The sequence below is a fragment of the Paraburkholderia unamae genome (assembly GCF_003096875.1).
In the GTDB taxonomy this organism is placed as follows: Bacteria; Pseudomonadota; Gammaproteobacteria; order Burkholderiales; family Burkholderiaceae; genus Paraburkholderia; species Paraburkholderia unamae.
On sequence record NZ_QEOB01000025.1, the window covers coordinates 56,741 to 112,369 of the forward strand.

53 protein-coding genes (1 of these 53 running past the window's edge) are annotated in these 55,629 nt (G+C 67.0%); 35 read left to right on the plus strand and 18 right to left on the minus strand.

Features of this window, described 5'->3' with window-relative positions; all coding sequences use genetic code 11:
- Positions 1 to 44: 44 nt before the first annotated feature.
- Positions 45 to 1,340 carry an FAD-dependent oxidoreductase gene (locus C7402_RS37180; RefSeq protein ID WP_116614111.1) on the minus strand — a complete coding sequence of 432 codons (1,296 nt, stop codon included), beginning with the start codon at positions 1,338 to 1,340 and terminating at the stop codon, positions 45 to 47.
- Positions 1,341 to 1,819: 479 nt separating this feature from the next.
- Here C7402_RS37180 and purL point away from each other — a divergent pair, with 479 nt between their 5' ends.
- Both purL and C7402_RS37190 read left to right on the plus strand, forming a co-directional pair.
- Positions 1,820 to 5,896 (plus strand): phosphoribosylformylglycinamidine synthase, encoded by a 4,077-nt coding sequence (gene purL / locus C7402_RS37185; RefSeq protein ID WP_116614112.1) that lies wholly within the window; start codon positions 1,820 to 1,822, stop codon positions 5,894 to 5,896.
- Positions 5,897 to 6,127: 231 nt separating this feature from the next.
- The gene (locus C7402_RS37190; RefSeq protein ID WP_116614113.1) at positions 6,128 to 7,255 is read left to right on the plus strand and encodes a Fic family protein; all 1,128 of its coding nucleotides are present in this window, start codon (positions 6,128 to 6,130) and stop codon (positions 7,253 to 7,255) included.
- 115 nt (positions 7,256 to 7,370) lie between these two features.
- On the opposite strand, the gene C7402_RS37195 is transcribed toward C7402_RS37190, so the two are convergent.
- The 5 genes from C7402_RS37195 to C7402_RS37215 all read right to left on the minus strand — a co-directional run bounded on the left by C7402_RS37195 (position 7,371) and on the right by C7402_RS37215 (position 11,223).
- Complete coding sequence (locus tag C7402_RS37195; RefSeq protein WP_112176341.1) at positions 7,371 to 8,150, minus strand: peptidylprolyl isomerase; 780 nt, start codon at positions 8,148 to 8,150, stop codon at positions 7,371 to 7,373.
- A 61-nt stretch (positions 8,151 to 8,211) separates the two neighbouring features.
- Positions 8,212 to 8,523: a BolA family protein gene (locus C7402_RS37200; protein WP_112176340.1), complete on the minus strand. Its 312-nt coding sequence runs from the start codon at positions 8,521 to 8,523 to the stop codon at positions 8,212 to 8,214.
- Entirely contained in the window at positions 8,520 to 9,053 is a 534-nt protein-coding gene (locus tag C7402_RS37205; RefSeq protein ID WP_042269484.1) for a septation protein A, read from the minus strand. The genes C7402_RS37200 and C7402_RS37205 overlap by 4 nt, the downstream gene beginning before the upstream one ends.
- 101 nt (positions 9,054 to 9,154) lie before the next feature.
- Positions 9,155 to 9,574, minus strand: coding sequence for a peptide-methionine (R)-S-oxide reductase MsrB (gene msrB, locus C7402_RS37210; protein ID WP_112176338.1), 420 nt, complete (start codon positions 9,572 to 9,574; stop codon positions 9,155 to 9,157).
- A 50-nt stretch (positions 9,575 to 9,624) separates the two neighbouring features.
- The gene (locus tag C7402_RS37215; RefSeq protein WP_208949066.1) at positions 9,625 to 11,223 is read right to left on the minus strand and encodes a protein adenylyltransferase SelO; all 1,599 of its coding nucleotides are present in this window, start codon (positions 11,221 to 11,223) and stop codon (positions 9,625 to 9,627) included.
- Between the two features lie 173 nt (positions 11,224 to 11,396).
- Between C7402_RS37215 and C7402_RS37220 the strand changes: the two genes are divergently transcribed.
- The 9 genes from C7402_RS37220 (at position 11,397) to C7402_RS37260 (ending at position 21,437) form a co-directional block, all read left to right on the plus strand.
- Positions 11,397 to 13,115 (plus strand): 3-(methylthio)propionyl-CoA ligase, encoded by a 1,719-nt coding sequence (locus tag C7402_RS37220; protein WP_116614115.1) that lies wholly within the window; start codon positions 11,397 to 11,399, stop codon positions 13,113 to 13,115.
- A gap of 259 nt (positions 13,116 to 13,374) precedes the next feature.
- The gene (locus tag C7402_RS37225; protein ID WP_116614116.1) at positions 13,375 to 15,456 is read left to right on the plus strand and encodes a 3-hydroxyacyl-CoA dehydrogenase NAD-binding domain-containing protein; all 2,082 of its coding nucleotides are present in this window, start codon (positions 13,375 to 13,377) and stop codon (positions 15,454 to 15,456) included.
- Positions 15,457 to 15,478: 22 nt separating this feature from the next.
- Positions 15,479 to 16,114: a bifunctional nicotinamidase/pyrazinamidase gene (pncA, locus tag C7402_RS37230; RefSeq protein WP_116614117.1), complete on the plus strand. Its 636-nt coding sequence runs from the start codon at positions 15,479 to 15,481 to the stop codon at positions 16,112 to 16,114.
- Between the two features lie 65 nt (positions 16,115 to 16,179).
- Positions 16,180 to 17,358, plus strand: a complete 1,179-nt coding sequence (locus tag C7402_RS37235) for an acetyl-CoA C-acyltransferase (protein WP_112176321.1) — start codon at positions 16,180 to 16,182, stop codon at positions 17,356 to 17,358.
- Positions 17,359 to 17,529: 171 nt separating this feature from the next.
- Positions 17,530 to 17,832: a Dabb family protein gene (locus C7402_RS37240; RefSeq protein ID WP_224041456.1), complete on the plus strand. Its 303-nt coding sequence runs from the start codon at positions 17,530 to 17,532 to the stop codon at positions 17,830 to 17,832.
- Between the two features lie 89 nt (positions 17,833 to 17,921).
- Complete coding sequence (locus C7402_RS37245) at positions 17,922 to 18,368, plus strand: PaaI family thioesterase (protein WP_224041458.1); 447 nt, start codon at positions 17,922 to 17,924, stop codon at positions 18,366 to 18,368.
- A 126-nt stretch (positions 18,369 to 18,494) separates the two neighbouring features.
- Positions 18,495 to 19,493 (plus strand): NADP-dependent oxidoreductase, encoded by a 999-nt coding sequence (locus tag C7402_RS37250; protein ID WP_112176315.1) that lies wholly within the window; start codon positions 18,495 to 18,497, stop codon positions 19,491 to 19,493.
- Positions 19,494 to 19,570: 77 nt separating this feature from the next.
- On the plus strand, positions 19,571 to 20,452 hold the full coding sequence (locus C7402_RS37255; protein ID WP_112176313.1) for an SDR family oxidoreductase: 882 nt from the start codon (positions 19,571 to 19,573) through the stop codon (positions 20,450 to 20,452).
- Between the two features lie 22 nt (positions 20,453 to 20,474).
- Complete coding sequence (locus C7402_RS37260) at positions 20,475 to 21,437, plus strand: alpha/beta hydrolase (RefSeq protein ID WP_116614118.1); 963 nt, start codon at positions 20,475 to 20,477, stop codon at positions 21,435 to 21,437.
- A 10-nt stretch (positions 21,438 to 21,447) separates the two neighbouring features.
- Here C7402_RS37260 and C7402_RS37265 read toward each other — a convergent pair whose 3' ends face one another.
- Entirely contained in the window at positions 21,448 to 22,302 is an 855-nt protein-coding gene (locus tag C7402_RS37265; protein WP_116614119.1) for an NRDE family protein, read from the minus strand.
- 91 nt (positions 22,303 to 22,393) lie between these two features.
- Complete coding sequence (ygfZ, locus tag C7402_RS37270; protein ID WP_116614120.1) at positions 22,394 to 23,425, minus strand: CAF17-like 4Fe-4S cluster assembly/insertion protein YgfZ; 1,032 nt, start codon at positions 23,423 to 23,425, stop codon at positions 22,394 to 22,396.
- A 77-nt stretch (positions 23,426 to 23,502) separates the two neighbouring features.
- Here ygfZ and mltG point away from each other — a divergent pair, with 77 nt between their 5' ends.
- The 10 genes from mltG to C7402_RS37320 all read left to right on the plus strand — a co-directional run bounded on the left by mltG (position 23,503) and on the right by C7402_RS37320 (position 33,986).
- A complete protein-coding gene (gene mltG, locus C7402_RS37275) occupies positions 23,503 to 24,513 on the plus strand; it encodes an endolytic transglycosylase MltG (protein ID WP_112176306.1) in 1,011 nt (336 codons plus the stop codon).
- Positions 24,514 to 25,134 carry a dTMP kinase gene (gene tmk, locus C7402_RS37280; RefSeq protein ID WP_112176305.1) on the plus strand — a complete coding sequence of 207 codons (621 nt, stop codon included), beginning with the start codon at positions 24,514 to 24,516 and terminating at the stop codon, positions 25,132 to 25,134.
- A gap of 86 nt (positions 25,135 to 25,220) precedes the next feature.
- Positions 25,221 to 26,264 (plus strand): DNA polymerase III subunit delta', encoded by a 1,044-nt coding sequence (locus C7402_RS37285; RefSeq protein WP_116614121.1) that lies wholly within the window; start codon positions 25,221 to 25,223, stop codon positions 26,262 to 26,264.
- A gap of 27 nt (positions 26,265 to 26,291) precedes the next feature.
- On the plus strand, positions 26,292 to 27,077 hold the full coding sequence (locus C7402_RS37290) for a TatD family hydrolase (protein WP_112176301.1): 786 nt from the start codon (positions 26,292 to 26,294) through the stop codon (positions 27,075 to 27,077).
- A gap of 66 nt (positions 27,078 to 27,143) precedes the next feature.
- Positions 27,144 to 27,881 (plus strand): ankyrin repeat domain-containing protein, encoded by a 738-nt coding sequence (locus C7402_RS37295; RefSeq protein ID WP_116614122.1) that lies wholly within the window; start codon positions 27,144 to 27,146, stop codon positions 27,879 to 27,881.
- Positions 27,882 to 27,966: 85 nt separating this feature from the next.
- Positions 27,967 to 28,329 carry a Rap1a/Tai family immunity protein gene (locus C7402_RS37300; protein ID WP_028207010.1) on the plus strand — a complete coding sequence of 121 codons (363 nt, stop codon included), beginning with the start codon at positions 27,967 to 27,969 and terminating at the stop codon, positions 28,327 to 28,329.
- A 242-nt stretch (positions 28,330 to 28,571) separates the two neighbouring features.
- The gene (locus C7402_RS37305) at positions 28,572 to 29,864 is read left to right on the plus strand and encodes a mechanosensitive ion channel family protein (RefSeq protein WP_116614123.1); all 1,293 of its coding nucleotides are present in this window, start codon (positions 28,572 to 28,574) and stop codon (positions 29,862 to 29,864) included.
- Between the two features lie 103 nt (positions 29,865 to 29,967).
- Positions 29,968 to 31,374: an alpha,alpha-trehalose-phosphate synthase (UDP-forming) gene (gene otsA / locus C7402_RS37310; protein ID WP_116614124.1), complete on the plus strand. Its 1,407-nt coding sequence runs from the start codon at positions 29,968 to 29,970 to the stop codon at positions 31,372 to 31,374.
- Between the two features lie 127 nt (positions 31,375 to 31,501).
- Positions 31,502 to 32,668, plus strand: coding sequence for an AAA family ATPase (locus C7402_RS37315; protein WP_116614125.1), 1,167 nt, complete (start codon positions 31,502 to 31,504; stop codon positions 32,666 to 32,668).
- A gap of 250 nt (positions 32,669 to 32,918) precedes the next feature.
- Positions 32,919 to 33,986, plus strand: a complete 1,068-nt coding sequence (locus C7402_RS37320) for a glycosyltransferase family 4 protein (RefSeq protein ID WP_112176292.1) — start codon at positions 32,919 to 32,921, stop codon at positions 33,984 to 33,986.
- 32 nt (positions 33,987 to 34,018) lie between these two features.
- Here C7402_RS37320 and C7402_RS37325 read toward each other — a convergent pair whose 3' ends face one another.
- The 3 genes from C7402_RS37325 to C7402_RS37335 form a co-directional block, all read right to left on the minus strand.
- Complete coding sequence (locus C7402_RS37325) at positions 34,019 to 34,606, minus strand: BPSL1445 family SYLF domain-containing lipoprotein (RefSeq protein ID WP_112176290.1); 588 nt, start codon at positions 34,604 to 34,606, stop codon at positions 34,019 to 34,021.
- Positions 34,607 to 34,734: 128 nt separating this feature from the next.
- Complete coding sequence (locus tag C7402_RS37330; RefSeq protein ID WP_116614126.1) at positions 34,735 to 35,178, minus strand: hypothetical protein; 444 nt, start codon at positions 35,176 to 35,178, stop codon at positions 34,735 to 34,737.
- Positions 35,179 to 35,501: 323 nt separating this feature from the next.
- Positions 35,502 to 35,822, minus strand: coding sequence for a PsiF family protein (locus C7402_RS37335; RefSeq protein WP_112176286.1), 321 nt, complete (start codon positions 35,820 to 35,822; stop codon positions 35,502 to 35,504).
- 205 nt (positions 35,823 to 36,027) lie between these two features.
- Between C7402_RS37335 and C7402_RS37340 the strand changes: the two genes are divergently transcribed.
- Positions 36,028 to 36,324: a YciI-like protein gene (locus C7402_RS37340; protein WP_116614127.1), complete on the plus strand. Its 297-nt coding sequence runs from the start codon at positions 36,028 to 36,030 to the stop codon at positions 36,322 to 36,324.
- A gap of 8 nt (positions 36,325 to 36,332) precedes the next feature.
- On the opposite strand, the gene C7402_RS37345 is transcribed toward C7402_RS37340, so the two are convergent.
- A complete protein-coding gene (locus tag C7402_RS37345) occupies positions 36,333 to 37,007 on the minus strand; it encodes a phosphoribosyltransferase (protein ID WP_116614128.1) in 675 nt (224 codons plus the stop codon).
- A 261-nt stretch (positions 37,008 to 37,268) separates the two neighbouring features.
- On the opposite strand from C7402_RS37345, the gene C7402_RS37350 reads away from it, so the two are divergent.
- Positions 37,269 to 37,490, plus strand: a complete 222-nt coding sequence (locus tag C7402_RS37350; RefSeq protein ID WP_112176280.1) for a hypothetical protein — start codon at positions 37,269 to 37,271, stop codon at positions 37,488 to 37,490.
- A gap of 47 nt (positions 37,491 to 37,537) precedes the next feature.
- Here C7402_RS37350 and C7402_RS37355 read toward each other — a convergent pair whose 3' ends face one another.
- Entirely contained in the window at positions 37,538 to 38,395 is an 858-nt protein-coding gene (locus tag C7402_RS37355; RefSeq protein WP_116614129.1) for a LysR substrate-binding domain-containing protein, read from the minus strand.
- Positions 38,396 to 38,554: 159 nt separating this feature from the next.
- On the opposite strand from C7402_RS37355, the gene C7402_RS37360 reads away from it, so the two are divergent.
- The 3 genes from C7402_RS37360 to C7402_RS37370 all read left to right on the plus strand — a co-directional run bounded on the left by C7402_RS37360 (position 38,555) and on the right by C7402_RS37370 (position 41,008).
- The gene (locus C7402_RS37360; RefSeq protein ID WP_208949067.1) at positions 38,555 to 39,715 is read left to right on the plus strand and encodes a 2-aminoethylphosphonate--pyruvate transaminase; all 1,161 of its coding nucleotides are present in this window, start codon (positions 38,555 to 38,557) and stop codon (positions 39,713 to 39,715) included.
- A 75-nt stretch (positions 39,716 to 39,790) separates the two neighbouring features.
- On the plus strand, positions 39,791 to 40,594 hold the full coding sequence (phnX, locus tag C7402_RS37365; RefSeq protein ID WP_112176274.1) for a phosphonoacetaldehyde hydrolase: 804 nt from the start codon (positions 39,791 to 39,793) through the stop codon (positions 40,592 to 40,594).
- A gap of 96 nt (positions 40,595 to 40,690) precedes the next feature.
- Entirely contained in the window at positions 40,691 to 41,008 is a 318-nt protein-coding gene (locus C7402_RS37370) for a YnfA family protein (protein ID WP_116614147.1), read from the plus strand.
- 25 nt (positions 41,009 to 41,033) lie between these two features.
- Here the strand turns inward: C7402_RS37370 and C7402_RS37375 are convergent, their stop codons facing one another.
- Positions 41,034 to 41,477: a thioesterase family protein gene (locus C7402_RS37375; RefSeq protein ID WP_116614131.1), complete on the minus strand. Its 444-nt coding sequence runs from the start codon at positions 41,475 to 41,477 to the stop codon at positions 41,034 to 41,036.
- 187 nt (positions 41,478 to 41,664) lie between these two features.
- Between C7402_RS37375 and C7402_RS37380 the strand changes: the two genes are divergently transcribed.
- The 9 genes from C7402_RS37380 to C7402_RS37420 all read left to right on the plus strand — a co-directional run bounded on the left by C7402_RS37380 (position 41,665) and on the right by C7402_RS37420 (position 50,924).
- Entirely contained in the window at positions 41,665 to 42,288 is a 624-nt protein-coding gene (locus C7402_RS37380; protein WP_116614132.1) for a GNAT family N-acetyltransferase, read from the plus strand.
- Positions 42,289 to 42,452: 164 nt separating this feature from the next.
- Positions 42,453 to 46,754 carry an ATP-binding protein gene (locus C7402_RS37385; RefSeq protein WP_165842090.1) on the plus strand — a complete coding sequence of 1,434 codons (4,302 nt, stop codon included), beginning with the start codon at positions 42,453 to 42,455 and terminating at the stop codon, positions 46,752 to 46,754.
- Positions 46,755 to 46,820: 66 nt separating this feature from the next.
- Entirely contained in the window at positions 46,821 to 47,183 is a 363-nt protein-coding gene (locus tag C7402_RS37390) for a chemotaxis protein (RefSeq protein ID WP_116614134.1), read from the plus strand.
- A 495-nt stretch (positions 47,184 to 47,678) separates the two neighbouring features.
- Positions 47,679 to 48,035 (plus strand): hypothetical protein, encoded by a 357-nt coding sequence (locus C7402_RS37395; protein ID WP_116614135.1) that lies wholly within the window; start codon positions 47,679 to 47,681, stop codon positions 48,033 to 48,035.
- Positions 48,016 to 48,612 carry a cupin gene (locus tag C7402_RS37400; RefSeq protein ID WP_372460415.1) on the plus strand — a complete coding sequence of 199 codons (597 nt, stop codon included), beginning with the start codon at positions 48,016 to 48,018 and terminating at the stop codon, positions 48,610 to 48,612. Before C7402_RS37395 ends, C7402_RS37400 begins: the two co-directional genes overlap by 20 nt.
- A gap of 80 nt (positions 48,613 to 48,692) precedes the next feature.
- On the plus strand, positions 48,693 to 49,124 hold the full coding sequence (locus C7402_RS37405) for a PRC-barrel domain-containing protein (RefSeq protein WP_116614136.1): 432 nt from the start codon (positions 48,693 to 48,695) through the stop codon (positions 49,122 to 49,124).
- 141 nt (positions 49,125 to 49,265) lie between these two features.
- A complete protein-coding gene (gene ppk2, locus C7402_RS37410) occupies positions 49,266 to 50,087 on the plus strand; it encodes a polyphosphate kinase 2 (RefSeq protein WP_116614137.1) in 822 nt (273 codons plus the stop codon).
- 57 nt (positions 50,088 to 50,144) lie between these two features.
- Positions 50,145 to 50,558: a response regulator transcription factor gene (locus tag C7402_RS37415; protein ID WP_116614138.1), complete on the plus strand. Its 414-nt coding sequence runs from the start codon at positions 50,145 to 50,147 to the stop codon at positions 50,556 to 50,558.
- A gap of 111 nt (positions 50,559 to 50,669) precedes the next feature.
- Positions 50,670 to 50,924 (plus strand): RNA-binding protein, encoded by a 255-nt coding sequence (locus tag C7402_RS37420; RefSeq protein ID WP_112176255.1) that lies wholly within the window; start codon positions 50,670 to 50,672, stop codon positions 50,922 to 50,924.
- 161 nt (positions 50,925 to 51,085) lie between these two features.
- On the opposite strand, the gene arcC is transcribed toward C7402_RS37420, so the two are convergent.
- The 4 genes from arcC to arcD all read right to left on the minus strand — a co-directional run.
- A complete protein-coding gene (arcC, locus tag C7402_RS37425; RefSeq protein WP_116614139.1) occupies positions 51,086 to 52,015 on the minus strand; it encodes a carbamate kinase in 930 nt (309 codons plus the stop codon).
- Between the two features lie 104 nt (positions 52,016 to 52,119).
- Complete coding sequence (locus C7402_RS37430) at positions 52,120 to 53,130, minus strand: ornithine carbamoyltransferase (RefSeq protein WP_112176251.1); 1,011 nt, start codon at positions 53,128 to 53,130, stop codon at positions 52,120 to 52,122.
- An 83-nt stretch (positions 53,131 to 53,213) separates the two neighbouring features.
- Entirely contained in the window at positions 53,214 to 54,470 is a 1,257-nt protein-coding gene (gene arcA / locus C7402_RS37435) for an arginine deiminase (RefSeq protein ID WP_112176250.1), read from the minus strand.
- A 15-nt stretch (positions 54,471 to 54,485) separates the two neighbouring features.
- Positions 54,486 to 55,629: the 3' portion of an arginine-ornithine antiporter gene (gene arcD / locus C7402_RS37440; RefSeq protein WP_244315027.1), read on the minus strand. It continues 224 nt past the right edge of the window; 1,144 of the gene's 1,368 nt are visible here — the last part of the coding sequence; its start codon lies beyond the right edge, outside the window — the gene reads right to left on this strand; the stop codon is at positions 54,486 to 54,488.

The window sequence follows — 55,629 nt, forward strand, 5'->3', positions numbered from 1 at the left end:
TCAACGATGGTTCAACGGCGGCTCAATAACGGCCCAGGCGCATTTCAGGCGCGGCCGGGCCAGAGCGCCGCAATCGTATCGGCGGGCAAGTCCGGCGCGGTGTTGGAGATCTGCTGGGCGACGAGACGCGCCGAGCCGAGCGAGAGCGCCCAGCCCGCCGGTCCGTGGCCCGCGTTGACGAACAGGCGTGGATGGCCCACGTTGCCGACCGCCGGCAGGCCGTCAGCAGAGAGCAGCTTCATGCCTTCCCACGGCAGCGCCGCGGAGATGCGCGCGGCGCCCGGCGCCCAATCGCGCGAGGCTTCGCCGAGCAGCGCGAGCGCGTCTTCGGTCAGGGCTTCGGGCAGCGCCTCGTCGACTTCCTTCGCGCGCAGCAGCACGGCGGCGCCCGAGATGCGCAGCCGGTGATTCATGCGTGTGATGGCGATGCGCTTGGCGGCGTCGACGATCGTGGTGTTCGGCACGCATTCCTCGTGCGCCACAGGCGAATTGAGCGTGTGCATGCGCAGCGGATAAAGCGGCATCTTGACGCCGAGCGGCGCAAGCAGGTTCGGTGTTTGCGCTCCCGCGGCGACCACCACGGCGTCGCCCGAGATCACCTCGACTTCGCGTGAGCGGCCCGGCTCGTTCGCGCGCGGCGCCAGCTCGACGGCCGCGCGTTGATCTTCGAGACGGATCGCGCGCACTTCGCGGCTGGTCTCGAACTGCACGCCGCCCTGGGCGTCGAGCACCTGCTTGAGCAGTTTCACGAAGAGCGGACAGTTCGCCACGCGGCCGGTCTCGAAGCGCACGCCGCCCGCGAACGGCGGATCGGCTGGAATCGCGTGGTCGAACGCCACGCATTCGGCGGCCGAAAGCGCGTGGTGAGGCGTTTCGAAGCGGCGCAGCAGTTCGAGCGCCGGTTGCGTGAGCGACCATTCGTCACTGCCGCGCACGAGGTAGAGCAGGCCGTCGCGCTGCTCGTAGTCGAGCTGGAAGCGCGCGTCGATGTCGGCGAGCGCCGCCTGGGCCGATTCGATGAGCGGGCGCAGCAGCGCATAACGCCCGGCGAACGCCTCGGAGCCGTGCAGCGTGGCGAGGCGCTTGACGAAGGTGTGTGCCTGGCCGCGCCAGCCCGTCTTGCTGATCACGCCGCCCGAGGATTGCCGGCCGTTGCGCAGGAAGGTGGGGCCGAACCAGACATCGAGCGGCGTGGGCAGCGCAATGCCGCTATGGCCATAGGTCGCGCCTTGCGCGACCGTGGCGTGGCGCTCGATCACGCAGACGCGATGCCCGGCCGCGCGCAGTTGCCAGGCGGTGGCGATGCCGGCGATTCCGCCGCCGATGACGATGACATCCATGACGATACGTTCTGCTGACAGGCGGCGCTCGCCCGGATGAGGGCGCTCTGCCAAAGGTGGGGCGTGCGGCGCGCCGAAGCGATGTGCGGGTGCGCCGATCAGACGAAACGCGCAATCATAGCAGCGAAAGCGCCCGCGTCGCCATGCGCGAGGCCGGGCTGCGACGCGCATCGCGCATGGCCGCAAGCCTGCCGCGCGCACGCCTGCGCCTGCGCCGGAACCCGCGCCAATGCGCCTGGCATATCGCGAAAAGAACGGCATGGGCGCGGCGTGTGCGTTGCCGGTTCCCGCGAGTGTCCCGAAAAGGGGCGGGGAGCGGGCGCGGTAGCGCCTGCGGGGCGGTCAGGCGAGGCCTTCCGGGTTATAATCGCGGTCTCCCTTCGCCTGACCGTCGCCATCCCCCGCGCGACGCATCGCCACCTTGCGACGCATCGCGCGAGGCGAAGCCGCGACGCAACCTCGACGCAACGCCCCAGTCCATGGCCCACTTCTCGTGTTTCCCCGGTGCTTCGGCCCTTTCCGACTTCCGTCAGACCCGCCTGCTCGAAACGCTTCAGCGTATCGACGCCAACATCGTCGGCGTGCACGGCCAGTATCTGCATTTCGTCAACTCGGCCACGCCGCTTTCCGCTGACGACAGCGCGAAGATCGAAGCGCTGATGCACTACGGCGCGCCGTTCGCGGCCCCGCAGGAGCGCGGCAGCGCGCTCACGTTCCTCGTCGTGCCGCGCTTCGGCACGGTGTCGCCGTGGGCCAGCAAGGCGACGGACATCGCGCACCATTGCGGCCTCGAGCAGGTGCGCCGCATCGAGCGCGGCGTCGAGTACACCGTGGTGCTCAAGAGCGGCCTGCTGGGCGGCAAGAAAACGCTGTCGGACGAGGCGCACGCGGCGGTGGCCGCGGCGCTGCACGACCGCATGACGGAAAGCGTGGCGGCCTCGCGCGACACGGCGCTGCATCTGTTCGACGAACTGCCGGCCCGCCCGATGCAGACCGTCGACGTGCTGGGTAAAGGCCGCGCGGCGCTGGAAACGGCCAACGGCGAACTGGGCCTTGCGCTCGCCGACGACGAAATCGACTACCTCGTTGATAACTTCAAGAAGCTCGAACGCAACCCGACCGACGTCGAACTGATGATGTTCGCTCAGGCCAACAGCGAGCACTGCCGCCACAAGATCTTCAACGCGAGCTGGACGATCGACGGCCAGGACCAGGATCTGTCGCTTTTCGCGATGATCCGCAACACCGAGAAGATCAGCCCGCAGGGCACGATCGTCGCGTACTCGGACAACTCGTCGATCATGGAAGGCGCGGTCGCGGAACGCTGGTTCCCGCGCAAGCACAACGCCGACGGCACGCCGGGCGAGCAGTACGGCCGCCACACCGAACTCACGCACACGCTGATGAAGGTGGAGACGCACAACCACCCCACGGCGATCTCACCGTTCTCGGGCGCGGCCACGGGCTCGGGCGGCGAAATCCGCGACGAAGGCGCGACGGGCCGCGGCGCGCGTCCGAAGGCGGGTCTTACGGGCTTCACGGTCTCGAACCTCGATCTGCCCGACGCGCGTGAGACGTGGGAAAACGCCCGCGACGCGGCCGTGCCGCTCACGCACCGCAATCCCGCCGACACGAGCGACGCCTACGGCCGCCCGGACCGCATCGCCTCGCCGTTGCAAATCATGATCGACGGCCCGCTCGGCGGCGCCGCGTTCAACAACGAATTCGGCCGCCCGAACCTCGGCGGCTACTTCCGCACCTACGAGCAGAACGTGGCGGGCACCGTGCGCGGCTATCACAAGCCGATCATGATCGCGGGCGGCATCGGCAACATCAGCGCGCAGCACACGCACAAGCACGACCTGCCGGCCGGCACGCTGCTGATCCAGATCGGCGGCCCCGGCATGCGCATCGGCATGGGCGGCGGCGCGGCCAGCTCGATGGCGACCGGCACCAACACCGCCGAACTCGACTTCGACTCGGTCCAGCGCGGCAACCCGGAAATCGAGCGCCGTGCGCAGGAAGTCATCAACTCGTGCTGGCAGCTTGGCGAGCGCAACCCGATCCTGAGCATTCACGACGTGGGCGCGGGCGGCCTTTCCAACGCCTTCCCGGAACTCGTGGACGGCGCGGACAAGGGCGCGCGCTTCGAACTGCGCAAGGTGCAGCTCGAAGAGTCGGGTCTCTCGCCGCGCGAAATCTGGTCGAACGAGTCGCAGGAACGCTACGTTCTCGCGATCGCGCCCGCCGATCTGGCCGAGTTCCAGGCGATCTGCGAGCGTGAGCGCTGTCCGTTCGCCGTCGTGGGCGTCGCGACCGATGACCGCGACCTGAAGCTGGTCGACACCGACGAGGCGGCGCTCGCTTCGAACGGCGGCCACCAGCCCGTCGACATGCCGATGGACATCCTGCTCGGCAAGCCGCCGCGCATGCACCGCAATGTCGAGCACGCCAGCGTCCCGCTCGCGCCGGTCGATGTCACGGGCGTCGCGTTCGACGAAGTCGCGAAGAGCGTGCTGCGCAATCCGACGGTCGGCAGCAAGTCCTTCCTCATCACCATCGGCGACCGAACGGTGGGCGGCACGACGGTGCGCGACCAGATGGTCGGCCCGTGGCAAGTGCCGGTGGCCGACTGCGCGATCACCGCGCTCGACTACGCGGGCTACAAGGGCGAAGCGATGACGATGGCCGAGCGCACGCCGCTCGCCGTGATCGATGCGCCCGCATCGGGCCGCATGGCCGTGGGCGAGGCGATCACCAACATCGCGAGCGCGCCGATCCTCTCGCTCGACAAGCTCAAGCTCTCCGCGAACTGGATGGCCGCGTGCGGCGCACCGGGCGAAGACGCCGCGCTGTACGACACCGTGAAGGCGATCGGCATGGAGCTGTGCCCGGCGCTGGGCATCGGCATTCCGGTGGGCAAGGACTCGCTCTCCATGCGCACGAAGTGGAACGAAGAGGGCGTGGCGAAGGAAGTGGTCGCGCCGGTGTCGCTCATCATTTCGGCGTTCGCGCCGGTCGAGGACGTGCGCCGCCACGTGACGCCGCAACTGCGCCGCGCCGACGAAGTGGGCGAATCGGTTCTGATCGCGATCGATCTGGGCCGCGGCAAGAACCGCATGGGCGGCAGCATCTTCGCGCAGGTCACGCAGCAGGTGGGCGACGCGGTGCCCGATGTGGACAGCGCCGAAGACCTCAAGCAATTCTTCACGGCCATCCAGCAACTGAACGACAACGAGCAACTGCTCGCCTACCACGACCGCTCGGATGGCGGCCTGTGGGCGACGGTTTGCGAAATGGCCTTCGCGGGCCATACGGGCGTGTCGCTCAACGTCGACATGCTCGCGCTCGACAGCGAGCACGAGTCCGATTACGGCGACGCCAAGGACTGGGCGAAGCAAACCAGCGGCCGCCGCGAAGACCGCACGCTGCGCGCGCTGTTCTCGGAAGAACTCGGCGCCGTGATCCAGGTGCCGGCGCAACAGCGCGACGCCGTGATGGGCGTGCTGCGTCAGCATGGTCTTTCGGTGTGCTCGCATGTGATCGGCACGCTCAACACCCGCGACTCGATCGAGATCTACCGCGACGCCAAGCGCATCTACGACGCGCCGCGCGCCGAACTGCAACGCGTGTGGAGCGAAGTGAGCTGGCGCATTGCGCGCCTGCGCGACAACCCCGCATGCGCCGACGCCGAATACGACGCGCTGCTCGACGCCGCCGATCCGGGCATGCAGCCGCATCTCACGTTCGACCCGGCCGAGGACATCGCCGCGCCGTTCGTCGCGAAGGGCGCACGTCCGCGCGTGGCGATCCTGCGCGAGCAAGGCGTGAACTCGCACCTCGAAACCGCGTACGCGTTCGACCGCGCGGGCTTCGACGCGCACGACGTCCACATGAGCGACCTGCTCGAAGGCCGCGCCACGCTCGCCGACTTCGCGGGCGCGGTGGCCTGCGGCGGCTTCTCGTACGGCGACGTGCTGGGCGCGGGCGAAGGCTGGGCCAAGACGATCCGCTTCAACGCGAAGCTCGCGGACATGTTCGCGGCGTTCTTCGCGCGTCAGGACACCTTCGCGCTCGGCATCTGCAACGGCTGCCAGATGCTGTCGAGCCTCGCCTCGATGATCCCGGGCGCGCAAGCCTGGCCGAAGTTCACGCGCAACAAGTCGGAGCAGTTCGAAGCGCGCTTCTCGCTCGTCGAAGTGCAGAGCTCGCCGTCGATCTTCTTCAACGGCATGGAAGGCTCGCGCATTCCGGTGGCGGTCGCGCACGGCGAAGGCTTCGCGGACTTCTCGCAGCAGGGCGACATTTCGAAGGTGGCCGTGGCGATGCGCTACGTCGACCACCGCGGTCAGGCGACCGGAGGTTATCCGTTCAACCCGAACGGTTCGCCGCAAGGCATCACCTCGGTCACGACCGACGACGGCCGCTTCACGGTGCTCATGCCGCACACCGAGCGCGTGCAGCGCACCGTGACGATGAGCTGGCACCCCGAAGCCTGGGGCGAGGCGAGCCCGTGGATGCGTGCGTTCCAGAACGCGCGCAAGTGGGTGGGCTGATCGGCTAGCCACCACGCGGACGTTCGGCGCCAGGGCGGCTAGCTCTGGCGGAAAACCCCGGCCAAGCCTGTCATACGGGCGCTGTCCGGGGTTTTTTTACATTGTGGCGCGGCGCCAGCGAGCCCATCCGGCCGGCGCAAACCGGGCCTTGCGGTGATTGCCGGTGTTAATCGCCGCATATTTTGCGGCGATTAACTTGTGCGTGCGGCGAATACGTCTCATAATCGCCGCATGAATAGCGGCGAATATACCTACATCTGGCAAGCCGGCGACTGGCCTCGATGGCGTGTCGATCTGACGGAGCTGGCCGAGCCCATGGCCGAGGTCAGTCGCGCCCAGGGCTTGCTGGCAGGCCGTCTGGCCGATGTCGGCATGGCGCTGCGCGATCAGGCCAGCCTCGCGGCCCTGACGGAGGACGTGCTCAAGACCAGCGAGATCGAGGGCGAGCAGCTCAATGTCGCCTCCGTGCGTTCGTCCATCGCGCGGCGCATGGGGGTGGATATCGGGGCGCTCGCGCCCGTGGATCGCCACGTCGAAGGCGTGGTCGAGATGGTGCTCGACGCCACCGCCAACAGTCAGGCGCCGGTCACGCGCGAGCGCCTGTTCGGCTGGCATGCCGCGCTCTTTCCCACCGGCTACGCGGGTCTGTCGCGTATCAACGTTGGGGCCTGGCGCGACGACGCGAGCGGGCCCATGCAGGTGATCTCGGGGCCGATCGGCCGTCAGCGCGTGCACTTCGAGGCGCCGCCCGCCGACCGCATCGAGGCCGAAACGCGCCGTTTTCTCGACTGGATCAACAGCCCGCCGAAAGAGCCGCCGCTCGTCCGCGCGGCGCTCGGCCATTTGTGGTTCGTGACCTTGCACCCGTTCGACGACGGCAACGGCCGCGTGGCGCGCGCTATCGGCGATTTGCTGCTTGCGCGCGCGGATGGCGGCACGCAGCGCTTCTACAGCCTGTCCGCGCAGATCCAGCGCGAGCGCAAGGCTTACTACGACATTCTGGAGCGCACCCAGAAGGGCTCGATGGACGTCACGCCTTGGCTGGCCTGGTTCTTCGACGCGCTGCATCGCGCCGTCGATCAGGCGCAGGTCACGCTGGACGCGGTGCTCGCCAAGGCACGCTTCTGGCGCCACTGGGCCACGACGCCGTTCAACGAGCGCCAGGTGAAGCTGCTCAACAAGCTGCTCGACGGCTTCGAGGGCAAGCTCACGAGCGGCAAGTGGGCCGCCATCGCCAAATGCTCGTCCGATACCGCGCTGCGCGACATCAACGATCTGCTGGCGCGCGGCGTGCTGCGCAAAGCGGAGGGCGGCGGGCGCAGCACGAGCTACGAGCTCGACGCCTCGCCATTGCCGTGAGCCGCGCATGGCGGGGCGTTCATTGTTGACGCAACGATCGAGCCAGAACGCAAAAAAGCCGCCCGAGGGCGGCTTTTTCATGTCGTGAGGCCTGGTCGTGAGGCCTGTTGGAGCCTTACTGAATCTTCGCTTGCTTGCGCAGATTTTCTTCGAACGCTTGCAGCTTTTCCTGCTGGATCTGCTGGACGATCTGCGGGCGCACCTGCTCGAGCGGCGGGGGCGTGACCGGGCGGATGTCGTCCACTCGGATGATGTGCCAGCCGAACTGCGTGTGCACCGGCGTATCGGTGATCTGGCCTTTCTGGAGATGCGTGGCCGCAGCCGCGAATTCCGGCACATACGCCTTCGGATCCGACCAGTCGAGGTCGCCGCCGTTCTTGGCCGAGCCCGGGTCCTTCGAGAATTGCTTCGCGAGGTCTTCGAAGCTTGCGCCGGCCTTGATCTTGGCGATCAGGTCCTTGGCCTGCTGCTCGTTGTCCACGAGGATATGGTGCAGGTGGTACTCGCTGCCGCCCGCGTCCTTGATCAACTGGTCGTAGCGCGCCTTGACTTCGGCGTCGGTCGGCTGGTTGGTCTTCACGAAGTTCTCGATCAGCGCGCGCAGCACGACGGTCTGCTGCGCCACGGCGATTTGCGCCTTCACGTCCGGCTTGTTCGGAATGCCTTCGCGAATGGCTTCCTGCATGAGGATTTCGCGGTTCACGAGCTCTTCGCGCACGGCCATTTGCAGCTGCGGCGAATCCTGCTGGCCTTGATGCACGAGCTGGTCGACCAGCGCGTCGGCGCGCGCTTTGGGAATCGGCGTGCCGTTCACGACGGCGATGTTCTGCGCAAACGCGGGAGCCGCCGCGCACGCAGCCAGCAACACCCAGAGACGGGTTTTCTTCAAGGTCATCGGAAAGTCCTAACGGGGCGAACCAAAATGGCGAACAAAAAGGTCGAAATCTAACGTGGGCCTACCGGGGCAGCGCCGCGGCTTCTTCGGGCGTGAGCGCCGTGATCGCGAGTGCGTGAATGCCGCGCTGCATGGCCTCGGCCAGCGCATCATACACCATGCGATGCCTTGCCACGCGGGCTTTCCCCGCGAATGCGGGCGCAACGATCGTGACATGATAGTGACCGCCGGCAGCGGCGCCCGCGTGTCCGGCGTGCTGCGCGCTGTCGTCGCGCACGACGATCGACTCGACGGGCGCAAGCGCCGCGGTGAGGCGTGTTTCGATGAGCGCCATGCGCTCGGCCGGGCTCGCGTTGAGAAAAACGTCGCTCATTCTTCTTCCTTCATGTAACGCGAAAGCCACAGGCTCTGGCCGACGATGAACACCACGAGGATGCCCGTTGCGCCGAACAGCTTGAAATCGACCCACGCGTCGGTGGAGAAGTGAAACGCCACAAAGAGATTGAGGATGCCGAGCAGCGCGAAGAAGATCGACCAGACGAAGTTCAGTTGCGTCCAGATGCGCGGCGGCAGCGTGATCTGCTTGCCCATCATCGCTTCGATGAGGTTCTTGCCGAAGGCGACCTGCGAGACCAGCAGCACGACCGAGAACGCCCAGTAAAGCACGGTGGGCTTCCACTTGATGAAGGTTTCATCGTGCAGCATGAGCGTCGCGCCGCCAAACACGACGACGATGCCAAGCGAGAGCCACAGCATGGGGTCGACCTTGCGGTGACGGAACGCCACCCACGCGATCTGCACGAGCGTCGCTCCGATCGCCACGGCCGTCGCCGTGAAGATGCCCCACAGCTTGAAGGCGACGAAAAAGAGGATGATCGGGAAGAGATCAAACAGGAATTTCATTATCGGCCTGAAGGTTTACGAAATGAGCCGCTACAAGACGGCGTGACGATTTCAAGGCCGCATTGCGCCCCGCGCGGGGCGCGGGGCTGCCTTGCCAACGCTCACTTGGGCTCGAATTGTAGCGCAGCCGAATTGATGCAATACCGAAGTCCGGTTGGGGCCGGACCATCCTCGAACACGTGGCCGAGATGCGCGCCGCAGTTCTTGCAGCGCACCTCGATGCGCAGCATGCCGTGCGTGCGGTCGGTTTTCTCCTCGATCACCTCGCCGTTGATCGGCCGGAAGTAGCTCGGCCAGCCGCAGCCCGCGTCGAATTTCGTGTCGGACTCGAAAAGCGGGGTGCCGCAACACACGCAGTCGTAGACGCCCCGGTCGAAATGATCCCAGTACTTGCCGGTGAAGGCGCGCTCCGTGGCCGCGTGGCGCGTGACCTGGTACTGCGTGGAGTCGAGCTGCTCGCGCCACTGCTCGTCGGACTTGTAGCCTGGGTAAGCGGGGGAGTTGTTGTCGTCCTGGCTCATGTCGGGTTCCTGTCGGGTGGAAAACAAGGGTCACGTAGATGGGGGCGCGCTCACGAAGAGCAACTGACTTCGAGCGAACTCGCCCAGTCGGGCGGCAGGCCCGCGTACGCCTCGTGTTCCGGTTGGTCGTCGTACGGGCGCTCCAGCACTTTCGCGAGGCGCTCGACTTCGCTGAAATCCTTTTGCGCGGCGCGCTCGATCGCGGTTTGCGCGAGGTGGTTGCGCAGCACGTACTTCGGGTTCACGCGGTTCATTGCCGCCGCGCGCGCGGCGTCGTCGCGCGGCTCGTGCGCAAGGCGCGCGCGGTAGTCGGCGGCCCAGGCGTCGAAGGCGGCGCGATCGAGAAACAGATCGCGCACGGACGCGTCGCCGCTCGCATCATGTTTCGAAACGCGCGCGAGATGGCGGTACGTGAGCGTGAAATCGGCCCGGTTGGCATGCATGATTTCGAAGAGCTTGTTCGCGAGCGCGTCGTCGCCTTCGCGCTCGTGTTCGAGGCCGAGCTTCGCGCGCATGCGCGCTTCGAGCGCGGGCGCGAAATGCCCCTTGAAGCGTTCGAGCACGCCTTGCGCATCCGCCACCACGCGCTCGCCGCGCTTCTTCTCGTCGGCGATGTCGTAGTGCGCGCCGAAGAGCGGCACGAGCGCCTGAGCGAGGCAGAAGAGATTCCAGTAGCCGATCTGCGGCTGCATGCGATACGCGTAGCGGCCCTGCGAATCGGAGTGGTTGCAGATGTGATTGGCGTCGAAGCCGTCCATGAAGCCGAACGGACCGTAGTCGATCGTGAGGCCGAGAATCGACATGTTGTCGGTGTTCATCACGCCGTGGCAAAACCCGACGGCCTGCCATTCGACCATCAGCGCCGCCGTGCTGCGCACCGCTTCGTCGAGCAGCGCGAGATACGGGTCGTCGGCTTCGCGCAGTTGCGGGTAGAAGCGCGCGATCACGTGGTCGGCCAGGGTGCGCAGTGCGTCCACGTCGTCGTGCGAATAGAAGTGCTCGAAGTGGCCGAAGCGCACGAAGCTCGGCGACACGCGTGCGACCACGGCCGCCGTTTCGATGTCTTCGCGGCGCACCGGCTGGTCGGAGCCGATCACCGTGAGCGCGCGCGTGGTCGGAATGCCGAGGTGATGCATGGCTTCCGAGCACAGGAACTCGCGTACCGACGAGCGCAGCACGGCGCGGCCGTCACCCATGCGCGAGTAGGGCGTGCGGCCCGCGCCCTTGAGCTGCACTTCGTTGCGCGCGCCGTCATGCTCGACTTCGCCGAGCGTGAGCGCTCGGCCGTCGCCGAGCTGGCCCGCCCATACGCCGAATTGATGCCCCGAATAGACCGTGGCATGCGACATCGTCGAAGGTGAGCGCTCGCGCGTGAAGTTGCCGCTGAAGAACGCCGCGAACGCGGGATCGGCAACGGCCGACGGGTCGAGCCCGAGCTGCGCGGCCACGGCGTTCGAAAAGCCGACCACGTAAGGCGCGGGCAGCGGCGCGCCGGGCAGCCGCGTATAGAAGCGCGCGCCCAGCGCGGCGAAGGCGTCGTCGCGCGGGGCGGTCAAGGCGCGTTCGAAGTCGGCGAGCGGGCCCGAGGCGGGCATGGGCGAGGCGGCAGCGCCGCCTTGAGATTCGGTAGTGCCTGGTGAAAACGACATATTGAGGGCCTTTTGAATACTCGATATTGTAAGTCGGCACCCGCCGGCGTGCTGGGAGCCGCTTGAATACCCCTCGAATGCCGCGGGAAAGCTGCCGCCGCGCCTGCGCCGTACAAGAAGACACACGAACACACACAACGACAACGCCGATCAACGCGAGGAGACCGCTACCGATGAGTGCGCCGCTGCTGGGTCAAATGATGGATGTGCCGCTGCAAGTGTCGTCGTTGATCGCGCACGCGGCGCGCCATCACGGTAGCGCGCAGATCGTCTCGCGCCGCATCGAAGGCGATATCCATCGCTACACGTACCGCGAGTGCGAACTGCGCTCGAAGCAGCTCGCGCAGGCGCTCATGGCGCTCGGCGTGGCGCCCGGCGAGCGCGTAGGCACGCTGGCCTGGAACGGCTACCGGCATCTCGAGGCCTATTTCGGCGTGACCGGCTTCGGCGCGGTCTGCCACACCATCAATCCGCGGCTCTTTCCCGAGCAGATCGCCTGGATCGTCAATCACGCCGACGACCGCTACGTGCTGTTCGACATCACGTTCGCCGCACTCGTCGATACGCTCGCGCCGCAGTGCCCGAACGTGCGCGGCTGGATCGCGCTGTGCGACGAGTCGCATCGGCCGCAGATGCGCACCGAGGTGCTTTGCTACGAAACGCTGCTCGCCGCGCAGGACGGCCACTTCGAGTGGCCGATGCTCGACGAGCGCAGCGCGTCGAACCTCTGCTACACGTCCGGCACCACGGGCAACCCGAAAGGCGCGCTGTATACGCACCGTTCCTCCGTGCTGCACGCCTATGGCGCATCGCTGCCCGACGCCATGGGTCTTTCGGCGCGCGACGCGATTCTGCCCGTCGTGCCGATGTTCCATGTGAACGCCTGGGGAGTGCCGCACGCGTCGCCCCTCACGGGCGCGAAACTCGTGCTGCCCGGCAAGGATCTGGACGGCAAGTCGCTCTATGAACTCATGGAAGCGGAACGCGTGACCTGCTCGGCCGGCGTGCCGACTGTCTGGCTCGGGCTGCTCTCGTACATGCGCGGCGCGGGCGTGCGGTTTTCCACCCTCAACCGCACGGTGATAGGCGGCTCGGCGTGCCCGCCCGCGATGCTGCGCAGCTTCGAAGACGACTACGGCGTGCAGGTGATCCACGCCTGGGGCATGACGGAGATGTCGCCGCTCGGCACGCTCTCGAAGCTCAACTGGGAGCAGTCGCAGCGGCCGCGCGAGCAGCAGCAGGCGCTGCTCGAAAAGCAGGGGCGCGTGATTTTCGGCGTGGACATGAAGATCGTCGGCGACGACGGGCGCGAGTTGCCGTGGGACGGCGTGCAGTTCGGCGACCTGCACGTGCGGGGGCCGTGGGTGATCGACCGGTATTTCCGCCAGGAAAGCGGCTCGCCGCTCGTGGACGGCTGGTTCCCGACCGGCGACGTCGCCACGATCGACCCCGACGGCTTCCTCCATATCACCGACCGCAGCAAGGACGTGATCAAGTCCGGCGGCGAATGGATCAGCTCGATCGATCTGGAGAACATCGCGGTGGCGCATCCGGCCATCGCCGAGGCCGCCTGCATTGCGTGCGCGCACCCGCGCTGGACCGAGCGCCCGCTCATCGTCGCGGTGAAAAAGCCCGGCGCCGAAGTCACGCGCGAGGCGCTGCTGGCGTTCTTCGAGGGCAAGGTGGCGAAGTGGTGGCAACCCGACGACGCCGTCTTCGTCGACGCATTGCCGCACACGGCCACCGGCAAGCTACAAAAGCTCAAGTTGCGCGAGCAGTTCCGCTCGTACGTGCTGCCGACGGCGCTCGCGGTGGAAGGGTGTCCGCTCGATCCGGCGCATGACGCCGCGAGCGAGGGCATCGCGGAGGCTTCGAGCGCGAAGCACCAGTAAGGCCCGAGGCGCGAACGCGCAGAAACACGCAGAAGGGCAAAGTTCTCCGGCGCAGCCAACTGGCTGCGTTTTTTTTCGTCTGATTTTTGGCAGTCGCCCGGGAAATCGAGGCGCTTGGTACAAACCCCGATGTCCGCAGTGCAGCAAAAAATTGAACGAACGTTCTTTTTTAGGTATTCTGCCTGCTGGCAGGGAATGTCGGACAATGAACCGGCCGGCGCATGAACGCGACGCGGCCCGCAAGCATGGAGGCAGGCAAATGGCAGTGGACTACACGACTCGCGACGGCGTCGCCGTCATCACGCTCAACAATCCGCCCGTCAACGGCCTTGGGCATTCGACCCGAGCCGGGATCGTCGACGGCCTCGCGCGCGCCGCGAGCGACGCGGCGGTCACGGCCATCGTCATCACGGGAGGCGGCAAGGCCTTTTCGGGCGGCGCGGACATCACCGAATTCAATACGCCCAAGGCGACGCAGGAGCCCACGCTCCACACCGTCATCAGGGAAGTCGAGAAGAGCGCGAAGCCGGTCGTGGCCGCGATCCACAGCGTCGCGATGGGCGGCGGTCTCGAACTCGCGCTCGGCGCGCACTACCGCATCGCCGCGCCGGGCGCGCAGATCGCGCTGCCGGAAGTGAAGCTCGGCATCCTGCCGGGCGCGGGCGGCACGCAGCGTCTGCCGCGCGCGATCGGTCTCGAAGCCGCGCTCAACATGATCGTCACGGGCGCGCCGGTGTTGAGCGAAAAGCTCGCGAATTCGGGCCTTTTCGACGCGATGGCCCAAGGCGACCTGCTCGAGGAAGCCATCGCCTTCGCGCGCAAGGCCGCCGACAAGCCCGGCCCGTATCCGCTCGTGCGCAACCGCAAGATCGAGCACCCGAACGCCGAAGGCTTCCTCCAGTTCTCGCGCAACACGGTGGCCGCGATGTCGAAGCACTATCCGGCGCCAGTGAAATGCGTGGACGCCGTTGCGGCGGGCGTGAAGCAGGGCTTCGACAAGGGCCTCGCGTACGAGCGCGAGTGCTTCCTCGAACTCGTGCAGACGCCCGAAAGCCACGCACTGCGCCATGCGTTCTTTGGCGAGCGCGCCGCGAGCAAGATTCCCGACGTGCCGTCCAGCACGCCCACGCGCGACATCCAGAAGGTGGCCGTGATCGGCGCGGGCACGATGGGCGGCGGCATCACCATGAACTTCCTCAACGCGGGCTTGCCGGTCACGCTGCTCGAAACGAAGCCGGAAGCGCTCGATCGCGGTCTCGCCACGATCCGCAAGAACTACGAAGCGCAGGTCAAGAAGGGCAAGCTCTCGGCCGAAAAGCTCGAAGCGCGCATGGCTTTGATCCGCCCGACGCTCACCTATGACGACCTGAAGGAAGCGGACCTCATCATCGAAGCCGTGTTCGAAGAGCTCGGCGTGAAGGAGCAGGTGTTCAAGCGGCTCGATGAAGTCGCGAAGCCGGGCGCGATTCTCGCCTCGAATACCTCGACGCTCGACGTCGACAAGATCGCGGCGTTCACGAAGCGGCCGCAGGACGTGGTGGGCTTGCACTTCTTCAGCCCCGCCAACGTGATGAAGCTGCTCGAAGTCGTGCGCGGCAAGGAAACGGGCAAGGACGTGCTGGCCACCGTCATGCAGGTCGCGAAGAAGATCCGCAAGACGGCCGTGGTCTCGGGCGTGTGCGACGGCTTCATCGGCAATCGCATGGTCGAGCAGTACATCCGGCAGGCGCTCAATATGCTCGAAGAGGGCGCGCTGCCCGCGCAGGTCGATCGCGCGATCGAGAAGTTCGGCTTCGCCATGGGCCCGTTCCGCATGAGCGATCTGGCCGGCAACGATATTGGCTGGGCGATCCGCAAGCGCCGCTATCAGGAGCAGCCGGATATGAAGTACTCGAAAGTCGCGGACCGCCTGTGCGAGACCGGCCGCTTCGGGCAGAAGACCGGCGCGGGCTGGTACGACTACAAGGCGGGCGAGCGCAGCGCGCTGCCTTCGAAGCTCGTGGACGAGATGATCGTTGCGTATTCGAAGGAAGCGGGTGTGGAGCGCCGCAAGATCGGCGACGAAGAGATCGTCGAGCGTCTCGTGTTCGCGCTCGTGAACGAAGGCGCGAAGATTCTCGAAGAGGGCATCGCCTCGAAGGCTTCGGACGTCGACATGGTTTACCTCACGGGCTACGGTTTCCCGCTGTGGCGCGGCGGCCCGATGCTGTACGCCGACACGGTCGGCCTCTACAACGTCGAGCGCGCCATTCGCCGCTACGCGCAGCAGCCCAACGGCGACGCGTGGGAGATCGCGCCTTCGATCGTCGAACTGGCCGCGAAGGGCGGTACGTTCAACTAAGTTTCAGCTTCGGACGAACATCATGAGAAACGCGGACGACGTGCTTCTGCTGATCGACCTGCAATACGACTTCATGCCGGGCGGGGCGCTTGCCGTCGCGCGCGGCGATGAAGTCGTGCCGGTGGCGAACCGGCTCGCGCAGGGCTTTGGCCACGTGGTGCTCACGCAGGACTGGCACCCCGTGCGGCACGTTTCGTTTGCGGCCAACCATGCGGGGCGCGCGCCGTTCGAAACGGTCGCGCTGCCGTACGGCGAACAGGTGTTGTGGCCCGTGCACTGCGTGCAGGACACAGAAGGCGCGGCGCTGCATCGCGACCTGGACGTGCCGCATGCGCGCGCGGTGATCCGCAAGGGCCATCACGCCGACGTGGACAGCTATTCCGCGTTTCTCGAAGCCGATCGCAAGACGCCCACGGGGCTCGCGGGCTACCTGCGCGAAGTGGGTGTGAAGCGCGTGTACTGCTGCGGGCTCGCGACCGACTACTGCGTGGCGTGGTCCGCGCTCGACGCGCGCGCCGCGGGCTTCGAGACCGTGCTGATCGAGGACGCTTCGCGCGCCATCGACCTCAACGGCTCGCTCGCCACCGCGTGGGACCAGTTGCGCGCCGCCGGTGTGAAGCGCGCGCAGTCGGCCGACGTGCTGGCGTTGTCCGTCTGAATCGTCCGTCTGAAGGCTCAATCAAAGACATCCGCAGGATCCCAATTTCGTAGCAGGAGACACGCATGACCGACGCCGTAATCGTATCGACCGCCCGCACGGGCCTCGCCAAATCGTGGAAGGGCGCCTTCAACATGACGCACGGCGCCACCCTTGGCGGCCATGTGGTTCAAGCCGCCGTCGAACGCGCGAAGATCGACCCCGCGCGCGTGGAAGACGTGATCATGGGTTGTGCGAACCCCGAAGGCGCAACCGGCGCGAACATCGCGCGCCAGATCGCGCTGCGCGCGGGCCTGCCCGTGAGCGTGGCGGGCATGACGGTGAACCGTTTCTGTTCTTCCGGACTCCAGACGATTGCGCTCGCCGCGCAACGCGTGATCGCCGGCGAAGGCGACGTGTTCGTGGCAGGTGGCGTGGAGTCGATCTCGTGCGTGCAGAACGAGATGAACCGCCACATGGTGGCCGAAGGCTGGCTCAATCAGCACAAGCCGGAAATCTACTGGAGCATGCTGCAAACCGCCGAGAACGTCGCGAAGCGCTACGAAATCTCGAAGGATCGCCAGGACGAGTATGGCGTTCAGTCGCAACTGCGCGCGGCCGCTGCACAGGCCGCAGGCCTCTTCAACGACGAAATCGTGCCGATGACGGTGCTCGCGGGCGTGGCCGACAAGGCCACGGGCCAGCTCGTCACCAAAGAAGTGACGATCGCCGCCGACGAGGGCATTCGCGCCGACACCACGCTCGAAGGCGTGGCGAAGATCCGCACGGCGATGCCGGGCGGCGTCATCACGGCGGGCAACGCGAGCCAGTTCTCGGACGGCGCGAGCGCCTGCGTCGTGATGAACGCGAAGGTCGCCGAGCGCGAGGGTTTGCAGCCGCTCGGCATCTTCCGCGGTTTCGCGGTGGCCGGTTGCGAGCCGGACGAAATGGGCATCGGCCCCGTGTTCGCCGTGCCCAAGCTGCTCAAGCAGACGGGCCTGAAGGTCGAGGACATCGGCCTGTGGGAACTGAACGAAGCCTTCGCCGTGCAGGTGCTGTACTGCCGCGACAAGCTTGGCATTCCCGCCGACCGCCTGAACGTGAACGGCGGCGCGATTGCCGTTGGCCACCCGTACGGCGTGTCGGGCGCGCGCCTCACGGGCCACGCGCTGATCGAAGGCAAGCGTCGCGGCGCGAAGTTCGTCGTGGTGACGATGTGCATCGGCGGCGGCCAGGGCGCGGCGGGCCTCTTCGAAGTCGTCTGACGCACGGGGCGGCGGACCGGCTCGTCCGCCGCCGTCACGACGCCCGCGCGCTGGCGCGGTTTTAGGCGCGTCGGGGCGCTCTCGCGCTCGCGCCGCTGCGGGTATCATGACGGCTGTCGGCGCGCGCGCGGCGCAGCGCCTGTTCCCATGCAGACAGAAAGAGGTGTATTCGTGATTCGTCATATCGTGATGTGGAAGCTCAAAGAGTCGGCCGAGGGTGCGACGCGTGCGGAAAATGTCGTGAAGTTCAAGGCGCTGCTCGAAGGCTGCCGCAATCTCGTGCCGGGCACGCTGCACCTGGAAGTCGGCGTGGCCGAGCCGGGCCCCGCATCCACGTACGACCTCGTGCTGGTTTCCGACTTCGCCGACCAGGCTGCGCTCGACGGCTATCAGGACCACCCCGAGCATCTCGTCGTGAAGCAGTTCGCGAAGCTCGTGGTCGAATCGCGCCAGTGCGTGGATTACGTGGTCTGAAGCGCATCATGATCGGTACCGCAGATCAATCCCAGGGCGACGGCACGCCGCAAGGCGAAAGCACGCAAGCCCCGCAAACGGCGCTCACGATCATCGAGAGTCCGTTCGTCGAACATCTCGGCGCGCAACTCAAGAGCGCGCGTGACGGCGTGAGCGAAGTCGTGCTGCCACTCGCCGAGCGGCACATGAACACGTGGGACGTCGCTCACGGCGGCGTGACGATGACGCTTTGCGACATCGCGCTCGCCATGGCGGCGCGCAGCGTGGCGGCCGATGGCGTGGGCGTCGTCACCGTCGAGATGAAAGTGAACTTCATGCAGCCTGGGCGCGGCGAATTGCGCGCCACCGGCCGCGTGCTGCACCGTTCCACCACGATGGCCTATTGCGAAGGCGAGATTCGCGACAGCGAAGGCCATTTCGTCGCCAAGGCGCTCGGCACGTTCAAGTACATGCGCCGTCTCGCGGTGGGCCGCGACGTGGCGCGCCAGCGCCTGCGCAGCGACCCCAACGCGCGGCCGGGCCCGAGCGACGGCTGAAAACCCCATACGTGCGGCCGGGAGCGCGAGCGTAGGCGCGCGCTCCCGATCGCTCTTTTTCCGCGCGGCCGGCGAGCACCGCCAGAAGCACTGCCAGGCCGCGCCCAACGAAGCAACACGGACGCCATGACCCAGACCAATCGCCAGATCCTGCTCGCTTCGCGCCCGGAAGGCGCCGCGAGCGTCGATAACTTCCGTCTCGTCGAAACGCCGCTCGCCCCGCTCGAAGAGGGCCAGGTGCGCGTGCGCAATCACTTCCTCTCGCTCGACCCCTATATGCGCGGCCGCATGAACGACAGCAAGTCGTACGCGGCGCCGCAACCGCTCGACTCGGTGATGATCGGCGGCACGGTGGGCGAAGTGGTCGAGTCGCGCAACGCGAAGCTCAAGGCCGGCGACAAGGTGGTCGGCATGTTCGGCTGGCAGGAGTACGGCACCTCGGACGGCAGCGATCTGCATGTCGTCAATACGACGCATGTGCCGCTCTCCGCCTATCTCGGACCGGTGGGCATGCCGGGCGTCACGGCGTGGTACGGGCTGAACCGCATCATCGCGCCGAAGGCTGGGCAAACGGTGGTCGTGAGCGCGGCGAGCGGTGCGGTGGGCAGCGTGGTCGGTCAGCTCGCGAAACGCGCGGGCTGCCGCGCGGTAGGCATCGCGGGCGGCGCGGACAAGTGCCGCTACGTGGTCGAAACGCTGGGTTTCGACGCCTGCGTCGACTACAAGGCGGGCAATCTGTATCAGGATCTCAAGGCCGCGACGCCCGACGGCGTGGACGGCTACTTCGAGAACGTGGGCGGCGAAGTGCTCGACGCCACGCTCGCGCGCATGAACGCATTCGGGCGCATCGCGCTGTGCGGCATGATCGCGGGCTACGACGGCCAGCCGATGCCGCTCAAGTATCCGCAACTGCTGCTCACGCAACGCCTGCTCGTGCAGGGCTTCATCGTGAGCGAGCATATGGACGTGTGGCCGCAGGCGCTCACGGAACTCGGGACGCTCGTCGCCAGGCAGCAGCTTGCGTATCGCGAGACCGTGGCCGAAGGGCTCGAAAACGCGCCGGGCGCATTCCTCGGCATGCTCAAGGGCCAGAATTTCGGCAAGCAACTCGTCAAGCTGATCTGATCGCCTGACCGGCTCACGCAAGCGCCCGGAACGGGCGCTTCGTTTTTCCGCACGCAGCATTCACCGCAGGATTCGCAATGTCCGAACCGTTCGAGTTCGACGGCCGTGTGGCCGTCATCACCGGCGCGGCGAGCGGCTTTGGCCGCGCGTTCGCGCAGCACGCCGCCGCGCTCGGCATGAAGCTCGTGCTCGCCGATGTCGATCAGGCGCTGCTCGATGAAACCGTCGCCGCGTTGCGCGAAGGCGGTGCACAGGCCATCGGCGTGCGCACCGATGTGCGCGATCCGGCACAGGTCGACGCGCTTGCGAAGGCGGCGCTCGACGCCTGGGGCAAGGTCCATCTGCTTTTCAACAACGCGGGCGTGGGCACCGGCGGCTTCGTGTGGGAAAGCAGCGCGAAGGACTGGGACTGGGTGTTCGGCGTGAACGTGATGGGCGTCGCCAACGGCGTGCGCAGCTTCACGCCGATCATGCTCGCGCAGGGCGAGCGCGCGCACATCGTCAACACGGCCTCGGTCGCGGGCCTGCTTTCGCCGCCCGCGATGGGCGTGTACAACGCGTCGAAGCATGCCGTGGTCTCGCTCACCGAAACGCTGTATCACGATCTCAAGAACGTGAGCGAGCAGGTGAGCTGCTCGCTGCTGTGCCCGGCCTTCGTGCCGACCGGCATCGCGAACGCCGAGCGCAGCCGCCCCGGCGACTTGCGCAACGATGTGCCGCTCACGCGCTCGCAGCAGGCCGCCGACCTGCAATTGCAGCGCGCGGTGCGCTCGGGCAAGCTCACACCGGCCGACGTCGCGAAGGCGACTTTCGACGCCGTGCGAGAAGGGCGCTTCTATATCCTGACGCATACGCAGATTCTCGCTTCGGTGAAACTGCGTCATGAGGATATCGAAACATTGCGCAACCCGACCGATCCGCTTTCGCTCAAACCCGAAGTCAAGCAAGCGCCGCAATAAGCGGCGCACGGGGAACCGTGCCATGCCACTCACCGCGAAAATCGCTCTCGTGCTCGACATGGTGGCCCGCGCTGGCCGCGCGCCTTATTACGAGCAGACGCCGCAGCAAGCACGCGCCGAGTACGAAAAGAGCGCCTCGGTGCTGGAGATTCCGGCCGCGCCGATGCATGCCGTGGAGGACCTTCAGGTGCCGGCGCGCGATGGCTCGACAATCCGCGCGCGTCTGTACCTGCCCGTCGAGCCCCAGTGGGCCGAGCCGCTGCCCGTGCTCGTCTACTATCACGGCGGCGGCTTCACGATAGGCAGCGTGGACACGCACGACGCGCTCTGCCGCATGTTCGCGCGCGACGCGCGCTGCGCGGTGTTCTCGGTGGACTATCGGCTCGCCCCCGAGCATCGCTTCCCGAGCGCCGTGCACGACGCCTTCGACGCCTATGCGTGGCTGCACGCGCACGCGGCCGGGTATGCGCTGGACGTGTCGCGCTTCGCCGTGGGCGGTGACAGCGCGGGCGGCACGCTCGCCACCGTTTGCGCCGTGCTCGCGCGCGACGCGGGCATCGCACCCGTGCTGCAACTGCTGATCTATCCGGCGGTGAGCGCGCACCAGCAGACCGAATCGCACGCGCGTCTGGCCGACGGCTATCTGCTGACCGCCACGACCATCCAGTGGTTCTTCAATCAGTACGTGCGCGACGTTTCAGACCGCGACGACTGGCGCTTCGCGCCGCTCGACGGCGCGCGCGACGCGCCGGATTTTTGTGGCGTCGCGCCTGCATGGATCGCCGTGGCCGAATTCGATCCGCTCGTGGACGAGGGCGAGGCTTACGCGCGGAAACTGCGCGAGGCCGGCAATGAAGTGACGCTCGTGCGCTACGCGGGCGTGATCCACGAGTTCATCAAGATGGGGTCGTTCGTCGACGAGGCGCGCCTCGCGCAGCAGCAGGCTGCCCAGGCGTTGCGCGTGGCGCTGGGAACCGGCGACTGAGCCAGCGCTGTCAGCCCGCTGCAACCGTGAACGCTTCCTCACGCTCGAATACGCCCGGGCGGACGATGCGGTGCGAACCGTCGTCGTCGCTGCGCTCCAGCGCTTCGACATCCAGTTGCGCGCCGCGCACGCTCACGCGCAGCGCCGTCGTGCCGCGCGTGCCGTAGTCGGGCGTTTCGATGAACGCCGCCGAGAGCGCGCGTTCGCGTTCGAGGGGAATGCCCGTGGCGGGCAACTCGCGGTCGGGTGCGACGCGCGGGTCGCGCATCATCTCCACGAGCCGCGTGAGCGGCGCCTGCGTTGCGCTCGCCGCCAGTTCGGCGAGTTCCGCGCGCTTGCGCACGAGCTTGGGCCACGGCGTGTCGAGCACGGCGTTCGAAATGCCGTGCGTGCCTTCGGGCAGTAGCGCGGGTGCGCGATCCGCACGGTTGCAGTACCAGGCGAGTTCGCGCCGCGCCCAGTCGCCGACGATCAGATTGAAGCCGTTGTACAGATCGCCCGAGCGCGCTACCTCGTCGAGATAACCGAGCGGCGTCGTGGGCAGACCCTGCGCGCCGGTGAGCCAGCGCGAGACGAGCGTGCCGCGGGTGGGCGCGTCCGGGCGCATGTCGTTGGGCGCGCGATAGTTGGTGAGCGCCGCGAAGCGGCCGCCGCGCGTCATGCCGAGCCAGGTGCCGCCGCCCACGAGATCGCGCCCCGCCAGCACGCCCTCGGGCGAACTGCCCGGCGACGTGACGTCGTCCGTGGCGCGCCACCAGTGCAGCGGCTCGGCCGTGCGGCGCAGGAATTCGTCGCGGTTGGCCGCAAGCGTGAAGAGCGCGCCCGCGCTCGCGTGCGGGCGCCAGTCGAAGACGATCAGGCACATGGGATGGGCCCTTGCAGGGTCGGGGGTGGCGCCGCGCCAGCACCGCGCGGGACGCGAGGCGTCTCGTGCGCGGGCAATGCGGCGAGTGTCTTCAAACTTCGGCTGGCAGTGCGTACGGCAACGGCAGCATGCGCAGCGCGGGACCGTCTGCGGCGCCCAGGTGCACGGTGCCGGTTTCGAGCGCGGCAAGCTTGATCTCGGCAAGCAGATCGACCCCGCCTTCGGGGGCGGCCGCCGCGTTCACGACCATGCCACACGGCTGGCCCGGATCGTCGGAATGGAACAGCTCGACGCCCGGATGCACGACGTCAAGCCCGGCCGCGACGTTGGCGAGCGCGGTGCGGCGCTTGATCGTGCCGCGGTACTGGCTGCGCGCCACGATTTCCTGGCCCGGATAGCAGCCCTTGCGGAAGTTCACGCCGCCCAGCACGTCGTAGTTGACCATTTGCGGCACGAACTGCTCGCTCACCGCCTGGGTGATGCGCGGCTCGCCCGCGCGGATGTCGAGCCAGTCCCACACGGCGGGAGACACGCGCGTGAGCGCCCCGTCGAGCTTCGCGAGGCGCGCCTCGACGGCATCTTTGGGGCCGACCCACAGGTAGCGCAGGCTGCCGGCCGCGTCGGGCATGCGGATCAGCGTGCCCGAGGGGTCGTCCACCTTCACATGCACGCCGTCGGGCAGCGCGTCGAACTCGGCCGCGAGCGCGCCGCGCACGTCGCCGGCAAGGCCCACCACGAGCAGCTTGTCGCTGTCGTCCGTGAGTTTCGCCTTGGCGCGCAGCACGAACATCGAGAGGCGCTTTTGCACGGCCGGCTGCACGTCCTTCGAAATCAACAGGCGGATCGTGTCGCCGGTCTTCCAGGTGAGGAACGAGGCGAGCAGGCGGCCCTTGGGCGAGCAGTAGCCCGCGAGGCGCGCGCCGGTCACATCGAGATGCTGGATGTCGTTGGTGAGCTGGCTATGCAGGAAGCTCGCGGCGTCGTCGCCATTGGCGTCGATCACGCCGAACTGCGGCAGGATCGCGTAAGCGCCGCCCTTCAGGGCGGCATCGAAGTTCGCCGCGGCGTGGGTCGCGGATTCGGGGGCGGAAAGCGTGGATGCGGGATCGAGCGATGAGTTCATGGATTCGGGGAACAGTCAATCCTGACTTTAGCGAAGGCAAGCAGTTATTATATGAGGTCCCCCTGAGTCGTGTTTCCATGTCCCTCCTGAAGAAATGCCTTGTTGCCGGCGCCGCGCTAGTCGTGATTGGCGCCGCCGCGGCGGGCGGCGTCTGGCGCTGGGCCACCACGCCGCTCGAGCTTGCCACTCCACAGCTCGACGTCACCATCAAGCCGCACAGCACCGTGCGCAGTGTCACCTTGCAGTTGCGGCGCGGCGGCGTGCCCGTGCAAACGCAGCTTTTCGTGCTCATGACACGCGCGCTCGGGCTGCAAAGCCAGCTCAAATCGGGCAACTACGAATTCAAGGCCGGGATCACGCCCTATGACGTGCTCCAGAAGATGGCGCTCGGCGACGTGAACGAGTCGGTGGCCACCATCATCGAAGGCTGGACCTTCAAGCACATGCGCGCCGAACTCGACGCGAATCCGGCGCTGAAACACGACACGGCGGACATGAGCGACGCCCAGCTGCTCGCCGCGATCGGTGCGCCGAGCGCGCCGAACGGCAACGGCGAGGGCCTGTTCTTTCCCGACACCTATCTGTTCGACAAGGGTTCGAGCGATCTGGGGGTGTATCGGCGCGCTTACAAGCTGATGCAGACGCGTCTCGCCGAGGCGTGGGCCGCGCGCGCGCCGGGCCTGCCGCTCAAGTCGCCCTACGAGGCGCTGACGCTCGCCTCGCTCGTGGAGAAGGAAACCGGGCGGGCGGGCGACCGTGCACTCGTGGCGGCGGTATTCTCGAACCGTCTGAAGGTGGGCATGCCCTTGCAGACCGATCCGGCCGTGATCTATGGCCTGGGCGACAGCTACGCCGGGCATTTGCGCAAGCGCGATTTGCAGTCGGACACTCTTTACAATACTTACCTGCGCCTCGGGTTGCCGCCGACTCCCATCGCGCTGCCCGGCGTGGCGGCGCTTCAGGCGGCGCTCAATCCGGCATCGACGGCGGCGCTGTACTTCGTGGCGCGCGGCGATGGCAGCAGCGTTTTTTCTGACAATCTCGTCGACCACAACAAGGCCGTCGACAAATACATCCGGGGTAACTAAATGGCGCGGGGCCGATTCATCACGTTCGAGGGCATCGACGGCGCGGGCAAGACCACGCATCTCGCCTGGTTTCGCGACCAGCTCGCCCAGAAGCTGGCGCCCTCGGGCCGCACGGTCGTCATGACGCGCGAGCCGGGCGGCACGCCGCTTGGCGAGGCGGTGCGCGAGATCGTCCTGCATCAGCCGATGGACCTCGAAACCGAGGCGCTCCTGATGTTCGCGGCGCGCCGCGAGCACCTCGCCAAGGTGATCGAGCCGGCGCTCGCGCGCGGCGACTGGGTGCTCTCCGACCGCTTCACCGACGCCACCTTTGCCTATCAGGGCGGCGGCCGGGGCCTGCCGCGCGACAAGCTCGAAACGCTGGAGCGCTGGGTGCAGGGCGGTTTCCAGCCCGACCTCACGGTGCTGTTCGACCTGCCGCCCGACACGGCGAGCGAGCGGCGCGGCGCCGCGCGCGAGCCGGACCGCTTCGAGAGCGAAACCGACGCGTTCTTCGTGCGCACGCGCGCCGAGTACCTGCGCCGCGCGGAAGAGGCGCCGTACCGTTTCGCGATCGTCGATTCGTCGCAAGGCATCGAGGCGATTCGCAAAAAGCTCGAACACGTGATTGCAGACCTTTGATTGCAAAGCGGCATCGCGTTCTCCTATAGGTCGCGCGAGCTTCGCCCAAACGCTCGCGAAGCTCGCCTAACCGGTTGATTCAAAAGATGATCTATCCCTGGCAAACCGACGACTGGCAACGCTTGCAGCAATTGCGCAGCCATTGGCCGCACGCGCTCCTGCTGCACGGTCAGGCGGGCATCGGCAAGCTCCAGTTCGCGCAGCATCTGGCGAAGGGCCTGTTGTGCGAATCGCCGCAGGCCAACGGCGAGCCCTGCGGCGCGTGCGCGGCGTGCCACTGGTTCGAGCAGGGCAATCATCCCGACTACCGGATCGTCGTGCCCGAGGCGCTGGCCGGTGAGATCGGCCCGGCCGGCGAGGACGACGCCAAAGCCGAAAAAGCCGACAAGGGCGAGGGCGAGGAAGGCAAAAAAGGCCGCGCGCCGAGCAAGGAAATCCGCATCGAGCAGGTGCGCGCGCTGCTCGATTTCACGAGTGTGGGCTCGCACCGGGGCGGGCTGCGCGTGGTCGTGCTGTACCCGGCCGAGGCGCTCAACGTCGCCGCCGCCAACGCACTCCTGAAAACGCTCGAAGAGCCGCCCGCGGGCGTGGTGTTCCTCGTGGTGTCGGCGCGCATCGACCGGCTGCTGCCCACCATCATCAGCCGTTGCCGCCAGTGGCCCATGGGCACGCCCGCGCCCGAGGCCGCCACGGCGTGGCTCGCGCAGCAGGGCGTGGACGACGCGCCGGCGCTGCTGGCCGAATCCGGCGGCGCGCCGCTCGCGGCGCTCGCGCTCGCCAGCGACGCCAACCGCACGCTGCGCGACTGGACGCTCGCCCAGCTCGCGGCGGGCCCCGCCTGCGACGCTTTCGCATGCGGCGAGACGCTCCAGAAGCTGCCGGTGCCGCTCGTGCTCGGCTGGCTGCAACGCTGGGTCTACGACCTGCTGGCCGAGCGCACGGCGGGCCGCCCGCGCTATTTCCCGCAGGCGGGCGCCGGGCTCGCGCGCTGCGCGGCGAAGCTCGACGCGGCGGCGCTCGCGCGCTACATGAAGACCGTCACGCGCCAGCGCGCCGTGGAGAACCACCCGCTGAATGCGCGCCTCGTGTTCGAGGAACTCTTTCTCGGCTATCGTGAGCTCTTTGCCTGAGCCGATTCATCCATCGCAGGACCACCCATGTTTGTCGATTCGCATTGCCACATCAACTTCGAAGGCCTCGGCGACCGCTTGCCGCAGGTGCTCGAGAACATGCGCGAGAACGCCGTCACGCACGCGCTCTGCGTCTCGGTCGATCTCGAAACGCTGCCTTCGGTGCTCGATATCGCGAGCCGCTATGAGAACGTCTATGCCTCGGTGGGCGTGCACCCCGACCACGAGCACATGCGCGAGCCGAGCGTGACCGAACTGGTCGAGCTGGCCGCGCACCCGAAGGTGGTGGCGATCGGCGAAACGGGGCTCGATTACTTTCGCCTGGGCGAGCGCACGATCGCCGACATGGAGTGGCAGCGCGAGCGCTTTCGCACGCATATCCGCGCCGCGCACGCCACGGGCAAGCCGCTCATCGTGCACACGCGCGCTGCCTCGGACGACACCCTGCGCATCATGGAAGAGGAGCGCGCGGGCGAGCCCGGCGGCGTGATGCACTGCTTCACGGAGCCGTGGGCGATTGCAGAGCGCGCGCTCGCGCAGAACTTCTACATTTCGCTTTCGGGCATCGTCACGTTCAAGAGCGCGACCGATGTGCAGGAGGTCGCGCGGCGCGTGCCGATCGAGCGCCTTTTGATCGAAACCGATTCGCCTTACCTTGCGCCCGTTCCATTTCGTGGCAAACCCAATGAACCTGCGTACGTCAGCCATGTCGGAAGATTCATTGCGCAGCAACGCGGATTGCCGGACGCCGAACTCGGCGCTGTCACCACGCAGAACTTTTTCCGGCTCTTCAAGATCCCGCCGCAGGCCTGAGTACCGGTCGCATGCTGCCAATTTTGTTAGATATCAACGAGATAGCAGATAACGTTAAGGCTTGACATGAACTCAAAACCGCTTTCGCACACCAATCCCGCCAGGAACGCCGTTCGCCGCACCGCCGCCGCGCTCGCGCTCGGTGTCGCCGCCACGCTGTTCGGCGCGGCCGCGGCACATGCCGCGCCGATCGACTCGCTCGTGAAGAGCGTCAAGTTCGACGACGACAAGGGTGTCCAGAAAGCGCTCGCGAACGGCATGGACCCGAACGCCACCGACGACCAGGGCATGCCGCTCCTCGTGCTGGCCGCGCGTGAAAAATCAGACAAGGTCGGCGCGATCCTGCTCGATAACCCGAAAACGAACATCGCTGCCGAAGACCGCGCGGGCGAAAACGCGCTGATGCTGGCCGCGCTCAACGGCGACGTCGACTTCGTGAAGCTGCTCATCACCAAGGGCGCCGAGGTCAACAAGAAGGGCTGGACGCCGCTGCATTACGCGAGCGCGAACGGCAACGACGACGTCGTGAAACTGCTGATCGGCTATTCGGCCGACGTCAATGCGCTCTCGCCCAACGGCACGACGCCGCTCATGATGGCGGCGCGCGGCGACCATCTCACGACGATCCAGATGCTGCTCGAACGCGGCGCGACGCTCGGGGCCAAGAACCAGATCGGCATGACCGCGCTCGATTTCGCGCGCCAGTACAAGGCGCCGGACGCGATCAAGGACCTCACGGCGCGCATGACCCAGGCCGGTTTGCCCACGGCGAGTACGGCAGCGCCGCAAAACAGTGCAAAATAATGGGGTTAAAGGCGGCCGCGCCGAAAAGGCGCGGCCGCCTTGCGGCGCGCGAAGCGCCGCTCCCCACGACAATTCAAGGAGAACCATGCTGCGGGTTCTGATCTGTGCGGGCGCGATGGCGTTGCCGCTCTCCGCTTTTGCATTCACGGCAAGCGACCTCAATCGCCTTTGCACGAAGACCGACGTGGCTTCGCGCAGCGCGTGCGCGGCGTATATCGAAGGCGCCGCCGACGGCATCTTCAACACCATCGACGCGATCGGCGGGACCACCGGGCCGCGCGTCGGGCAGTACTTCTGCCTGCCGCCGGACGCCCGTTCCGCGCAGCTCACCGACGCGGTGCGCAAGTACATCGCCGACAACCCCAACGTGGCCGGCTACAACGCGAGCACGGCCATTTCGCTCGGGCTCGGCAAGGCGTTTCCCTGCAAGACCGGCAACGGGAGCTGATGCCGCCCCGTTCGCCATCACGCTGTCACTAGCTACACGTAGCAAGCGCGGCGCGGCGGATTGCCTTGCCGCGCCGCAATCTTCGAGGCCACGCTGCCACCGGTTCCCGGCGGGCGGCGGCGGCCAGGGCGCACAAGGACGCTCGTCTTCCGAAAGAGGCGAGCCGCGCCGCTTCCGTCCGCGGGCCTGCGCCCGTGCCGTTTCCAGGAGTTGCCGTATCGCTCAGGAGGAACAGGCCGCAGATGCCGACACTCGACGACTTCTCCCGTCTCGCCGACGGTCCGCTGCAAAACTGGTTCGGTACGCTGATCGTGAGCGGCTTCGCGCTCGTCTTCGCGGTCGCCGTGCACTGGCTCGGCAAACGCGTCATGCGGCGCATCGCGCGCCCGTATCCGCGTGTGAATGCGTTCGTGCGCTACGTGCAAAAACCCGCGCTGGCCGTGCTGGTCGTCCTCGCGCTGGAGTTCGTCTGGTGGCAGGCGCCCGATACGCTACGCTTCATCGGCAGCCTGCGTGAGCTCTGCGCGTTCGCATTGATTGCGGCGATGACGTGGTTCTCCGTGCGCTGCGCGGCCGCCATTGGCGAGGCGATCATTGCGGCGCATCCGCTCGACATCGCCGACAACCTCCAGGCCCGCCGCATCCACACCCAGGCCCGCGTGCTCGCGCGCACGGTGATGGTACTCATCATCATCGTCGGGCTCGGGTCGGCGCTCATGACCTTCCCGAACGTGCGGCAGATCGGCGCGAGCTTGCTGGCCTCGGCGGGCGTGGCCGGTCTCGTCGCCGGTATCGCGGCACGCCCCGTGCTAGGGAACATGATCGCCGGTTTGCAGATCGCGCTTTCGCAACCCATCCGGCTCGACGACGTGGTCGTGATCCAGGGCGAATGGGGGCGCATCGAGGAAATCACGGGCACCTATGTGTCGGTACGGATCTGGGACCAGCGGCGGCTCATCGTGCCGCTGCAATGGTTCATCGAGAATCCGTTCGCGAACTGGACGCGCAGCAGTTCGCAGATCATCGGCACGGTCTTTTTGTGGCTCGACTACCGTATGCCGCTCGCGCCGCTGCGCGAGGCGCTGGCGCGTATCGTCGATGGCGCCCCCGAATGGGACCGCCGCGTGCAGGTTTTACAGGTCACCGACGCCAACGAGCGCGCCATGCAGGTGCGCGTGCTGGTGAGTTCGCGCGATTCGGGTCTGAACTTCGATTTGCGTTGCCGCGTGCGCGAAGGGCTGCTGGACTTCGTGAACGAGCACTATCCGCAATTTCTACCACGGGCGCGCGCCGAGGTTTCGGCGGAGCTCGAAAGCAGCGCGGACGAACTGCCGGCCTTTGCGCGACGCCCGGCGCGTCAGGCGGCCTCCAGCACGGCGGCGCATACCGAGGCCGATCCGGTCACGGGTACGCGTGTGCCGGGCGCGGGCGAGCACGATGGACCGCTGGGGCAGCCCGCCGCCGCCCCGAAACACGCGAAGGCGGAATCCGGCGCGCGCGAGCCGGTGGCGGAAAGCCGCCGCGGGGACGGTTGAGATGTCGTTGCACGAACAACGATAAGGGAACACCCGACGACAGCGCCGCACACTGCCGGGGCAGACGATGCGGCGCGCGCAAGACTGGAGGAGGAACCGCAAGATGGGCAGACTGATAGTCGTCTCGAATCGCGTGGCCACGCCGACGGAAACCAAAGGCTCTGCGGGCGGACTCGCGGTCGGCGTGTTTGGCGCGCTCAAGGACGCGGGCGGCGTATGGTTCGGCTGGAGCGGCGACGTGGTGAGCGAGACGGTGGCGAACGCGGGACCGACGCTCGTCGAAGACGGCCATGTCACCTTCGCGACGGTCGGCCTCACGCGCAAGGACTACGATCAGTACTACCGGGGTTTTTCCAACGCCACGCTCTGGCCGGTGTTCCACTACCGCAACGACCTCGCGCGCTACGAGCGCGACGAATACGCGGGCTACCGGCGCGTGAACGCCTGGCTCGCGCACAAGCTCATGAAGCTGATTCACCCGGACGACAACATCTGGGTGCACGACTACCACCTGATCCCGTTCGCGGAGGCGCTGCGCTCGGAGGGCGTGCGCAACCGCATCGGCTTCTTCCTGCACATTCCGTTTCCTTCGCCGCAGGTGTTGCAGACCATCCCGCCGCACGACGAGCTCGTGCGCTCGCTGTGCTGCTACGACATGCTTGGCTTCCAGACGCGCAACGACCAGCAGGCGTTTCACGACTACATCGCGCGCGAGGCGCACGGCAAGGTCACGGAGACGGGCGGCGACCACGAGCACGGCGAGGCGCAAGCCTACGGCCGCAAGCTGCGCACGGGGGTCTATCGCATCGGCGTGTTTCCCGACGAGATCGCCGCGCAGGCCGCGCGCTATGAAAGCCGCCAGCACGTGCTCGACCTCAAGCAAAGCCTCGAAGGGCGCAAGCTCATCATGAGCGTGGACCGGCTCGATTACTCGAAAGGGCTCGTCGAGCGCTTCCATGCGTTCGAGCAGTTGCTGGAGACGTCGCCCGAGTGGCGCGGCAAGGTCACGCTCGTGCAGATCGCGCCGCCCACGCGCTCGGACGTCGCGAGCTACAAGGTCATACGCGAGGAACTGGAGCGGGAGGCGGGGCGCATCAACGGCCGCTATTCCGGCCTCGATTACACGCCGATCCGCTACCTGAGCCAGCAGTACGACCGCTGGAAGCTGATGTCCTTGTTCCGCGAATCGCAGGTGGGTTACGTGACGCCGCTGCACGACGGCATGAACCTCGTCGCCAAGGAATACGTGGCCGCGCAGAATCCCGACGATCCGGGCGTGCTCGTGCTCTCGATCTTCGCGGGCGCGGCGGCCGAACTCACGGGCGCGCTGCTCGTGAATCCGCACGATGCGACCGGCATGTCGGAAGCGCTGGAACGCGCGCTCTCGATGCCGGTCGAGGAGCGCCGTGCGCGCTACCAGACCAACATGGAGGCGCTCAGGCGCAACGACCTCGGCGTGTGGCGCGACAACTTCCTGCGCGATCTCGCGGCGGTGCCGCAGCCGCGCTGACCCTTGGCGCATGCCGCCCTGACGCAGGCCGCGCCCCGGCACGCGCTTGCGGCTCGATGCCTCGATGTCTTTGCGCGATTGCGTATGATGCTGCGTTGGCTTCCCACGGCACTTACCCCGCACGTTCATGCTCACCACGCTCGCCATCGCCAATTACCGCTCGCTGCGCGAGCTTATCGTGCCGCTCGGTGCGCTCAATGTCGTGACCGGCCCGAACGGCAGCGGCAAGTCCAATCTCTATCGCGCGCTGCGCCTGCTCGCGCTCACCGCGCGAGGCGGCGTGATTCCGTCGCTCGCAAGGGAGGGCGGCCTGCAATCCACCCTATGGGCCGGGCCCGAGCGCTTTTCGCGCGCGGTCGCCGCGGGCGAGTACGCGGTGCAGGGCACGGTGCGCAAGGATGTGGTGAGCCTGCGCCTGGGCTTTGCGGGCGACGCCTTCGGCTATGCGATCGATCTGGGCTTGCCGCTGCCTTCATCGACCTCGCAGTTCTCGCTCGATCCGGTGATCAAGCGCGAATGCATCTGGAGCGGGCCGATCCTGCGGCCCTCGGCGCTGCTCGTGGACCGCCAGGGGCCGATGATCCGCATTCGCGACGAGAGCGGAGAGTGGACCACGCTCGCGCAGCCCGTGGCGAGCTTCGACAGCATGATGACGGAGTACGCCGACCCGCGCGGCGCGCCCGAAATGATCGCAGTGCGCGAGCAGATCCGCTCATGGCGCTTCTACGACCACTTCCGCACCGACGAACATGCAAGCGCGCGCCAGGTGCAGATCGGCACGCACTCGCCCGTGCTCGCCGACGACGGCGCGAATCTCGCCGCCGCGTTGCAGACGGTCCGCGAAATCGGCGACGGCGCGGCGCTCGACGCCGCGATTGGCGACGCCTTTCCGGGCGCACGCGTGGAGATCGTGAATCACGACGGCCGCTTCGAGGTGGCGCTGCGCCAGGAGGGGCTGCTGCGGCCGCTGCGCGGCGCGGAGCTCTCGGACGGCACCTTGCGTTATCTGCTGCTCACGGCGGCGCTGTTGAGCCCGCGCCCGCCGGGACTCCTCGTGCTCGACGAGCCCGAGACGAGCCTGCACCCGGACCTGCTGCCGTCGCTCGCGAGACTCATCGCGCGGGCGTCGCAGCACTCGCAGGTCATCGTCGTTTCGCACGCGGCGAGGCTCGTTGCCGCGCTGGAGCGCGAGGCGGCGAGCCAGTCCATCGTGCTCGAACGGCGGCTCGGCGCAACGGGGTTCGCCGACCCTGACACGGTCGACGCCCCCGCATGGAAGTGGCCCGCGCGGTAGTGTTTAGCCCGGTTGTTTCGGCATGTAACACCGTATAGAAATTGAAAGAGCCGAAGCATGGACGCGCAGCTTGTCGAATAATTGGGAAATCACGCTGTGCGGCCCACAGCGCTGAGCGCTGTTTGCGTCCGACCCCGTTTGCATCGCGCCCCCGCGCGGGCGCGGTAATTGTCGGGCCTGGAATGACCGGCCAACTGACAGGCCAACGCCGAGAGAAGGGACACCGCGGCCCCGTTTTCTGGAGACACCTATGAGAATTGCGCAGATCGCCCCGTTGACCGAGTCGGTACCGCCCAAGCTCTACGGCGGCACCGAGCGCGCCGTGTCTTACATCACCGAGGCGCTGGTCGAACTCGGGCACGATGTCACGCTGTTCGCGAGCGGCGATTCGCTCACGAGCGCGAAACTCGAACCCGTGTGGCCGCGCGCGTTGCGGCTCGACCCCGGCATTCGCGACCGCATCGCGCCGCACATGCTCCTCATGGAAATGGTGCGCCGTCAGGCCGACCAGTTCGACGTGCTGCATTTCCATATGGACTACTACTCGTTTTCGGTGTTCAAGCGCCAGGAAACGCCGTTCGTGACGACGCTGCACGGCCGCCTCGATCTGCCCGAGCAGCAGCCGGTGTTCGATACGTTCAATACCGCGCCCGTCATCTCGATCTCGAACGCGCAGCGCCAGCCCATGCCGCAGGCGCGGTGGCTGCGCACGGTCTACCACGGCCTGCCTGAGATGCTCTACACGCCGCAGCCCGTCGAGCAGCGCTATCTCGCGTTTCTCGGCCGGATTTCGCCGGAAAAGCGCGTCGATACCGCCATACGCATTGCCGGGCGCTGCGGTCTGCCCATCCGTATCGCGGCCAAGGTGGACGAGGCCGACCGCGAGTACTTCGAGCGCGACATCAAGCCGCTGCTCGCGCTGCCGTACGTCGAATTCGTCGGTGAGATCAACGACAGCCAGAAAGCCGAATTCCTCTCCGGCGCGCATGCGCTGCTGTTTCCGATCGACTGGCCCGAACCGTTCGGCCTCGTGATGATCGAGGCGATGGCCTGCGGCACGCCCGTGGTCGCGTTCAATCGCGGCGCGGTGCCGGAAGTGGTGGACGAGGGCGTATCGGGTTATATCGTCGAGGACGAGATCGGCGCCGTGGCGGCGGTCAATCGCATTGGGCGTATTTCGCGTGCGGGCGTGCGTCGCCGCTTCGAGGAGCGCTTCACGTCGCACCGCATGGCGCAGGAGTACGTGCAGGCGTATCAGGCTGTGATTCGCGCGAACAAGCGCTCGCGCTTCAAGGTGATCGACACGTCCACGAGCTGAGCGCGCGGACGTGCGATGAACCGGGGCGAGACTTAGAGCGCGAGCTTCGTGATCTTCGTGCCGCCGAGCGAGAGATCGCCGATCAGGCCGCTGTTGGTGAGCACGAAGACTTCCACCGGATGGGTGCCCGTGGTGGTGTCGATGGTGCCGTTCGCGCCGACCTTCACGAGTGCGACCGAAGCGTCGCCGCCCACGGCCCAACCGTTCGAATTGCGGAATTTGTCGAGCGCTTCCTGCGTCATGAAGAGATAGATGACGGACTTCGACTGCACGCCGAGCGTCGCGCCGACCGAGGCCGACGAGGTGCTGAAGTAGCCAACCGTGCTGCCGCCCACGCGCAGCGCGCCGTCGCCGTGTTCGCCGCCCACGCCGATACCGGCCTGGATCACGCGCGGGAAGACGAGAATGCCGCGGGCCTTGCCAACGAGCTCGCGCGAACCCGGCACGGTCTGGAACAGGCGCGACAGCGCGGCGTCGGTGTCGGAGTCGATTGCCTGCGCGCGGGAGGCGTTCGTGGCGGCGCTGGGTGCGTCGCTGCCGGTGGTGGTACAACCCGAGAGTGCTGCCGCGCCAATGGCGATTGCTACAGAAGTCTTCAAAATGAAGCGGGATGCGGTCATCTTGTTCTCCGTTCTGGTTGCCGTGCGTCGCAATGCAGCGACGCTGCTCGCGTTATAACACGAACGTTTCCTTCCGCACTTTGAGGATGCGCAGGGTAAGCACGAAGCAACGCCATATGGGATAAGCGCTAGCGTTCCGGCACCGGTTTTGCCGCCGGGCGGCGCAGTGCGCGGCGCACGCCGCCGAGCAGTACGCCGATGCCGAGCAGCACGGCCGCCGGCACGACCCAGTAGCCGACGAAGGCGTGCCACAAGTAGCTTGCGAGCGTCGAGCGCCGCATGGCGTATTCGTTGCGCGCCTCCTGCTGGCGCTGCGCGTTCGCTGCGAGCACCGCGGCGGGACAACCGGCCGCACGCGCGGTTGCGGGCGTGCCGTGGCAGCGTAGCGGGGCGCCTGCGGCGCGCTCGGCGTCGCTGAACATCCAGGTGGTCAGCGCGCGTTGCAGGTCCGCGCGGTTATAGGCCATTTCGTCCTGAATCTCGCGTACCGCGACGATCATCACCGGCACCAGCCAGAAGACGATCACCAGCAGCCAGCGGCGAAACCAGCGGTTCTTGTGTCTCCATGCCATCTGCGCCTCCGTTCGATGCCTTTGGCATCAACGTCAACGCGGCGCTCCCGATGGCTTGTGTGATTGTGCGAGGGAAGGGAGCGCCGCTGGAGCCATCATAGGAGAAAAACGACGCGGCCGAATGAGGGCGACTACGTGGGAGGGCTGCGTGGGACGGCTGCGTGGGACTGCCAGGAATCATGCTTCAGCGTGATGATTCGCACAACGGACTACCTGTGCGGGCCATGCGGCCAGTCGCATTGCGGCGCACAAAATCCGCACGCAAAAAAAACGCCGCAGCACAGGCTGCGGCGCGCGGTTCCTGCGGACGAGGCCGGTGTCGCTTAGCTCTTCGTCGAGAGGCACTGCTTCATGAACGCCTTGCGGTCGTCGCCCTTCTTGTCGGCGGCCTGGGTGTTGCACGCCTTCATGCGTTCCTGCTGGCTCATCGTCGGCGCCGGGACGCCCGCGGCCGAGAGGCACTGCTTCATGAACGCCTTGCGCTCGTCGCCTTTCTTGTCGCCGGCCTGGGTGTTGCAGGTTTTCATCTTGTTCTGCTGGCTGTTCGCGGCGGGCGCCGAAGCGGGCGCGGCGGTTTGCGCGAACGCTGGCGCGGCCAGCACGCCGCCCAGCACGATTGCAGCAATGACGGATTGCATCTTCATCGTTCACTCCCTTGGATTTGGACGTTGTCGGTAGACGTGCGGCCATGCCGTAATGGCAGGTGCGCTTCGCGCGGCCATCATTATGGCAAAGCCGCCATTAAAACGACGCGGCCATGTGTTCGGTTGACGCGCGCGCTGCTGCACAATGTCCGCTACCGGCCGGCATGCGGGTTTCGCCGTGGCCGCAACGCCTGGGAGAGCACACATGCACTACCTCTTGATGTACGAACTCACCGACGACTATCTCGAGCGCCGCGCGGAGCACCGCAGCGCGCATCTGGCGCTGGCGTGGGCCGCCGCCGGGCGCGGCGAACTGCTGCTCGCGGGCGCGATTGCCGAGCCCGTCGACAATGCGCTGCTGCTTTTTCAGGGCGACAGCCCGGCCGCCGCCGAGGCATTCGCACGCGCCGATCCTTATGTGCTCGCGGGGCTCGTGAAAAGCTGGCGCGTGAGGCCGTGGCAGACCGTGGTGGGCGAGCACGCCTCGAATCCGGTGCGCTAGAGCCCGGCTCAGGCGGGCCCGGCTGCGTTGCCGCCGTCGTCAGCGGCGGCTGCGTCCAGCAGTTCACGCACCGTTTCGTCGTCGACCTGGTCGAAGTCGAGATAGAACTGACCGACGCTGTAGAACGTCGCGGGCATGCGCGCGCAGACGAATTCGTCCACGGCGCCGGTGAGGCGGTCTTGCGAGCCCGCCGGCGCGACGGGCAGGGCGGCGACGATGCGCGCGGGGCCGAGCGTCGCGAGCGCATGGGCCGCCGCCTTGAGCGAGGCACCGGTGGCCATGCCGTCATCGACGACAATCGCCACGCGTCCCGCCACCGCGAGCGGCGCGCGCTCGCCGCGATAGCGCGCCTCGCGGCGGCCAAGCTCGATGCGCGCGAGCGCCATCGCGCTTTGCAGTTGCGCTTCGCTCACGCCGGCGGTGCGCACGAGCGCACTGTCCACGTACTGCGCGCCGTTCGACGACAGCGCGCCCATGGCGAGCTCCGGCTGCCAGGGCAAGCCGAGCTTGCACACGGGCAGCACGTCGAGCGCGACCCGCAGCGTCCGCGCGATTTCGTAGGCCACCGGCACGCCGCCGCGCGGCAGGGCGAGCACGATCACGTCGCGTCTGCCGGCATAGGCCGAAAGCTGGGTGGCGAGCAGGCGGCCCGCTTCTCGCCGATCGGTATAGGGGCGTTCCATCAGGCGTGTCTCCCATCAATTCCCGTGCAACGCAGTGCCGGGCGGAACGATGCGCCCAGTGTGCCACGCACTGCCGGACAAGGGTTGCGGGGTTTTGCATAGCGGCCGCGAAAAATCGCGCGCAGCGGGCCGGGCGCGAATGCCGCCATTCGCGCAATCCAATGGCGCACGACGCTCATTTGCATACGCGGATTTCTCGTTTGGCGCGCGCGTGCCGCCTCGCTACGATGAAGTCGATCCCGCCACTGACGAGGTCCCGACATGTCCGAATCCGCTTCCTTCAAGCCGCGCGTCGTCGAACCCGTCGCGCCCGATGCACCCGACGGACTGGGGCTCGCCGTCGAGCTTTGGCTCGCGCGCCCGGTCGAGGGCATCGCGGGGCATGCGCTGCGCATCCATTTGCGCCACGGTGCGCGCATGGAGCAGGCCGAAACGCTGCGCGACCTGCTGCACGCGGTAGGCACGGATATTGTCGTGTCCTGAGCCCGGTGCAGGAATGCGCGAGTCAGCACCAGTCAGCGGCAGCGCGTTCAGTCGAGCGGCGTCGCAAAGAGCGCGTCGAGCAGATTCGACGACGAGGTGTCGGCGAGCCGCGTGAGCGATTCGACCATGCGCACCTGGCAGTCCGCGAGCGGCAGCATGCGGATACGCCTCGACTCGCCGAATTCCGCATGCGCGATCACGCCCACGCCCACGCCCTGCGCGATGGCCGTTTGCAGGGCCTCGCGGCCGTCCACATAGAGCACGGGCTGCACCTGTAGCCCTTTGCGCACGAGTTCGGCTTCGAGCAGTTGCTGCGTGACCGAATGCGTTTCGCGAAACACCATCGGCTCGCGCACGAGTTCCTCATAGGTCATGCGGCGCTTTTTCGCGGCGGGGCTGTCCGCGGGCACGACCGCCACGAGCGGTTCCTCGCGCAGCACGCGCGCCTGGAGCCGGCTATGCACCTGGCGCGCGGCCGTGATGGCGGCGTCGGCCTCGCTCGCGAGCACGCGGCGCATGCATTCGGTCGCATTGGCGATCGAGAGCTTGATCACCACGCCCGGATAGCGCCGCCGGAACGCGCCGATCAGCTTGATGGCGAGATCGGGCGCGTCGGCGGCGAGGGCGAGCTCGCCCGATTCGAGTGCGCCCGCCGCTTCGAGCAGGCGCCGCGCGTCGCGCTCGCAGCCCACCATCTGACGCGTGACCGCGAACAGGCGCCGCCCGAGTTCGGTCAGCTCGACGCTGCGCGGCCCGCGCTCGAAAAGCTTGACCCCGAAATCCTGTTCGAGCCGCCGCACATGGTCCGACACGGCCGGCTGCGTGAGCGAGAGCGCCTGCGCGGCGCGCGAAAACCCGCCGTGTTCGGCGACCGCGTGAAAAGCGCGCAACTGGGCGTATTGCATGTCGAAGCACTCCGCAAAATGGTCACGAAAAAGTCATAAAAGTGCCGGGCGCGACCAATAAGTCAGGCTTATATCGACATCGATTATATCGATTTTACCGATGCATGGCGCTGCGCTAACGTGTCGGCATCGACTGTCCTGATGCCCACCGGAGCCCGCATGACCCTCCCCGCCGAGCCGTATCTCCTGACCCCCGGCCCGCTCACCACGGCGGCCTCGACCAAGGCCGCGATGCAGCGCGACTGGGGCTCGTGGGACGCCGACTTCCGCGCCATGACCGCACAGTTGCGCCGCGCGCTGCTCGACATCGCGGGCGACGCGCAGGGCGACTACGACTGCGTGCCGATGCAGGGCAGCGGCAGCTACTGCGTGGAGGCGATGCTCGGCAGTTTCGTGCCGCGCGACGGCCACGCGCTCGTGCTCGCCAACGGCGCGTACGGCAAGCGCATCGCCTCGACGCTGCGCTACCTGGGCCGCCAGCACACCGTGCACGACACCGGCGACTACCTGCCGCCGCGCGCGGCCGACGTCGAGCGCCTGCTCGACGCGAACCCGGACATCACCCACGTGGTCGTGGTCCACTGCGAAACCAGCTCGGGCATCCTGAACCCGATCGAGGAGATCGCCGCGGTGACGGCGCGCCACGGCCGGCGCCTGTTGATCGACTCGATGAGCGCGTTCGGCGCCGTGCCGCTCGACGTGCGCACGCTGCCGTGCGACGCGTTCGTGTCGTCGGCGAACAAATGCATTGAAGGCGTGCCGGGCTTCGGCTTCGTGATCGCGAAGCAGAGCGTGCTGCGCGAGGCCAAAGGCGTGAGCCACTCGCTCGCGCTCGACGTGCACGACCAGTGGGACGTCATGAACCGCACCGGGCAGTGGCGCTTCACGCCGCCGACGCACGCGGTGGCCGCGTTCATCGAGGCGCTGCGCCTGCATGCGCTCGAAGGCGGCCAGCCCGGCCGGCTCGCGCGCTATGCGCACAACCGCGACGTGCTCGTCGAAGGCATGGGCGCGCTCGGCTTCGAGCCGCTGCTCACCGAAGGCTGGCGCTCGCCGATCATCGTCACGTTCTTTTCGCCCGCCGATCCGGCATTCGACTTCGCGCGCTTCTACGAACTCATGAAGGCGCGCGGTTTCATCATTTATCCGGGCAAGCTCACCAGCGTGGAGAGTTTTCGCATTGGCTGCATCGGCGCGCTCGACGCAAGCGTCATGCGCCGCGTGGTGGAGGCCTGCGGCGAAGCGCTGCGCGCGCTCGGCGTGGCGAGCGCCGCGCCCGCGACGGCCGACCTCGGCGCGCGCGAAGCCCTCGCGGCGTGATCCGGCTATGCGTTCGCCTCAACGCATGGGCGGCGCAACGACTTCACAGCATCGATTTTTTGCAGGACGCAAGCAATGAAACATGTCAAGGCAGTGATCTTCGACTGGGCCGGCACCGTGGTCGACTACGGCTCGCGCGCGCCGATGGGCGCCTTCGTCGAGACCTTCGAGGAGTTCGGCGTGCCGGTCACGATCGACGAAGCGCGCGGCCCGATGGGCATGGCCAAGCGCCCGCACATCGCGGCGCTGATGGCGCTGCCCCGTGTCGCCGCGGCGTGGGAAGCGCGCTACGGCCACTTGCCGGGCGAGGCCGACATCGACGCCGTGTATGACGTCTTCGTGCCGAAGAATGTGGCCGTGGCCGCGCAGTACAGCGACGTGATTCCGGGCGTGGCCGCCGTGACGGCCGCGCTGCGCGCCGACGGCGTGCGCATCGGCTCGACCACGGGCTACACGCGCGAGATCATCGACCAGATCGTGCCGGGCGCGAAGGAACAGGGCTTCGAGGCGGACAGCATCGTTTGCACGGGCGACACGCCCGAGGGCCGCCCGTCGCCCTACATGATCTACCGCACGCTGCCGCAACTCGGCGTGTGGCTCGCGCGCGATGCGATCAAGGTGGACGACACCGAAGTCGGCATCGAGGAGGGCATCAACGGGGGCACGTGGACGGTCGGCGTGGCCGTGAGCGGCAACGCGTTCGGCCTGACCGAGGAAGAAGTCCACGCGCTCGCGCCCGACGAATTCGCGCGCCGCCGCGCGGCGGCCGTGGAGCGCCTGCGTGCGGCGGGCGCGCACTACGTGATCGACAGCGTGGCCGACCTGCTGCCCGTGGTGAGCGAAATCGAAGCGCGGCTCGCACGCGGCGAGCGGCCCTGAAGTGCCGGGATAGATCGAGGTTCGAGGCGCGTTGGTGTCGGGAGCGCCCGGGCCTTCTGCGTTACCATGGGCGCCCCCGCCATCCGGCCGCCGCCCATGAAGACGTTCCTGCTTTTCGTCGTAACCGCGCTTGCCGAGATCGTCGGCTGCTATTTGCCGTACCGCTGGCTGCGCGAAGGCGCGAGCGTGTGGCTGCTCGTGCCCGCCGCTGCCTCGCTTGCGCTTTTCGCGTGGCTGCTCACGCTCCATCCCACGGCCGCCGGGCGCACTTATGCGGCCTATGGCGGCGTTTATGTCTGCGTCGCGCTGGTGTGGCTCTGGGCCGTCGAGGCGATCCGGCCGAGCGCCTGGGACTGGGCCGGCGTGGCGTTCACGCTGGCCGGGATGGCGCTCATCATGTTCCAGCCGCGTTGAGCGCCGTTTGGCTCGACGTCGCGCGTCAGCCCACGGTATTCACGAGCGGAAACTTCTCGCGAAACGCTTGCGGCATCGGCACGACCTTTTTCGCCTCGTAATCGAAAAACACGAAACCGGACTTCGCCATGGCGACGAGCGCGCCATCGGCCGGACGCGTGATGCGGAAGATGATGTCGCCGCCGTACCTGTTGAAATCCATGATGCCCACTTCGAAGCACAACTGGTCGCGCGCGTAGGCTTCGGCGCGATAGGTCGTCGCGAGGTCGGTGACGATGATGCTCGTGTGTGCGTCCTTCATGCCCTCGATGCCCGCATCGAACAGGAAGCGCGCGCGGGCCTCGGAGATCATCGAGATCATCGAATCGTTGGCGAGGTGATTGGCCGAATTGATGTCGGTGACGCGCACCGTGAGGTGGGTCGAGTAATAGAACTGGTCTTTGGGAAACTGGAGCTGGATGCGGGCCATGGTGCGATGCGCGAGGTTGCGGGGTCGGATGGCGCCCAGCCTTGCGCGGCGAGGGGCCGAGCGCGATTGTAACGGCTCGCGCGGCGCGGGCGGGGTGGGCCCGGCAGCGCGCCGCGGCGCTAGAATGCGCAAGCACCCGGTGCGGTGCGCGCGAATTTCCTGCCACCTCTGTTCAACCCAAGCCGCCATGACTGGCCACACCAACGCGACTTTCCCGTCCGCGCCCGATTCCCTGCCCACGCTTACCGGCCGCGTGATCGAACTGCGCCCCCTGTGCGCACAAGATGCCGCGAACCTGGTCGCCGCCGCGTCGGACGGCGAACTCTGGAACCTCAAGGTCACGGTCGTGCCGGGGCCTGAAACCGTCGAAGCCTGGATCGCCGCCGCGCTCGCGGGCGCGCAGGCGGGCACTGTGATCCCGTTCACGATCCGGCTGCGCGAGAGCGGCCGGGTGGTGGGCAGCACGCGCTTCTGGAAAGTGGACCGCGTGAACCGCAAGCTGGAGATCGGCTCCACGTGGCTCGCCGCGTCGGCGCAGCGCACGGTCGCCAACACCGAGGCCAAATTCCTCATGCTGCGCTACGCGTTCGAGACGCTCGACTGCGTGCGCGTGCAATTCACGACCGACGTGCTCAACGCGAAATCGCGCGCCGCCATCCTGCGGCTGGGCGCGAAGGAAGAGGGCGTGGTGCGCCGCGAGCGCATCATGCCGGACGGCCGCAAGCGCGACTCGGTGCGCTTTAGCATCATCGAGGACGAATGGCCCGAGGTGAAGTCGGCCCTGCTGCATCGGCTCCAGTCCGCAGGTTGAGCGCATTCGTCTGACGTGACACGCGGCGCGAAAGCGCACATGCATGCCCCCGCGCGCCCGGCCGGGCGCGCAAAATGCGCCAGGGGTGCGCCCCTCCAGAGGGCGCGAAGGCAGGACGCCGACCACAAGCCGCTGCGGGAGCGCACTACGGGAGCGCACTACCGATGACCGCTGAACCGAACGAGAACGTCCACGCCTCTTTGCAGGCCGCGTCGACGGTGGTGTCCATGTCCGCACCCGCGACCGCACAGGCGCCGCCCGGCATGGCCGAGATGGTGCGTGACTTCGACTGGTCCGCGACGCCGCTGGGCAACGCCGCGTCGTGGTCGCGCAGTCTGCAAACCGTCGTGCGGCTCATGCTCGGCTCGCGCTACGCAATGTGGCTCGCCTGGGGGCCCGAGCTGACCTTCCTTTGCAACGACGCCTACCGGCCGACGCTCGGGGTCAAGCAGCGCTTCATCGGCGCGCCCGCACGCGAGGTTTGGGCCGAGGTCTGGCAGGAGGCGGGCTCGCGCATCGAGTACGTCCTGAGCACGGGCGAGGCGACCTGGGACGAAAACCTGCTGCTGATTCTGGAGCGCAACGGCTTCAAGGAAGAAACCTGGCACACCTTTTCGTACAGCCCGGCGCACGGCGACAGCGGCCGCGTGGAAGGCATGTTGTGCGTCGTGACCGAGGACACCCGGCGCGTGCTCTCCGAGCGGCGGCTCGCCACGGTGGCGCAGCTTTCCGGCGCGGCGCGCCATGTGCAGACGACGGCCCTTGCTTGCGAGGAGATGCTCGCCGTGCTCGGCGAGAATCGCCGCGACCTGCCGTTCGTCGCGCTCTATCTCGCGGGCGCAGGCGCGCAGGAGCCGGGCGCCGCGTTCGCGCGCTGCGCGGGCTCCACGCACCCGCTGGCCGCGAATCTCCCGGCCGACGCGGCGCACGCAAGCGCGCTGGCCGAGGCCATGCGCGAAGCGGCGCGCACGCGTGCGCTCGTCGTGGCCGAGGCACTGGACGACATGCTGCCCGCGCTGTCCGCGTGGCCCGAGCCCGCGAGCCGCGCCGTGATCGTGCCGCTCATGCGCCAGGGCCCGCACGCGAGCGACGCGCCATTCGGCTATCTCGTCGCGGGCGTGAGTCCGCGCCTCGCCCTCGACGACGATTACCGGCGCTTTTTCGAACTGATTGCCACGCAAGCGGGCAGCACGCTGGAAGGCGTACGGGCCTTCGAGAGCGAGCGCGAGCGCGCCGAGCAGCTTGCCGCGCTCGACCGCGCCAAGACGGCGTTTTTCTCGAACGTGAGCCATGAGTTGCGCACGCCGCTCATGCTGATGCTCTCGCCACTCGAAGACCTCGTGGAAAGCGAGCCGCGCGGCGAGCGCCTGGCTTTGCTGCGGCTTGCGCGGCGCAGCGGCCACCGTCTGCTGCGGCTCGTCAATTCGCTGCTCGATTTCGCGCGCATCGAAGCGGGGCGTATCGACGTCTGCTTCGAACCGACGGAACTCGCGCGCCTCACCCAGGCCGCCGCGAGCCATTTCCGCTCGGCCATCGAGCGCGCCGGCCTCGCGCTGCGCGTGCAGTGCAGTCTCGACGAGCCGGTGTTCGTCGACCGGCAGATGTGGGAAAAGATCGTCCTCAATCTGATCTCCAACGCCTTCAAGTTCACGTTGACGGGGCATATCGAGGTGCGGCTTGCGCGCGAGCGCGGGCATGCCGTGCTGACAGTCGAAGACACGGGCAATGGCATTCCCGCGCACGAAATGGGCCGCATTTTCGAGCGCTTTCACCGCGTGGAGGGCACCCACGGGCGCTCGCAGGAAGGTTCGGGCATCGGGCTCGCACTCGTGCAGGAACTCGTCAAGCTGCACGGCGGGACGATCGAGGCCGCGAGCGAACTGGGGCGCGGCTCGCGCTTCACGGTGCGCGTGCCCACGGGCAGCGCGCATCTGCCGCCCGAGCGCATTCGCGGGCGCGCGCCGGAGCATGCCGCGCCGAACCCGGCGGGCGTCTTCGCCGACGAGGCGGCGGGCTGGCTCGGCCTGGCCGCGCAGGGCGAGGCCGAAGAAGATGAGGCCCGCGCCCCGGCGAGCGCGAGCGATCGCAATGGCGGCGAGCACGAAGGCGCGGACGGCGGCCTCGTCGCGGGCACATGGACGCCCACGCTGCGCGACCGGCGCTTCGCGGGCACCTTCGGCGCGCGCGTGCTGCTCGTGGACGACAACGCCGACATGCGCGCCTATGTCGGCTCGCTGCTCGCGCCGGCGTACCGCGTCGAAGTCGCCGCCGACGGCGTTGCCGCGCTCGAAGCCGCACGCCGCGCGACGCCCGACTTGATCCTCTCCGACGTGATGATGCCGCGCCTCGACGGCTTCGGCCTGCTCGCCGCCGTGCGCCGCGACAGCGCGCTGCGCGACGTGCCGTTCATCCTGCTTTCCGCGCGCGCGGGCGAGGAGGCGCGCATCGACGGCCTCGACGCCGGCGCCGACGACTACCTCGTCAAGCCGTTTCCGGCGCGCGAGTTGAGCGCGCGCGTGGGCTCGCTGCTCGAACGCACGCAGATCCGCCGCGCCAACGAACAGTTGCTCGAACTCGCGCTATCGAGCCTTCAGGATCCGTTCTTCCTTGTCGACGAATCCGCGCGCATCACGCTCGTCAATCCACGTTTTCTCGAGATGGCGGGGCTGCCCGCTGCGCAGGTCCTTGGCCAGCCTCTCTTCGACGTGTGTCCGGAGCTCGCGCACAACGGTTTTGCCGAAACCCTGCTCGACGCCTTGCGCACGCGTGCAGCCCACCAGTGCGAGACGCATGGCCCGACGCGCGAACGCTGGTTCGAAACGCGCATCTATCCGGCCGCAGCCGCACAGGGCGCCGCCGTGCTGATGTCCGACGTCACCGGACGCAAGCGCGACCAGGAGGCGCTGCGTCTGCGCACGGCCCAATTCGAGACGCTGTTGAACGAGGCGCCGCTCGGCGTCTATCTCGTCGATCAGGACCTGCGCATTCGTCAGGTGAACCCGGCGGCGCAACCGCTGCTCGGCGGCGAACCGGACCTGATCGGCCAGGACATCGGCGCGGTAATGCGCCGCGTGTGGAGCGATGCGTACGCGGACGAGATCGTGGCGATCTTTCGCCGCACGCTGGCGACGGGCGCGCCGCATCACACGCCCGAGCGCATGGAGACGCGGCGCGACAGCGATGTCACCGAGTGCTACGAGTGGGAGGTGCATCGCACGCCGCTGCCCGAGAACCGCTTCGGACTGGTCTGCTATTTGCGCAACATCTCCGCGCAGGTGCGCGTGCGCCGCCAGCTCGAAGAGGCCGATCACCAGAAGGACCAGTTTCTCGCCACGCTCTCGCACGAACTGCGCAACCCGCTCGCGCCGATCCGCAGCGCTGCCGCCATTCTCGATTCGGCGCTGCTCACGCCCGAGCAGCTCAGGTGGGCCATCGACGTGATCCGGCGTCAGGTCGGTCACATGTCAGGACTCCTCGACGATCTGCTCGACCTCGCGCGCATCACCTGCGGCAAGCTCGATCTGCGCCGCGACGTGGTGGGACTCGGCGGCGTGGTGCGCACGGCCGTGGAAGCGTCGCGGCCGCTACTCGAGCGCAAGCGCCATCAACTCTTCGTGCACGCGCCGAACGCCGACGTGCTCGTCGACGCCGACCCGCTGCGCCTCGCGCAGGTGATCTCGAACCTGCTGAACAACGCGGGCAAGTACACCGATCCGGGCGGCCGCATCGAGGTGACTGTGGGCGTGGAGGGGGCGCTCGTCGAACTCTCGGTGAAGGACAACGGCATTGGCTTGCCACCCGACGCGCATGAGCGGCTCTTTGCGATGTTCGCGCAGATCGACGCGGGTTCGTCGCGTGCGGAAGGTGGCCTCGGCGTTGGTCTCGCGCTCTCGAAAGGGCTCGTGGAACTGCACGGCGGCACGATCCGCGCATCGAGCGACGGTATTCAACTTGGCAGCGAGTTCGTGGTTTCGTTGCCGATCGTCGTGCCCACTACGCCCGAGCGCGGCGCGGCGAAGGAGAGCACTTTGATCGCGCGCGCCGTGCGGCGCGTGCTTGTGGTCGACGACAATCGCGACGCGGCCGAAAGCCTCGCCATGCTGCTCTCGATCGCGGGCCACGACGTGCGCGTGGCGCATGCGGGCGAGGCCGCGTTGGCGCTCGCCCGCGCGTTCGAGCCGCAGGCCGTGCTGCTCGACCTCGGCATGCCGGACCTGAGCGGCTACGAAGTGGCGCGCGCGCTGCGTGCGATGCCGCAGGCGCGGGATATGGTGGTGGTGGCGCTCACGGGCTGGGGGCAGGACGAGGACCGGCGCAAGACGATCGCGGCAGGCTTTGACTGGCACATCACGAAGCCTGCCGACCCGGACCAGATCAAGGCGTTGCTCGGCTGCTCGCGCGGCGAACTGCAAGCCGCCCGCAATGCGGGTTTCGCGCTGCCGCCGCACGGCGGTTCGGAGCGTTAGGCAAACGTGCCGCGGCACGCGATCTGCTGGGAAAGGGCATCGACAATCCCCGACAAGGAGGACACGATGACCAGCACGCTCGACCCCGACAACGACGACCTGCCGCAAGCCGGCCCACCCGGACACGACATCGATTCGCTCGGCCCCGGCGACGCGTCGGACACGGGCAGCGATACGCGCGGCGCGAAGCGCCACGACTTCGACCGCGACAGCGACAGCGAACTCGACAATCACGCGCTCGAAGAGGGCAAGACCGAGGCGCAAAGCGACACGGATCGCACGGGCACGGGTGAGCGTCTCGCCGCCGATGGCGACGCCTTGCTCGCGCCGGACGGCGACGTGCTGCCCGATCGTATCGATTCGTACCCGCTCGCGGACAATTTCGACGACCTCGATTTGCCCGACGAAGAGGAGCCGCCCAGGCGCTAAACCGGCCCGCTAGCGCAGGCGCTCGGGCGGTGCCTCGGGCGGCGGGTCGCCCGCGGGCACCGGGGGCGGTTCGCTGTCCGGCACCCGGGGTGGAGGCGGCGGGCGGTGCGGGTCGTTGGGCTCCTCCGTTGGCAGATGCGCCTCGGGCGTGCGGCGTAGCAGGCATGCAGCGAGTGGCGGGCGAGGGGAACTCAGCGGGTTCGAAAGCATGGACCTCTCCAGGTTGCGCGAAGCGTGCGCCGGATATTCGGCGCACGCGCGCATCCGTATGCATCCGTTACAGCAAGCACTGTGCCGCGTGGCATCGTCCATCTGGCGCTTTTCCCGGCGGGCGCCGCCGCAGGCGCTTCAGTCGCCTTTCAGTTACCTGGCGTTACCTGGGATCGCGAATCGATTTTCCTGCGATTCACGCGTGCGCGGCGGCCCGGTACGCAGGTTGCTGCGTGAGGCATGTGAAGTCCATTTACGCGCCACAAGCCGCAAGGAGGATGGCCGATGAATCTGCACACCGCGTTGAGGATGGCTTTCCTTGCCGGCGCTTCGGCGTTCGCAGGCGTGGGCACCGCGCACGCGCAGGACAATAGCGGCGCGGATCGTCCCACCACGGCGCCGACAACGGAATCGAGCGGCGCCAAGGCCAACGGCGTTTATCCCGCGCCGAGCCACGGTGTCGAGCAAGGCGTGCCTGCCGGCAAGCGTGGACAAACCACGCGAACGACACATTCCGCGAACCATAAACCGCATCACGCGAAGCGACCGGCGAGCGGCGCAACGAGCGCGACGAAAGCGACGACCGCACACGGCGCGTCGGGCGCGGCGATGCGAAGGGGCAGTGACGATGCACAAACATGACGAATTTCATTCATTCAACACGCCGCGTCAATCTCGCAAGCCGGCCGAACGCCGTGCGCCTGAGCACGCAGGCGGCGTGGAAGCGTTCCATCTCGGCCCGCACGGTTGGGTGCCGAACAACGCGCGGCTTCCCGTGGTCGTCTATCGACGCGCGCTCGCGCCGGGCACGCAGGATCTCGCGCGGACATTCACCGAGCGCTTCGAGGCGAACGAATGGCCGGTCCAATGGTTGGACGGCGTATTCGACTATCACCATTTCCACTCCACGGCGCACGAGGTGCTGGGCGTGTACGCGGGCACGGCCGAGCTGATTCTCGGCGGGCCGGGCGGACGCGTGCTGCGCGTGCACGCGGGCGACGCGTTGCTGCTGCCTGCCGGCACGGGGCATTGCCTGCTTTCGCTGGCCGGCGGATTTCACGTAGCGGGCGGCTATCCACGCGGGCAGCAGTGGGACATCCGGCGCGACGCGCTCACGGCCGCGGAACTGCGCGCCATGCAGGCGCTGCCGTTTCCCGCACGCGATCCGCTTGATGGCGAACACGGGCCGCTCCTCGACCATTGGGCAACGCCTGCCTGAGCGGGGCCAGGGACGCCGCCGGGCATAGCGTTTGCAATGGTCCGGTATCCATCGCGAATTCGCAGGAGGGAGGGGATACCATGACGACACAATCGCAACGCCCGCTTGATTTGCGCCGCCTGCTTTCGCGTCATGCTGTGGCGCTCGCTGTCGCCCTGGGTTGCGGGCCGGGGTTCTTCACCTTGGCGCTGGCCCAGGGCGCGCCGCAAAACATCGCAGTGCAGCGTATGGCGACGGTTCAGTCGGGCACCGGCTTTCGCGCCTCGAAGCTCGTGGGCTCGGAGGTGTACGACAACAGCGGCAGCAAGATCGGCGCGATCGACGACATCGTGCTCGAATCGCCCAACGACGGCGCCTTCGCGATTCTCTCGGTAGGCGGCTTTCTCGGCATGGGCAAGCATCTCGTGGCCGTACCGTTCAACGATCTGCGCATCAGCAGCCGGCAGATCGTGCTACAGGCGGACAAGGCCCAGCTCAAGGCCATGCCGGAGTTCAATTACGCACACGATTGAGGCGCGTATTCGAGGCGCGCTCACCTGTTCGATGTCAACGCAATCCGGGCTTAGCCCAAAGTCCTATTGCGCGATCAATTTTCGCCCACCATAGTGGATGGATCCGCCTCGTGGGAGGCGAATTTCGCGTGGAGCGACTCCATGGCAAAAAAACAGGAAGTGAAAGCTGAGCACACAGAAGAGCCGGTCGAAAAACTCAGCGAGAAAGCGTACCAAAAGGAACTGACGCGGCTGCATGGCGAACTCGTCCGCTTGCAGGAATGGGTCGTCAAGAATCGCAAGCGCGTGTGCATCTTGTTCGAGGGGCGCGACGGCGCGGGCAAGGGCGGCACCATCAAGGCGCTCACCGAGCGCGTGAGTCCGCGCGTGTTCCGCGTGTTCGCGCTGCCGGCGCCCACCGAGCGCGAAAAATCGCAGATGTACTTCCAGCGCTACCTGCCGCATCTGCCCGCCGCCGGCGAAATCGTCGTGTTCGACCGTAGCTGGTATAACCGCGCGGGCGTGGAGCGCGTGATGGGCTTCTGCACGGAGCAGCAGGCGCACGAGTTTCTGCGCGGCGTGCCGCTCATCGAGCGCGCCATCATCGACTCGGGCACGATCCTCATCAAATACTGGCTCGAAGTGAGCCAGAAAGAGCAAACCCGGCGTCTCGAGTCGCGCATCAACGACCCGCGCAAGATCTGGAAGCTCTCGCCCATGGACCTCGAATCGTATCGGCGCTGGTACGACTACTCACGCGCGCGCGACGAAATGTTCGACATGACGGATACGCCGGAATCGCCATGGTTCGTAGTCCGATCCGACGACAAGAAACGGGCGCGCCTGAACGTCATCAATCATCTGCTGAGCAGCATTCCGTACGAGCCGCTGCCGCGCGAAAAGATCGTGTTGCCCGCCCGGCAGAAGGCTCAGGGTTATGTGGACCCGGGCTACCCCTACCGGTACGTGCCGGATACCGTCTGATCGCCCGCGCCTGGGCCCGCACGCGGGCCTGGGCTGCGAAACAAGGAATGCGCGAACATGCTCGATGCCCAACCGTGGGTGGCCGTGGTGGACGACGACGAATCGGTCGGCCGCGCGCTGCAACGCCTGTTGCGCACGGCAGGCATCGGCGCGCGGATCTTTCGTAGCGGCGAGGACTTTCTGGGCGCGCTCGGCCTGCTCGCAGCGCAGTCTGCACAGTCCGGCGCATATGGGCCGCAACCGGGCTGCGCCGTGCTCGACGTGCAGTTGCCCGGCTTGAGCGGCCTGGCGGTTCAACGGCGCATCGCGCATACGGGGATGCCGGTAATCGTCATCACCGCGCGCGACGAAGCCGGCGTGCGCGACGAGGCCTATGCATCCGGCGCTGTTTCGTACCTGCACAAGCCCTTCGACGGCGCGCACTTCATTCATGCCGTGCAAGCGGCGCTGGGCATCGTGCCCGCGGGTTGAGGCGAGGTCCGGCGCGGGTTTTGCGACGGCACGCGCGGATTCACGCGGTTTGTCGTCACACCGGGCCAATCCACACTATCATCACGAATGAACGCACACTAGGGGTAGACCATGGCCGACCTGCTGTTGGGAAATATCGACGAACACGTCTCGGACGCTGAAATCAACGAGTTTCTGGAGCGCTACGGCTTTCCGCCGTTCGACGCCATCGAGCGCATTGAAGGCGCGGGGCGTCCCGCCGCATTGCTCACGTTTCACAGCGCGAGCGAAGAGGGCCTGCGCCGCTTGCAGAGCCGCATCCACAATTTGTTCTGGCGGGAGCGCACGATCAGCGCGCAGGTTATGCCGCCGGCGCGCGAAGAGTAGGGAGCGTCCTGGAAGCGCGTCAAACAACCGCGCGCGCCGCAGCCGGTTTTGCCGCAGGCGCGCGCCCTGATTACGCAGTCAGGCTCGCTCAGTTACCCTCACTCAGTTAGCGTCACTCAGTTAGCCTCATTCAGTTTGCCTCACTCAGTCAGGCAACAGGCCTAATAGAAAACCAAACCGGGCTTTGCGGTGCTCACGCGCGTGCCCGCCTTGCCCTGGGTGATCGCCACGATGTCGGCCAGCGCGCCAATCACCGCATCTTTGCCGGTGTTGCGCGCGAACTCGGCGGCCGCCATCACTTTCGGACCCATCGATCCGGCCGCGAATCCCAGCTTCTCCAACTCGTCGGGATGCGCGCTCGCAATGGCCTTTTGCGTCGGCTTGCCCCAGTCGATATAGGTCGCGTTCACGTCGGTCGCAATGATCAGCACGTCGGCTTCCAGCTCCTGTGCGAGCAACGCCGAGCAGAGGTCCTTGTCGATCACGGCCTCCACGCCGCCCAGCTTGTGGCCTTCGCCATAGAGCGTCGGAATGCCGCCGCCGCCCGCGCAGATCACGATCGTGCCGCGCTCCAGCAGCCATTTCACCGGGCGGATCTCGAAGATGTGCTTGGGTCTCGGGCTTGCCACCACGCGGCGGAACTTGTCGCCGTCCGGGGCAATGCTCCAGCCGCGCTCGGCGGCGAGCGTCTCCGCCTGCTCCTTTGTGTAGACCGGGCCGATCGGCTTGGTCGGATGCTGGAACGCCGGATCGTTCGCGTCCACTTCGACCTGGGTGAGGATGGTCGCGAAAGGCACCTCATACGGCAGCAGGTTGCCCAGCTCCTGCTCGATCATGTAGCCGATCATGCCTTCGGTTTGGGCGCCCAGCACGTCCAGCGGGTAGCCCGGCACGTCCTTGTAGGCTTCGCCCTGAAGCGCGAGCAGGCCCACCTGCGGCCCGTTGCCGTGAGCGATCACGAGTTCGTTTCCCTGTGCGATCTGCGAGATCTGGGTGGCCGCAAGGCGCACGTTCTCGCGCTGGTTTTCCGCCGTCATCGGCTCGCCGCGACGCAGCAGCGCGTTGCCGCCAAGCGCAATCACGATTCGCATGGTGTACTCCCGAGGTTATGCGTGTCGTTGAAGCGGAGCACGCGCGAGGCGACCGGGTTTGAAGCCCGGCCGCGCGGTGCGCGCGCCCCGTCAAGCCGTGCGGCTCAAATGTCGGCGAGCGTCGAAACGAGGATCGCCTTGATCGTGTGCATGCGGTTTTCCGCCTGCTCGAAAGCGAGATTCAGCGGCGACTCGAACACTTCTTCCGTGACCTCGATGCCGCCCTTGAGCTCCGGATACTTGTCGGCGATCTGCTTGCCCACCACGGTCTCGCTGTTGTGGAAGGCGGGCAGACAGTGCATGAAGCGCGTTTGCGCGCTGCCGCTCGCCTTCATGAGCGCCATGTTCACCTGGTAGGGCAGCAGCAGCTTGATTCGCTCGCCCCAGGCTTCCACCGGCTCGCCCATGGAAACCCACACGTCGGTATGCACGAAATCCACGCCGTTGACCGCGGCCTTCGGGTCTTCGGTGAGCAGGATGCGTGCGCCGCTTTCCTCGGCGAACTTCTTGCAATCCGCCACGAGATCGTCGTGCGGCCACAGCGATTTCGGCGCCGCGATGCGCACGTCCATGCCGAGCTTCGCGCCGATCAGCAGCAGCGAGTTGCCCATGTTGTTGCGCGCGTCACCGAGGTACGCATAGCTGATCTGCGTGAGCGGCTTGTCCGAATGCTCGCGCATGGTGAGCACGTCGGCGAGCATCTGCGTGGGGTGGTATTCGTCGGTGAGACCGTTGAACACAGGCACGCCGGCGAATTTCGCGAGTTCTTCGACGATCTCCTGCTTGAAGCCGCGATACTCGATCGCGTCGTACATGCGCCCGAGCACGCGCGCCGTGTCCTTCATGCTTTCCTTGTGGCCGATCTGCGAGGAGTTCGGGTCGATATAGGTGACGTTCGCGCCCTGGTCATAGGCCGCGACTTCGAACGCGCAACGCGTGCGCGTGGACGTCTTTTCGAAGATGAGGGCAATGTTCACACCCTTGAGATGCTGCTGCTCCGTGCCCGTGTACTTGGCGCGCTTGAGGTCGCGCGAGAGGTCGAGCAGATAGCGTAGTTCGCGGGTGTTGTGGTGCATGAGGCTGAGCAGGCTGCGGTTGCGCAGGTTGAAAGCCATGTCGGTTCTCCGTTGCGAAATCAGGTGAATGCGCTTGAGTGCGCTTGAATGCGCTTAAGTGCGAATGTTCAGGCCTCGGCGGCTCAATACTCCACCGCGTCGCGTACGATCGGGCAGGTCATGCAGTGACCGCCGCCGCGCCCGCGGCCCAGTTCGCTCGCCGTGATCGTGATGACTTCGACGCCCGCCTTGCGCAGCAGCGTATTCGTGTAGGTGTTGCGGTCGTAGCCGATCACGACGCCCGGTTCCACGCACACCACGTTGTTGCCGTCGTCCCACTGTTCGCGCTCGGCCGCGAACGCGTTGCCGCCGGTCTCGACAATGCGCAGACTCTTCAAGCCCAGCGCTTCGGCCACGACGTCCACGAAGGGTTTTTCCTCGCGGCGTAGTTCGAGCTTCGACGGGCTCTTGTCGTCGGGGCGGATCGAGAACGGCACGATCTCGCCCACCACTTCGGGGAAGATCGTCACGAGGTCGCGGTCGCAGAAGCTGAACACCGTGTCGAGGTGCATGGCGGCGCGAGACTTCGGCAAGCCCGCGACGATCACGCGCTCGGCGCCGCCCTTGGCGAAGAGGTTTTGCGCGAGCCGACCGATGGCCTGGCGGCTCGTGCGCTCGCCCATGCCCACCAGCACGACGCCGTTGCCGATCGGCATCACGTCGCCGCCTTCCAGCGTGGCCGCGCCGTGGTCCTCGTCGGGGTCGCCGTACCACACCTGGAAGTCCTTGCCGGCGAATTCCGGGTGATAGCGATAGATGGCCGTCGTGAGCAGCGTTTCCTGGCGGCGCGCTGGCCAGTACATCGGGTTGAGCGTGACGCCGTTGTAGATCCAGCAGGTGGTGTCGCGCGTGAAGGTGCTGTTGGGTAGCGGCGCGAGCACGAAGCTCGAATAGCCCAGATAGCGGCGGAATTCCTTGAGGATCTTGCTTTGATCGGTGTCCGGAATATCTTCGGCCACCACGCCGCCAATCAGGAATTCCGCGACTTTGCGCGGTTCGAGCCCCTGGAGCCAGCTAGTCACCTCGCCCGCGAGCGACACGCCCACGGTTTCGGGGCGAACCTTGCGATCGAGGATGTACTTGAGCGCTTCCGGGTTCTGCACCGTTTCCGTGAGCAGATTGTGCATCTCGAGGACGTCCACGCCACGCTCGCGCATTTTCGTCACGAAGTCGAAGTGGTCGCGCTTCGCCTGACTGACCCAGATGACGTCGTCGTAGAGAAGCTCGTCGCAGTTGCTGGGCGTGAGGCGTTGATGCGCGAGGCCCGGTGCGCACACCATGACTTTGCGCAGCTTGCCCGCCTCGGAGTTGACGCCGAAGGCGACAGTGTCCGTACTCATATGTGACTCCTCGAATCAGAGGGTGAGAAAGCCCTTGTACAGGCCGAAAGCCGCCACCAGCGCACCGAGCAGCACTGCGGCGAAGACGAACTTCTCGATGGTCGTGAACACGGGCTGGCCGATCTCGCGTTTCGCGCGCGCGAACAGCACCACGCCAGGCGCATAGAGCAGCGCGGAGAGCAGCACATACTTGAGGCCGCCCGCATAGATGAGCCAGACGGCGTAGATCACGGCGATCAGCGCAATGATCAGATCCTTGCTGCGCTCGCGGCTGTCCTTCTCATAGGTCTCGCCGCGCAGCGTGAGCAGGAGTGCGTAAGCCGCCGACCAGAAGTAGGGCAGCAGGATCATCGACGTCGCGAGATAGATGAGGGAGAGATACGTGCCCTTCGAAAACAGCGTGATGATGAGGAACAACTGGATCATGCCGTTCGTGAGCCACAGCGCATTGGCCGGCACCTGCTTCGCATTCTCCTTGCGCAGGAAGCTCGGCATGGTGTGGTCGCGCGCGGCCGAGAAGATGATCTCGGCGCACAGCAGCACCCACGAGAGCAGCGCGCCGGCAAGCGACACCACGAGACCCACGCTGATCAGAATCGCGCCCCAATGGCCCACCACGCGCTCCAGCACGCCCGCCATCGAGGGGTTCTGCAAGGCGGCGAGTTGAGGTTGCGTGAGCACGCCCAGCGAGAGCACGTTCACGAGCACGAGCAGGAGCAGCACGCCCACGAAGCCGATGACCGTCGCCTTGCCGACATCGCTACGTTTCTCGGCGCGCGCGGAGAAGATGCTCGCGCCTTCGATGCCGATGAACACCCACACCGTCACGAGCATCATGTTGCGGACCTGGTTGGTCACGCTGCCGAGCTTGGGATTCATTTGCCCCCAGAAGTCGGTCGTGAAGATGCCCGAGCGGAACGCAAATGCGCAGAGGATGATGAAGAGGCAAAGCGGGACCATCTTCGCCACGGTGGTGATCTGGTTGACGAACGCCGCTTCCTTGATGCCGCGCAGCACGAGGAAGTGCAGCGCCCAGAGTAGCACCGACGAACAGATGATTGCAATCGGCGTGTTGCCCTCGCCGAAGACCGGGAAGAAGTAGCCGAGCGTACTGAAAAGGAGAACGAAGTAGCCGACGTTGCCGAGCCACGCGCTGATC

What these genes read in the sequence shown, in the direction of transcription:
- C7402_RS37255 (WP_112176313.1), top strand. Translation starts at nt 19,571, where the DNA reads ATGTCCGAACCGTTCGAGTTCGACGGCCGTGTGGCCGTCATCACCGGC.
- C7402_RS37430 (WP_112176251.1), bottom strand. Translation starts at nt 53,130, where the DNA reads ATGGCTTTCAACCTGCGCAACCGCAGCCTGCTCAGCCTCATGCACCAC.
- C7402_RS37345 (WP_116614128.1), bottom strand. Translation starts at nt 37,007, where the DNA reads ATGGAACGCCCCTATACCGATCGGCGAGAAGCGGGCCGCCTGCTCGCC.
- phnX (WP_112176274.1), top strand. Translation starts at nt 39,791, where the DNA reads ATGAAACATGTCAAGGCAGTGATCTTCGACTGGGCCGGCACCGTGGTC.
- C7402_RS37395 (WP_116614135.1), top strand. Translation starts at nt 47,679, where the DNA reads ATGAATCTGCACACCGCGTTGAGGATGGCTTTCCTTGCCGGCGCTTCG.
- C7402_RS37405 (WP_116614136.1), top strand. Translation starts at nt 48,693, where the DNA reads ATGACGACACAATCGCAACGCCCGCTTGATTTGCGCCGCCTGCTTTCG.
- C7402_RS37385 (WP_165842090.1), top strand. Translation starts at nt 42,453, where the DNA reads ATGACCGCTGAACCGAACGAGAACGTCCACGCCTCTTTGCAGGCCGCG.
- C7402_RS37250 (WP_112176315.1), top strand. Translation starts at nt 18,495, where the DNA reads ATGACCCAGACCAATCGCCAGATCCTGCTCGCTTCGCGCCCGGAAGGC.
- C7402_RS37290 (WP_112176301.1), top strand. Translation starts at nt 26,292, where the DNA reads ATGTTTGTCGATTCGCATTGCCACATCAACTTCGAAGGCCTCGGCGAC.
- C7402_RS37180 (WP_116614111.1), bottom strand. Translation starts at nt 1,340, where the DNA reads ATGGATGTCATCGTCATCGGCGGCGGAATCGCCGGCATCGCCACCGCC.
- msrB (WP_112176338.1), bottom strand. Translation starts at nt 9,574, where the DNA reads ATGAGCCAGGACGACAACAACTCCCCCGCTTACCCAGGCTACAAGTCC.
- C7402_RS37415 (WP_116614138.1), top strand. Translation starts at nt 50,145, where the DNA reads ATGCTCGATGCCCAACCGTGGGTGGCCGTGGTGGACGACGACGAATCG.
- C7402_RS37265 (WP_116614119.1), bottom strand. Translation starts at nt 22,302, where the DNA reads ATGTGCCTGATCGTCTTCGACTGGCGCCCGCACGCGAGCGCGGGCGCG.
- C7402_RS37285 (WP_116614121.1), top strand. Translation starts at nt 25,221, where the DNA reads ATGATCTATCCCTGGCAAACCGACGACTGGCAACGCTTGCAGCAATTG.
- C7402_RS37260 (WP_116614118.1), top strand. Translation starts at nt 20,475, where the DNA reads ATGCCACTCACCGCGAAAATCGCTCTCGTGCTCGACATGGTGGCCCGC.
- C7402_RS37225 (WP_116614116.1), top strand. Translation starts at nt 13,375, where the DNA reads ATGGCAGTGGACTACACGACTCGCGACGGCGTCGCCGTCATCACGCTC.
- ygfZ (WP_116614120.1), bottom strand. Translation starts at nt 23,425, where the DNA reads ATGAACTCATCGCTCGATCCCGCATCCACGCTTTCCGCCCCCGAATCC.
- C7402_RS37200 (WP_112176340.1), bottom strand. Translation starts at nt 8,523, where the DNA reads ATGAGCGACGTTTTTCTCAACGCGAGCCCGGCCGAGCGCATGGCGCTC.
- C7402_RS37195 (WP_112176341.1), bottom strand. Translation starts at nt 8,150, where the DNA reads ATGACCTTGAAGAAAACCCGTCTCTGGGTGTTGCTGGCTGCGTGCGCG.
- C7402_RS37375 (WP_116614131.1), bottom strand. Translation starts at nt 41,477, where the DNA reads ATGGCCCGCATCCAGCTCCAGTTTCCCAAAGACCAGTTCTATTACTCG.
- C7402_RS37340 (WP_116614127.1), top strand. Translation starts at nt 36,028, where the DNA reads ATGCACTACCTCTTGATGTACGAACTCACCGACGACTATCTCGAGCGC.
- C7402_RS37220 (WP_116614115.1), top strand. Translation starts at nt 11,397, where the DNA reads ATGAGTGCGCCGCTGCTGGGTCAAATGATGGATGTGCCGCTGCAAGTG.
- C7402_RS37325 (WP_112176290.1), bottom strand. Translation starts at nt 34,606, where the DNA reads ATGACCGCATCCCGCTTCATTTTGAAGACTTCTGTAGCAATCGCCATT.
- C7402_RS37355 (WP_116614129.1), bottom strand. Translation starts at nt 38,395, where the DNA reads ATGCAATACGCCCAGTTGCGCGCTTTTCACGCGGTCGCCGAACACGGC.
- arcA (WP_112176250.1), bottom strand. Translation starts at nt 54,470, where the DNA reads ATGAGTACGGACACTGTCGCCTTCGGCGTCAACTCCGAGGCGGGCAAG.
- purL (WP_116614112.1), top strand. Translation starts at nt 1,820, where the DNA reads ATGGCCCACTTCTCGTGTTTCCCCGGTGCTTCGGCCCTTTCCGACTTC.
- C7402_RS37215 (WP_208949066.1), bottom strand. Translation starts at nt 11,223, where the DNA reads ATGTCGTTTTCACCAGGCACTACCGAATCTCAAGGCGGCGCTGCCGCC.
- arcC (WP_116614139.1), bottom strand. Translation starts at nt 52,015, where the DNA reads ATGCGAATCGTGATTGCGCTTGGCGGCAACGCGCTGCTGCGTCGCGGC.
- C7402_RS37315 (WP_116614125.1), top strand. Translation starts at nt 31,502, where the DNA reads ATGCTCACCACGCTCGCCATCGCCAATTACCGCTCGCTGCGCGAGCTT.
- mltG (WP_112176306.1), top strand. Translation starts at nt 23,503, where the DNA reads ATGTCCCTCCTGAAGAAATGCCTTGTTGCCGGCGCCGCGCTAGTCGTG.
- C7402_RS37295 (WP_116614122.1), top strand. Translation starts at nt 27,144, where the DNA reads ATGAACTCAAAACCGCTTTCGCACACCAATCCCGCCAGGAACGCCGTT.
- C7402_RS37370 (WP_116614147.1), top strand. Translation starts at nt 40,691, where the DNA reads ATGAAGACGTTCCTGCTTTTCGTCGTAACCGCGCTTGCCGAGATCGTC.
- C7402_RS37350 (WP_112176280.1), top strand. Translation starts at nt 37,269, where the DNA reads ATGTCCGAATCCGCTTCCTTCAAGCCGCGCGTCGTCGAACCCGTCGCG.
- ppk2 (WP_116614137.1), top strand. Translation starts at nt 49,266, where the DNA reads ATGGCAAAAAAACAGGAAGTGAAAGCTGAGCACACAGAAGAGCCGGTC.
- C7402_RS37330 (WP_116614126.1), bottom strand. Translation starts at nt 35,178, where the DNA reads ATGGCATGGAGACACAAGAACCGCTGGTTTCGCCGCTGGCTGCTGGTG.
- C7402_RS37305 (WP_116614123.1), top strand. Translation starts at nt 28,572, where the DNA reads ATGCCGACACTCGACGACTTCTCCCGTCTCGCCGACGGTCCGCTGCAA.
- C7402_RS37335 (WP_112176286.1), bottom strand. Translation starts at nt 35,822, where the DNA reads ATGAAGATGCAATCCGTCATTGCTGCAATCGTGCTGGGCGGCGTGCTG.
- tmk (WP_112176305.1), top strand. Translation starts at nt 24,514, where the DNA reads ATGGCGCGGGGCCGATTCATCACGTTCGAGGGCATCGACGGCGCGGGC.
- C7402_RS37190 (WP_116614113.1), top strand. Translation starts at nt 6,128, where the DNA reads ATGAATAGCGGCGAATATACCTACATCTGGCAAGCCGGCGACTGGCCT.
- C7402_RS37300 (WP_028207010.1), top strand. Translation starts at nt 27,967, where the DNA reads ATGCTGCGGGTTCTGATCTGTGCGGGCGCGATGGCGTTGCCGCTCTCC.
- C7402_RS37320 (WP_112176292.1), top strand. Translation starts at nt 32,919, where the DNA reads ATGAGAATTGCGCAGATCGCCCCGTTGACCGAGTCGGTACCGCCCAAG.
- C7402_RS37420 (WP_112176255.1), top strand. Translation starts at nt 50,670, where the DNA reads ATGGCCGACCTGCTGTTGGGAAATATCGACGAACACGTCTCGGACGCT.
- C7402_RS37380 (WP_116614132.1), top strand. Translation starts at nt 41,665, where the DNA reads ATGACTGGCCACACCAACGCGACTTTCCCGTCCGCGCCCGATTCCCTG.
- C7402_RS37205 (WP_042269484.1), bottom strand. Translation starts at nt 9,053, where the DNA reads ATGAAATTCCTGTTTGATCTCTTCCCGATCATCCTCTTTTTCGTCGCC.
- pncA (WP_116614117.1), top strand. Translation starts at nt 15,479, where the DNA reads ATGAGAAACGCGGACGACGTGCTTCTGCTGATCGACCTGCAATACGAC.
- C7402_RS37360 (WP_208949067.1), top strand. Translation starts at nt 38,555, where the DNA reads ATGACCCTCCCCGCCGAGCCGTATCTCCTGACCCCCGGCCCGCTCACC.
- C7402_RS37235 (WP_112176321.1), top strand. Translation starts at nt 16,180, where the DNA reads ATGACCGACGCCGTAATCGTATCGACCGCCCGCACGGGCCTCGCCAAA.
- C7402_RS37390 (WP_116614134.1), top strand. Translation starts at nt 46,821, where the DNA reads ATGACCAGCACGCTCGACCCCGACAACGACGACCTGCCGCAAGCCGGC.
- otsA (WP_116614124.1), top strand. Translation starts at nt 29,968, where the DNA reads ATGGGCAGACTGATAGTCGTCTCGAATCGCGTGGCCACGCCGACGGAA.